The sequence below is a fragment of the Brevundimonas sp. PAMC22021 genome (genome assembly GCF_019443405.1).
Lineage (GTDB): Bacteria > Pseudomonadota > Alphaproteobacteria > Caulobacterales > Caulobacteraceae > Brevundimonas.
Genome location: NZ_CP080376.1, coordinates 1,129,868 through 1,183,426, shown reverse-complemented (window position 1 = coordinate 1,183,426; position 53,559 = coordinate 1,129,868). Strand labels below are relative to the sequence as shown.

At 67.8% G+C, this 53,559-nt stretch carries 65 protein-coding genes and 1 tRNA gene (2 of these 66 only partly in view); 22 read left to right on the top strand and 44 right to left on the bottom strand.

The window, feature by feature from the left end:
- Together recJ and KY493_RS05775 are read right to left on the bottom strand one after the other, a co-directional pair.
- Positions 1-111, bottom strand: the 5' portion of a protein-coding gene (gene recJ / locus KY493_RS05780) for a single-stranded-DNA-specific exonuclease RecJ (RefSeq protein WP_219898017.1). It extends 1,701 nt beyond the left edge of the window; the window shows 111 of its 1,812 coding nt (coding positions 1-111); it begins with the start codon at positions 109-111; its stop codon lies off the left edge, out of view.
- Positions 112-123: 12 nt separating this feature from the next.
- Positions 124-558 (bottom strand): hypothetical protein, encoded by a 435-nt coding sequence (locus tag KY493_RS05775; RefSeq protein WP_219898016.1) that lies wholly within the window; start codon positions 556-558, stop codon positions 124-126.
- 156 nt (positions 559-714) lie between these two features.
- Between KY493_RS05775 and KY493_RS05770 the strand changes: the two genes are divergently transcribed.
- The gene (locus tag KY493_RS05770; RefSeq protein ID WP_219898015.1) at positions 715-1,092 is read left to right on the top strand and encodes a hypothetical protein; all 378 of its coding nucleotides are present in this window, start codon (positions 715-717) and stop codon (positions 1,090-1,092) included.
- A gap of 4 nt (positions 1,093-1,096) precedes the next feature.
- Here KY493_RS05770 and msrB read toward each other — a convergent pair whose 3' ends face one another.
- The 5 genes from msrB to KY493_RS05745 all read right to left on the bottom strand — a co-directional run bounded on the left by msrB (position 1,097) and on the right by KY493_RS05745 (position 4,933).
- The gene (gene msrB, locus KY493_RS05765; protein ID WP_219898014.1) at positions 1,097-1,612 is read right to left on the bottom strand and encodes a peptide-methionine (R)-S-oxide reductase MsrB; all 516 of its coding nucleotides are present in this window, start codon (positions 1,610-1,612) and stop codon (positions 1,097-1,099) included.
- A 39-nt stretch (positions 1,613-1,651) separates the two neighbouring features.
- On the bottom strand, positions 1,652-2,587 hold the full coding sequence (gene argC / locus KY493_RS05760; RefSeq protein WP_219898013.1) for an N-acetyl-gamma-glutamyl-phosphate reductase: 936 nt from the start codon (positions 2,585-2,587) through the stop codon (positions 1,652-1,654).
- 94 nt (positions 2,588-2,681) lie between these two features.
- Complete coding sequence (gene rpsI, locus KY493_RS05755) at positions 2,682-3,185, bottom strand: 30S ribosomal protein S9 (RefSeq protein WP_219898012.1); 504 nt, start codon at positions 3,183-3,185, stop codon at positions 2,682-2,684.
- 2 nt (positions 3,186-3,187) lie between these two features.
- Entirely contained in the window at positions 3,188-3,661 is a 474-nt protein-coding gene (gene rplM, locus KY493_RS05750; protein ID WP_219898362.1) for a 50S ribosomal protein L13, read from the bottom strand.
- Between the two features lie 171 nt (positions 3,662-3,832).
- Positions 3,833-4,933 (bottom strand): COX15/CtaA family protein, encoded by a 1,101-nt coding sequence (locus KY493_RS05745; RefSeq protein WP_219898011.1) that lies wholly within the window; start codon positions 4,931-4,933, stop codon positions 3,833-3,835.
- A 128-nt stretch (positions 4,934-5,061) separates the two neighbouring features.
- Here KY493_RS05745 and KY493_RS05740 point away from each other — a divergent pair, with 128 nt between their 5' ends.
- On the top strand, positions 5,062-5,313 hold the full coding sequence (locus KY493_RS05740) for a transglycosylase (protein ID WP_219898010.1): 252 nt from the start codon (positions 5,062-5,064) through the stop codon (positions 5,311-5,313).
- Complete coding sequence (locus KY493_RS05735; protein ID WP_219898009.1) at positions 5,313-5,507, top strand: DUF2842 domain-containing protein; 195 nt, start codon at positions 5,313-5,315, stop codon at positions 5,505-5,507. The genes KY493_RS05740 and KY493_RS05735 overlap by 1 nt, the downstream gene beginning before the upstream one ends.
- Positions 5,508-5,554: 47 nt before the next feature.
- Here KY493_RS05735 and KY493_RS05730 read toward each other — a convergent pair.
- The 7 genes from KY493_RS05730 to KY493_RS05700 form a co-directional block, all read right to left on the bottom strand.
- Positions 5,555-5,631: transfer RNA gene (locus tag KY493_RS05730), tRNA-Pro, on the bottom strand.
- A 60-nt stretch (positions 5,632-5,691) separates the two neighbouring features.
- Complete coding sequence (locus KY493_RS05725) at positions 5,692-6,090, bottom strand: MerR family transcriptional regulator (protein WP_219898008.1); 399 nt, start codon at positions 6,088-6,090, stop codon at positions 5,692-5,694.
- Positions 6,090-6,398 carry an integration host factor subunit alpha gene (locus KY493_RS05720; RefSeq protein ID WP_219898007.1) on the bottom strand — a complete coding sequence of 103 codons (309 nt, stop codon included), beginning with the start codon at positions 6,396-6,398 and terminating at the stop codon, positions 6,090-6,092. The genes KY493_RS05725 and KY493_RS05720 overlap by 1 nt, the downstream gene beginning before the upstream one ends.
- Before the next feature lie 62 nt (positions 6,399-6,460).
- A complete protein-coding gene (locus tag KY493_RS05715) occupies positions 6,461-7,438 on the bottom strand; it encodes a beta-ketoacyl-ACP synthase III (RefSeq protein ID WP_219898006.1) in 978 nt (325 codons plus the stop codon).
- Positions 7,435-8,508 (bottom strand): phosphate acyltransferase PlsX, encoded by a 1,074-nt coding sequence (gene plsX / locus KY493_RS05710; protein ID WP_219898005.1) that lies wholly within the window; start codon positions 8,506-8,508, stop codon positions 7,435-7,437. Before plsX ends, KY493_RS05715 begins: the two co-directional genes overlap by 4 nt.
- A 74-nt stretch (positions 8,509-8,582) precedes the next feature.
- Positions 8,583-9,101, bottom strand: a complete 519-nt coding sequence (locus KY493_RS05705) for a DUF177 domain-containing protein (RefSeq protein ID WP_219898004.1) — start codon at positions 9,099-9,101, stop codon at positions 8,583-8,585.
- Positions 9,098-9,628, bottom strand: coding sequence for a ubiquinol-cytochrome C chaperone family protein (locus KY493_RS05700; RefSeq protein WP_219898003.1), 531 nt, complete (start codon positions 9,626-9,628; stop codon positions 9,098-9,100). The genes KY493_RS05705 and KY493_RS05700 overlap by 4 nt, the downstream gene beginning before the upstream one ends.
- Positions 9,629-9,713: 85 nt before the next feature.
- Here KY493_RS05700 and KY493_RS05695 point away from each other — a divergent pair, with 85 nt between their 5' ends.
- The gene (locus KY493_RS05695; protein ID WP_219898002.1) at positions 9,714-10,193 is read left to right on the top strand and encodes an outer membrane protein assembly factor BamE; all 480 of its coding nucleotides are present in this window, start codon (positions 9,714-9,716) and stop codon (positions 10,191-10,193) included.
- Positions 10,194-10,200: 7 nt separating this feature from the next.
- On the opposite strand, the gene KY493_RS05690 is transcribed toward KY493_RS05695, so the two are convergent.
- From KY493_RS05690 to hemA, 11 genes are all read right to left on the bottom strand, one after another.
- Positions 10,201-10,629: a hypothetical protein gene (locus tag KY493_RS05690; RefSeq protein ID WP_219898001.1), complete on the bottom strand. Its 429-nt coding sequence runs from the start codon at positions 10,627-10,629 to the stop codon at positions 10,201-10,203.
- 37 nt (positions 10,630-10,666) lie between these two features.
- On the bottom strand, positions 10,667-11,656 hold the full coding sequence (thiL, locus tag KY493_RS05685; RefSeq protein WP_219898000.1) for a thiamine-phosphate kinase: 990 nt from the start codon (positions 11,654-11,656) through the stop codon (positions 10,667-10,669).
- Positions 11,656-12,210 carry a transcription antitermination factor NusB gene (gene nusB / locus KY493_RS05680; protein ID WP_219897999.1) on the bottom strand — a complete coding sequence of 185 codons (555 nt, stop codon included), beginning with the start codon at positions 12,208-12,210 and terminating at the stop codon, positions 11,656-11,658. The genes thiL and nusB overlap by 1 nt, the downstream gene beginning before the upstream one ends.
- Positions 12,207-12,668, bottom strand: coding sequence for a 6,7-dimethyl-8-ribityllumazine synthase (ribH, locus tag KY493_RS05675; RefSeq protein ID WP_219897998.1), 462 nt, complete (start codon positions 12,666-12,668; stop codon positions 12,207-12,209). The genes nusB and ribH overlap by 4 nt, the downstream gene beginning before the upstream one ends.
- A complete protein-coding gene (gene ribB / locus KY493_RS05670; RefSeq protein WP_370627371.1) occupies positions 12,665-13,798 on the bottom strand; it encodes a 3,4-dihydroxy-2-butanone-4-phosphate synthase in 1,134 nt (377 codons plus the stop codon). The genes ribH and ribB overlap by 4 nt, the downstream gene beginning before the upstream one ends.
- A gap of 5 nt (positions 13,799-13,803) precedes the next feature.
- Positions 13,804-14,394, bottom strand: a complete 591-nt coding sequence (locus tag KY493_RS05665; RefSeq protein ID WP_219897996.1) for a riboflavin synthase — start codon at positions 14,392-14,394, stop codon at positions 13,804-13,806.
- A gap of 2 nt (positions 14,395-14,396) precedes the next feature.
- Complete coding sequence (locus tag KY493_RS05660) at positions 14,397-15,026, bottom strand: RibD family protein (RefSeq protein WP_219897995.1); 630 nt, start codon at positions 15,024-15,026, stop codon at positions 14,397-14,399.
- Positions 15,026-15,499: a transcriptional regulator NrdR gene (gene nrdR / locus KY493_RS05655; RefSeq protein ID WP_219897994.1), complete on the bottom strand. Its 474-nt coding sequence runs from the start codon at positions 15,497-15,499 to the stop codon at positions 15,026-15,028. The genes KY493_RS05660 and nrdR overlap by 1 nt, the downstream gene beginning before the upstream one ends.
- Before the next feature lie 7 nt (positions 15,500-15,506).
- Positions 15,507-16,790, bottom strand: a complete 1,284-nt coding sequence (gene glyA, locus KY493_RS05650) for a serine hydroxymethyltransferase (RefSeq protein WP_219897993.1) — start codon at positions 16,788-16,790, stop codon at positions 15,507-15,509.
- Between the two features lie 79 nt (positions 16,791-16,869).
- On the bottom strand, positions 16,870-17,052 hold the full coding sequence (locus KY493_RS05645; protein ID WP_219897992.1) for a hypothetical protein: 183 nt from the start codon (positions 17,050-17,052) through the stop codon (positions 16,870-16,872).
- The gene (hemA, locus tag KY493_RS05640; RefSeq protein ID WP_219897991.1) at positions 17,049-18,275 is read right to left on the bottom strand and encodes a 5-aminolevulinate synthase; all 1,227 of its coding nucleotides are present in this window, start codon (positions 18,273-18,275) and stop codon (positions 17,049-17,051) included. The genes KY493_RS05645 and hemA overlap by 4 nt, the downstream gene beginning before the upstream one ends.
- A gap of 213 nt (positions 18,276-18,488) precedes the next feature.
- Between hemA and hemB the strand changes: the two genes are divergently transcribed.
- A complete protein-coding gene (gene hemB, locus KY493_RS05635; RefSeq protein WP_219897990.1) occupies positions 18,489-19,487 on the top strand; it encodes a porphobilinogen synthase in 999 nt (332 codons plus the stop codon).
- Here hemB and KY493_RS05630 read toward each other — a convergent pair.
- Entirely contained in the window at positions 19,484-20,338 is an 855-nt protein-coding gene (locus KY493_RS05630; protein ID WP_219897989.1) for an NAD(P)-dependent oxidoreductase, read from the bottom strand. The two genes, hemB and KY493_RS05630, sit on opposite strands and share 4 nt — an antisense overlap.
- Before the next feature lie 11 nt (positions 20,339-20,349).
- Positions 20,350-20,862, bottom strand: a complete 513-nt coding sequence (locus KY493_RS05625; protein ID WP_255568057.1) for a flavin reductase family protein — start codon at positions 20,860-20,862, stop codon at positions 20,350-20,352.
- 111 nt (positions 20,863-20,973) lie between these two features.
- On the opposite strand from KY493_RS05625, the gene KY493_RS05620 reads away from it, so the two are divergent.
- Positions 20,974-21,870: a flagellar motor protein MotB gene (locus tag KY493_RS05620; RefSeq protein ID WP_219897988.1), complete on the top strand. Its 897-nt coding sequence runs from the start codon at positions 20,974-20,976 to the stop codon at positions 21,868-21,870.
- 60 nt (positions 21,871-21,930) lie between these two features.
- Entirely contained in the window at positions 21,931-22,665 is a 735-nt protein-coding gene (locus KY493_RS05615; protein ID WP_219897987.1) for an arginyltransferase, read from the top strand.
- A 12-nt stretch (positions 22,666-22,677) separates the two neighbouring features.
- Here the strand turns inward: KY493_RS05615 and parC are convergent, their stop codons facing one another.
- Entirely contained in the window at positions 22,678-24,879 is a 2,202-nt protein-coding gene (parC, locus tag KY493_RS05610) for a DNA topoisomerase IV subunit A (protein WP_219897986.1), read from the bottom strand.
- 33 nt (positions 24,880-24,912) lie between these two features.
- Positions 24,913-25,758: an NAD(P)H-hydrate dehydratase gene (locus tag KY493_RS05605; protein ID WP_219897985.1), complete on the bottom strand. Its 846-nt coding sequence runs from the start codon at positions 25,756-25,758 to the stop codon at positions 24,913-24,915.
- Between the two features lie 116 nt (positions 25,759-25,874).
- Between KY493_RS05605 and KY493_RS05600 the strand changes: the two genes are divergently transcribed.
- Entirely contained in the window at positions 25,875-26,213 is a 339-nt protein-coding gene (locus KY493_RS05600) for a P-II family nitrogen regulator (protein WP_219897984.1), read from the top strand.
- 80 nt (positions 26,214-26,293) lie between these two features.
- Positions 26,294-27,703, top strand: a complete 1,410-nt coding sequence (gene glnA, locus KY493_RS05595; protein ID WP_219897983.1) for a type I glutamate--ammonia ligase — start codon at positions 26,294-26,296, stop codon at positions 27,701-27,703.
- A 57-nt stretch (positions 27,704-27,760) separates the two neighbouring features.
- On the opposite strand, the gene KY493_RS05590 is transcribed toward glnA, so the two are convergent.
- The 4 genes from KY493_RS05590 to KY493_RS05575 are packed head-to-tail and all read right to left on the bottom strand — an operon-like array spanning position 27,761 to position 30,580.
- Positions 27,761-28,819: a serine hydrolase gene (locus tag KY493_RS05590; RefSeq protein WP_219897982.1), complete on the bottom strand. Its 1,059-nt coding sequence runs from the start codon at positions 28,817-28,819 to the stop codon at positions 27,761-27,763.
- A 60-nt stretch (positions 28,820-28,879) separates the two neighbouring features.
- Positions 28,880-29,773 (bottom strand): twin-arginine translocase subunit TatC, encoded by an 894-nt coding sequence (tatC, locus tag KY493_RS05585; protein WP_219897981.1) that lies wholly within the window; start codon positions 29,771-29,773, stop codon positions 28,880-28,882.
- Positions 29,770-30,333, bottom strand: coding sequence for a Sec-independent protein translocase protein TatB (gene tatB, locus KY493_RS05580; RefSeq protein ID WP_219897980.1), 564 nt, complete (start codon positions 30,331-30,333; stop codon positions 29,770-29,772). The genes tatC and tatB overlap by 4 nt, the downstream gene beginning before the upstream one ends.
- A gap of 28 nt (positions 30,334-30,361) precedes the next feature.
- Positions 30,362-30,580: a twin-arginine translocase TatA/TatE family subunit gene (locus KY493_RS05575; RefSeq protein ID WP_219897979.1), complete on the bottom strand. Its 219-nt coding sequence runs from the start codon at positions 30,578-30,580 to the stop codon at positions 30,362-30,364.
- A 106-nt stretch (positions 30,581-30,686) separates the two neighbouring features.
- Between KY493_RS05575 and rnhA the strand changes: the two genes are divergently transcribed.
- Complete coding sequence (rnhA, locus tag KY493_RS05570; RefSeq protein ID WP_219897978.1) at positions 30,687-31,142, top strand: ribonuclease HI; 456 nt, start codon at positions 30,687-30,689, stop codon at positions 31,140-31,142.
- A gap of 3 nt (positions 31,143-31,145) precedes the next feature.
- On the opposite strand, the gene KY493_RS05565 is transcribed toward rnhA, so the two are convergent.
- From KY493_RS05565 to KY493_RS05555, 3 genes are read right to left on the bottom strand one after another with little or no spacing between them, the layout of a single operon-like run.
- Positions 31,146-31,601: an NfeD family protein gene (locus tag KY493_RS05565; RefSeq protein ID WP_219897977.1), complete on the bottom strand. Its 456-nt coding sequence runs from the start codon at positions 31,599-31,601 to the stop codon at positions 31,146-31,148.
- An 11-nt stretch (positions 31,602-31,612) separates the two neighbouring features.
- A complete protein-coding gene (locus KY493_RS05560; protein ID WP_219897976.1) occupies positions 31,613-32,605 on the bottom strand; it encodes an SPFH domain-containing protein in 993 nt (330 codons plus the stop codon).
- A 60-nt stretch (positions 32,606-32,665) separates the two neighbouring features.
- Positions 32,666-33,064, bottom strand: a complete 399-nt coding sequence (locus KY493_RS05555; RefSeq protein ID WP_219897975.1) for an NUDIX hydrolase — start codon at positions 33,062-33,064, stop codon at positions 32,666-32,668.
- A 72-nt stretch (positions 33,065-33,136) separates the two neighbouring features.
- Here KY493_RS05555 and KY493_RS05550 point away from each other — a divergent pair, with 72 nt between their 5' ends.
- On the top strand, positions 33,137-34,543 hold the full coding sequence (locus KY493_RS05550) for an FAD-binding oxidoreductase (RefSeq protein ID WP_219897974.1): 1,407 nt from the start codon (positions 33,137-33,139) through the stop codon (positions 34,541-34,543).
- Positions 34,544-34,614: 71 nt separating this feature from the next.
- On the top strand, positions 34,615-35,385 hold the full coding sequence (yaaA, locus tag KY493_RS05545) for a peroxide stress protein YaaA (protein ID WP_219897973.1): 771 nt from the start codon (positions 34,615-34,617) through the stop codon (positions 35,383-35,385).
- A gap of 3 nt (positions 35,386-35,388) precedes the next feature.
- On the opposite strand, the gene KY493_RS05540 is transcribed toward yaaA, so the two are convergent.
- The gene (locus KY493_RS05540; protein WP_219897972.1) at positions 35,389-36,306 is read right to left on the bottom strand and encodes an L-threonylcarbamoyladenylate synthase; all 918 of its coding nucleotides are present in this window, start codon (positions 36,304-36,306) and stop codon (positions 35,389-35,391) included.
- Positions 36,303-36,854, bottom strand: a complete 552-nt coding sequence (locus KY493_RS05535) for a cytochrome b (RefSeq protein ID WP_219897971.1) — start codon at positions 36,852-36,854, stop codon at positions 36,303-36,305. Before KY493_RS05535 ends, KY493_RS05540 begins: the two co-directional genes overlap by 4 nt.
- Before the next feature lie 117 nt (positions 36,855-36,971).
- On the opposite strand from KY493_RS05535, the gene KY493_RS05530 reads away from it, so the two are divergent.
- Positions 36,972-38,753, top strand: coding sequence for an acyl-CoA dehydrogenase (locus tag KY493_RS05530; RefSeq protein ID WP_219897970.1), 1,782 nt, complete (start codon positions 36,972-36,974; stop codon positions 38,751-38,753).
- On the opposite strand, the gene KY493_RS05525 is transcribed toward KY493_RS05530, so the two are convergent.
- On the bottom strand, positions 38,750-39,553 hold the full coding sequence (locus KY493_RS05525; protein WP_219897969.1) for a serine protease: 804 nt from the start codon (positions 39,551-39,553) through the stop codon (positions 38,750-38,752). The genes KY493_RS05530 and KY493_RS05525 overlap by 4 nt on opposite strands.
- A 94-nt stretch (positions 39,554-39,647) precedes the next feature.
- On the opposite strand from KY493_RS05525, the gene KY493_RS05520 reads away from it, so the two are divergent.
- The 3 genes from KY493_RS05520 to KY493_RS05510 all read left to right on the top strand — a co-directional run bounded on the left by KY493_RS05520 (position 39,648) and on the right by KY493_RS05510 (position 43,682).
- The gene (locus KY493_RS05520) at positions 39,648-41,825 is read left to right on the top strand and encodes a S9 family peptidase (protein ID WP_219897968.1); all 2,178 of its coding nucleotides are present in this window, start codon (positions 39,648-39,650) and stop codon (positions 41,823-41,825) included.
- 56 nt (positions 41,826-41,881) lie between these two features.
- Positions 41,882-42,217: a hypothetical protein gene (locus KY493_RS05515; protein WP_219897967.1), complete on the top strand. Its 336-nt coding sequence runs from the start codon at positions 41,882-41,884 to the stop codon at positions 42,215-42,217.
- Positions 42,218-42,515: 298 nt separating this feature from the next.
- On the top strand, positions 42,516-43,682 hold the full coding sequence (locus tag KY493_RS05510; protein ID WP_255568053.1) for a hypothetical protein: 1,167 nt from the start codon (positions 42,516-42,518) through the stop codon (positions 43,680-43,682).
- A 41-nt stretch (positions 43,683-43,723) separates the two neighbouring features.
- On the opposite strand, the gene KY493_RS14470 is transcribed toward KY493_RS05510, so the two are convergent.
- The 4 genes from KY493_RS14470 to tpiA all read right to left on the bottom strand — a co-directional run bounded on the left by KY493_RS14470 (position 43,724) and on the right by tpiA (position 47,004).
- Positions 43,724-43,849 carry a hypothetical protein gene (locus tag KY493_RS14470; RefSeq protein ID WP_255568052.1) on the bottom strand — a complete coding sequence of 42 codons (126 nt, stop codon included), beginning with the start codon at positions 43,847-43,849 and terminating at the stop codon, positions 43,724-43,726.
- Positions 43,850-43,946: 97 nt separating this feature from the next.
- Positions 43,947-45,599 carry a CTP synthase gene (locus tag KY493_RS05505; RefSeq protein ID WP_219897965.1) on the bottom strand — a complete coding sequence of 551 codons (1,653 nt, stop codon included), beginning with the start codon at positions 45,597-45,599 and terminating at the stop codon, positions 43,947-43,949.
- A gap of 122 nt (positions 45,600-45,721) precedes the next feature.
- Positions 45,722-46,171, bottom strand: coding sequence for a preprotein translocase subunit SecG (gene secG, locus KY493_RS05500; RefSeq protein WP_255568051.1), 450 nt, complete (start codon positions 46,169-46,171; stop codon positions 45,722-45,724).
- Between the two features lie 80 nt (positions 46,172-46,251).
- Positions 46,252-47,004 (bottom strand): triose-phosphate isomerase, encoded by a 753-nt coding sequence (gene tpiA, locus KY493_RS05495; protein ID WP_219897963.1) that lies wholly within the window; start codon positions 47,002-47,004, stop codon positions 46,252-46,254.
- Between the two features lie 151 nt (positions 47,005-47,155).
- Here tpiA and KY493_RS05490 point away from each other — a divergent pair, with 151 nt between their 5' ends.
- Both KY493_RS05490 and trpE read left to right on the top strand, forming a co-directional pair.
- On the top strand, positions 47,156-49,081 hold the full coding sequence (locus KY493_RS05490; RefSeq protein ID WP_219897962.1) for a peptidylprolyl isomerase: 1,926 nt from the start codon (positions 47,156-47,158) through the stop codon (positions 49,079-49,081).
- Positions 49,078-50,580 carry an anthranilate synthase component I gene (trpE, locus tag KY493_RS05485; protein WP_219897961.1) on the top strand — a complete coding sequence of 501 codons (1,503 nt, stop codon included), beginning with the start codon at positions 49,078-49,080 and terminating at the stop codon, positions 50,578-50,580. Before KY493_RS05490 ends, trpE begins: the two co-directional genes overlap by 4 nt.
- A 4-nt stretch (positions 50,581-50,584) precedes the next feature.
- Here the strand turns inward: trpE and KY493_RS05480 are convergent, their stop codons facing one another.
- Positions 50,585-50,764, bottom strand: coding sequence for a peptidoglycan-binding protein (locus KY493_RS05480; protein WP_219897960.1), 180 nt, complete (start codon positions 50,762-50,764; stop codon positions 50,585-50,587).
- A gap of 105 nt (positions 50,765-50,869) precedes the next feature.
- Between KY493_RS05480 and KY493_RS05475 the strand changes: the two genes are divergently transcribed.
- The 4 genes from KY493_RS05475 to lexA all read left to right on the top strand — a co-directional run.
- On the top strand, positions 50,870-51,460 hold the full coding sequence (locus KY493_RS05475; RefSeq protein ID WP_219897959.1) for an aminodeoxychorismate/anthranilate synthase component II: 591 nt from the start codon (positions 50,870-50,872) through the stop codon (positions 51,458-51,460).
- A 16-nt stretch (positions 51,461-51,476) separates the two neighbouring features.
- Complete coding sequence (trpD, locus tag KY493_RS05470; protein WP_219897958.1) at positions 51,477-52,514, top strand: anthranilate phosphoribosyltransferase; 1,038 nt, start codon at positions 51,477-51,479, stop codon at positions 52,512-52,514.
- A 4-nt stretch (positions 52,515-52,518) separates the two neighbouring features.
- Entirely contained in the window at positions 52,519-53,310 is a 792-nt protein-coding gene (gene trpC, locus KY493_RS05465) for an indole-3-glycerol phosphate synthase TrpC (protein ID WP_219897957.1), read from the top strand.
- Positions 53,311-53,419: 109 nt separating this feature from the next.
- On the top strand, positions 53,420-53,559 hold the beginning of the coding sequence (gene lexA / locus KY493_RS05460) for a transcriptional repressor LexA (RefSeq protein WP_219897956.1). It continues 556 nt past the right edge of the window; 140 of the gene's 696 nt are visible here — the first part of the coding sequence; the start codon lies at positions 53,420-53,422; its stop codon lies beyond the right edge, outside the window.

The following is a 53,559-nucleotide window of genomic DNA, read 5'->3' as shown; positions in this document are numbered from 1 at the left end:
ATGACGCACCAGCGAGGCGTCCGCCGCCCGCTGTCGCCAGGCGCGACCGGAAAGGGACCGCTCGACGCCCAGGAAGGCCGGGCGGCTGCCTAGGCCGGATCCGTCAGCCATGGTTCGGCGGCCTCAAGGCTGGCGATCGATCGGCGGCGGCGCCTTGGCGCGCTCGCGCAGCCGGCGGGCGAAAGCCTCGACCTCGGCCTCGGTGCGCACCGTGTCGGGCGACACGGGCACGGCGCCCACGGCCTGGCGAGTCTCGGCGGCCAGAGCCTCAGGATCGCTCAGCGTCCAGTCGATCCGCGACGTCTCGTCCGTCAGACGCAAGCTGGAGCCGCGCAGATCGCCGACACGCGCGGCGACGGCCTGGGGCGTCAGCAGGTCGACCGGCGCCGTCGGGAAGTCCGCCCATCGAGGATAGGAACGGTTCGCGGCGACCAGAGCCTCGACGCGCTCGGACATCGGACTTGCCACCACCTGGCTCCGGTCCAGCGCCGTGGTGCAGCCGCAGGTCGCCAGACCTGCGACCGCGACAAGAATGGTCTTCGTCGAATGCGCGCTCATGATCGATCAGGACATAGGCCATCGCCTGAACCGGCGGAAGCCCGCGTCACGCCCGGACCGTTGGCCGCACTAGCCTCGCCATCCATCGGAAGAGTAGGCTGTCCCAAACGGTCGGCGCAGGCGCACAGACCGCGCCAACATTCGGATGCACAGAGCTTGAACCGTTTCGATCCCAATCTGCTGCTGGCCGTCAGCACCGGCGTCGCCCTGATTCTGCTGGTCATGACGGCCGGTCTTTACGGCGTTCCGGGCGCGCAGCTGAAATACGGGCTTTTGGCGGCGATCTGCGCGCTGGTGTTCGTGGTCGCCAACGGGCCGGTTTCGCGCATGATGCACCGGGACGCCAAGCCGCTGATCCGGCGGGACGCGCCGGCGACCGCGGTGTGGGCGGGTCTGTTTCCGATCTTCGCCATCGCCGCGGCGGCCGTGCCGGTGTTCGCGCCCGGCCGCGACTATGGTCTGCTGGTCATCATCGTCGCCCTGCTGTTCGGCCTTACGATCGATTCGGCGCTGAAGGCGCGCAAGGGCGACTGATCGCTCAGGCCGGCGTGAACTTCAGCGCGACGCCGTTGTTGCAGTAGCGTAGCCCCGTCGGGCGGGGCCCGTCGTTGAACACATGCCCTTGATGCCCCAGGCAACGGGCGCAGTGGTATTCGATGCGCGGCATGCCCAGCGCCAAGTCGCGCTTCTTGCCGATGTTGCTGGCTATCACATCGTAGAAGCTGGGCCAGCCGGTGCCGGATTCGAACTTCCAAGCCGACTGGAACAGCGGCAGATCGCAACCGCGACAGACGAAGACCCCATGGCGGTGTTCGTTGTTCAGCGGGCTGGTGAAGGCGCGCTCGGTGCCTTCGTGACGCAGCACGCGCCAGGACGCATCGCCCAACCTGCGCCGCCACTCTCCGTCCGATAAGCGCCGGACCGCCGAGCCGCTGAAGCGTTGTTCCGAAGCATCGGCTTCGGTCGCGCCCGATCCGCAGGCCGTCAGGCTGATCGCGCCTGCGCCCGCCAGCAGCGCGCGACGATGCAGTCCGGGAAGTTCTGTGTGGCTCATGACCTCAGCTACGTTCGCCGACGTCACAGGGTTGCACGGTCAGACGAGGCCTGTCGCCTCGTCCAGGCCCAGCATCAGGTTCAGATTCTGAACGGCCGCGCCGGACGCCCCCTTGCCGAGATTATCCAGCAGCGCGACCAGCCTGACCTGTTCGCCGCCCCGATCGCCGAACACATGCAGCCGCATGCGGTTCGTCCCGTTCAATCCCTGCGGTTCAATGCCCGTCATCGCCTCTGTCTCGTCCAGGTCAGCCACCTCGACGAAGCGCGCCCCATCATAGTGTTCGACGAGAGCGCCGTGGATGCGCTCCACCGAAGGCGTTTCCGGCAGGCTGGAAAGATGCAGAGGAATCTCAACCAGCATGCCCTGGCGATAGGCGCCCACCGCCGGCGCGAACAGCACCGGCATGGTCAGGCCGGAATGGCGCGTCATCTCGGGCACATGCTTGTGCTGCAGCGACAGGCCATAGGCGCGAAAGGACGGCGCGCCCTCGCCCGTCTCGAACTCGGCGATCATGCCCTTGCCGCCGCCGGAATAGCCGGACACGGCGTTGACGCTGATCGGCCGATCCGCCGGCACGATCCCCGCCTGCACCAGCGGCCGCATCAGGCCGATGAAGCCAGTCGGATAGCAGCCGGGGTTCGACACACGCGTGGCGTCGGCGATGGCGTCGCGTTGCCCGGCGTCCATCTCGGGAAAGCCGTAGGTCCAGCCGGGCGCCACCCGATAGGCCGTCGAGGCGTCGATCACCCGCACGGCCGGATTGTCGATCAGGCCAACCGCTTCTCGCGCCGCGTCGTCCGGCAGACACAGGATCACCGCATCGGCGGCGTTCAGCGCCTCGCGCCGCGCCTCCAGATCGCGACGGCGGTCGCCCAGCAGGATCAGCTCCAGATCGCCGCGCGCCTCGAGCCGCTCGCGGATTTCCAGCCCTGTGGTCCCGGCTTCGCCGTCGATGAAGATTTTGTGGGTCATGGCTTCCGCCTTGGCTGCGTCTGCGGACAGAAAAAAGGCGCTCCGGGTTTTGCCCGAAGCGCCTTTGTGTTTTCCAGTCGCGGTTGCGACCGACTTAGCGCTTCGAGAACTGGAAGCTGCGGCGAGCCTTGGCGCGGCCGTACTTCTTGCGCTCGACGACGCGGCTGTCGCGGGTCAGGAAGCCGTGCGGCTTCAGGACCTTGCGCAGTTCCGGCTCGTAGTGCGTCAGCGCGTGCGACAGGCCGTGGCGGATGGCGCCGGCCTGGCCGGACAGGCCCGAACCTTCGACGGTGCAGATCACGTCATACTGGGTGGCGCGATCCGAGACGGTCAGCGGCTGGGCGATCATCATGCGCAGCACGGGGCGAGCGAAATACTGCTCCTGGTCCTTGCCGTTGATGGTGATCTTGCCGGTGCCCGGCTTCACCCACACGCGGGCGATGGCGTTCTTGCGCTTGCCGGTCGAATAGGCGCGGCCCAGCGAGTCCAGCTTCTGGACGTGAACCGGCGCTTCGGCCTCGGTCGAGGCGGTCAGGCCGCGCAGGGCGTCAAAGCCTTGCGAGGATTGGGGGGCGGTCGTTTGCGTCGCGTCAGTCATGCTCAGGCGCTCCGGACGTTCTTGGCCGACATCGACTTGAAGTCGACGGTTTCCGGCTGTTGGGCTTCATGGCTGTGCGCGGAGCCGGCGAACAGGCGCAGGTGCGTCATCTGCTTGCGGGCCAGCGGGCTTTCCTTGGGCAGCATGCGCTCCACGGCCTTTTCAAGCACGCGCTCGGGGAAACGACCGCCCAGCACCTTGGCCGGGGTGGTTTCCTTGACGCCGCCCGGGTGGCCGGTGTGGCGATAGTAGACCTTGTCGGTCGACTTCTTGCCGGTGAACACCACCTTGTCGACATTGGTCACGACGACATAGTCGCCGCAATCGACGTGCGGGGTGTAGTCGCCGCGGTGCTTGCCGCGCAGGCGGTTGGCGATAAAGGTCGCGAGGCGGCCCACCACGACGCCTTCGGCGTCGATGTGGATCCACTTCTTCTCGACCTCGGCCGGCTTCAACGAAGCCGTGGTGCTCTTCAGCATGAGGTGGTTCCTGGAAGACGAAATCGGGTCCGGCTCCGCTGGGGAACCGAAGGAAGGCGCGCTGATACAGGAGGCGCCCATCCACGTCAATGCAGCGCGGGAGACCCGCCTTGTTCTATCGCGTTGTTATCGCATAGGAAAATGCATGCGGTATCAAAATACCTTGCTTTAGCGACCTACCGCGCGAGGTCCGCTCATGAAAATGCGCGGCTGAGAGCGCAACACGATCCACAGGTTCGCGGTCACGGCCGCCAGGACCAAGGCCGCGCCCGCCTGGTGCAGCGCGCCCAAGGACAACGGCACGGCATGAATCAGGGTGACCACGCCCAAGACCGCCTGCAGCCACACCGCGCCGGCGACGGTGAAGGCCCCTGCCCCCATCCCTTCGGCGACGCGCCAGCGCCAGGCCTGAAAAGCGTAGATCGAGGCGACGATCAGCAGAGCATAGGCGCCGAGCCGATGGTTGAACTGCGTCAGCGCCTGATCGTGCAGAAAGGCGCCGACGCCCAGGCTCCAATCCGCCGGCGGCAGCACCTGCCCGTTCATCAGCGGCCAATCGGTATAGACCAGCCCGGCCTTGCCGCCCGCAACCAGAGCTCCCAGCAGGCATTGCAGGAAGACAAGGCCGAACAGCAGGCCCGCGCCCCTGGCCCAGCCGGCGGGTGGACGGCCATGGTCCTCTCCGAACCAGGCCTCCAGCCCCGTCCAGATCAGGGCGGCGAACAGGACAAATGCGAGGCCCAAGTGCACCGCCAGCCGCTCCGGCGCCACACTGACCCGCTCGGACAGGCCGCTGGACACCATCCACCAGCCGATCAGTCCCTGCAGCCCGCCCAGCGCCAGCAGCAGCACGCAGCGCCAGATGAGCCGGTCCGGCATGGCCCAGCGACGCAGGCGCGAGCGCGGCGACGCGAACCGGAACAGCAGAAACGCCACCAGCGGCAGGCCGAACACCAGGCCGATCGCGCGCCCCACCAGCCGGTGAAGCCACTCCCACCAGAAGATGCCCTGGAACTCGGCCAGGCTCATGCCGACGTTGACCTGCGCGTACTGCGGAATCTGCTTGTACTTGTTGAAGGCCTCCAGCCAGTCGGCTGTGTTCAGCGGCGGGATCGCACCCATGATCGGCTTCCATTCCGTGATGGACAGGCCCGATCCCGTCAGCCGCGTCACCCCGCCGATCACCACCATCACGAACACCATGGCGGCTGTGGCGAACAGCCACGCGGCCACGACGCGACTGCGATCATAGGACCCGAAACGGTTCATTCGACGCCTGCTGCTGACCCGACTATGGTGCCGTCATCGTTGATGCGACCGTGGCGGTATGCCCCGCTCGAGCGGCGAGATCGAGTCGCTTTAAGTTAACGGCGCACTTGCGCCATGAGAGGACAGGCTTGGAGTACGCCGAGATCATCACCGCCGCCGTGGGCGCCCTGTTGCTGGCGGCCATCGCCGACTTTCTGACAGGCCGGCGAGGGCTTCTGGCGACGTCTCTGGTGTCCGCGACGGGCGCGGTGTGCGGCTGGTTTCTGGCGGTGCGCGTCTTCGCCATGGCGATCACCGACAGTTGGGCGTGGGTTCCCTGGGCCATGGGCGGGGCGGTGTTCTGCCTCGTCGCCTTTTTCCTGTTCCGGAGCAAACGCTGATGGGTGCGCGCGCCCGCCGGTTCGTGGCGGCGATGGGCGTTCTGGCTTTTCTCGCCTTCTGGGTCTGGGTGCTGATCGCGCTGCGAGGCCTGTTTCCCGCCTCGGCGCTGCTGGACTTCCTGTTCTTCGCCATCGGCGGCACGGCCTGGGGCCTGCCCCTGATCCCGCTGCTGAAATGGGCCGAGCGCGGCTAGGGCCGAAACAGAAAAGCCCGCGACCGAAATCGCGGGCTTTATCCAAATGGTCGGAGCGACAGGATTCGAACCTGCGACCCCTTGACCCCCAGTCAAGTGCGCTACCAGGCTGCGCCACGCTCCGAAGGCGCTCCCTATAGAGGCGACTCAGCCGGGCCGCAAACGCAAAACGCGCCCGTGTTCGCTATCGCTTCAGAACCGCGTTCAGCCGCGTCGCCGCCGCCTCGAGTTCGGCCAGGAGCGACTGCAGATCATCCGCCGGCGCAGACCCATCGATGCTGGCCCGAGCGTGGCCGACGGTCGCCTCCTCGCCGAGGATTCGCTTCAGGCCGCCGGCCTGGTAAAGCCGCTCTACGCCCCGGATTGTCATGCCTTCGTCGTGCAGCAGCCGCCGGATCGCCTTCAACGTTTCGATGTCGGCGGGACGATAGAAGCGTCGGCCGCCCGCACGTTTGACGGGCGCAACGAAGGCGAACTTCGTTTCCCAGAACCGCAGCACATGCTGGGGCGCGCCGACGGCCTCGGCCGCTTCCGAGATGGTGCGAAAGGCGGCGGCGCTCTTTCCCGACGGCGCAGCCGCCATCAATCGCAGGCGCCGGCGTCGTGGACACGAGCCTTCATGATCTGCGAGGCGCGGAAGCTGATGACGCGGCGGGGATTGATCGCGGCCGGTTCGCCCGTCTTCGGATTGCGGCCCATGCGGGCGCGCTTTTCGCGCACCTGGAACACGCCAAAGCCGGACAGCTTGACCAGTTCGCCGCGTTCCAGCGACTCCACGATCATCTCCAGGGTGCGTTCAACCAGGCTGGAGCATTCGTGCCGCGACAGGCCAACCTCCATGTGGACGGCTTCGCACAAGTCGGCCCGGGTCAGGGTCTTCTGTTCGGACATCCGCATCTCCAGATCGCGCCATCGACATAAGGCCGCCGAGGCGCGCCGAAATCAAGCGCGCCTTATAGCCTGATCGCGCAGGCGCCCCAGGTCAGGCCGCCGCCCATCGCTTCCAGCAGCACCAGATCGCCCCGCTTGATCCGACCGTCGCGGATCGCGGCGTCCAGCGCCAGGGGGATGGACGCGGCCGAGGTGTTGGCGTGTTCGGCGACCGTGGAGATCACCTTGTTCTCGTCCAGGCCCAGCCGGTCGCCCACGCCCTTGATGATGCGCTGATTGGCCTGGTGGGGCACGAACCAGTCCACCTCGGGCACCGTAACCCCGGCGACCTCGCAGGTGGCGGTGATGCCCTCGGCGATGTTCACCACGGCGTGGCGGAACACCTGGTTGCCCGCCATGCGCAGATGTCCCACCGTACCAGTCGAGGCCGGTCCGCCGTCCACGTAAAGCAGGTCGGTCTTGGAGCCGTCGCAGCGCAAGGCGAAGCCGAGCAGTCCCTGATCCTGCGCCGTGCCCTGCCCTTCGCGCGGCTCCACCACCACGCAGCCGGCGCCGTCGCCGAACAGCACGCAGGTGGTGCGGTCGGTCCAGTCCATCAGCCGCGTCATCTCTTCAGCGCCGATGACAAGGGCGCATTTCGACATGCCGCGCGCGACAAAGCCATCGGCGACGCTCAGCGCATAAACGAAGCCCGAGCACACCGCCTGCACGTCAAAGGCGATGCCGACGCCCGTGCCCAGCTTGCGCTGCACGATGGAGGCGACGGCCGGAAAGGTCATGTCCGGCGTGGTGGTCGCCACGATGATCAGATCGACATCGGCGGCCGTGCGTCCCGCATCCTCCAGCGCCTTCTTGGCGGCCTCGACGGCAAGGTCGCTGGTGGGCTGATCGGGCCGAGCCCTGTGGCGTTGCCGTATGCCGGTGCGTTCGACGATCCATTCGTCGGACGTGTCTACGACCTTGGCCAGATCGGCGTTGGTCACGATCTCTTCGGGCAGATACGAGCCGACGCCGGTGATCGCGCTGCGGATGACGCTCATTGAACCGTCTCGCTGGATTCGGGGTGGGCCCGTGTCTGTTCGACGACGCTGCCGAGCCGCTGCAGGCCCGCGCTGACCTTGGTCATGTAGTCGCTGCGGGCCAGGTCGACCGCGATGCGGATGGCGTTGCCGAAGCCGGCCGCGTCCGCCCCGCCGTGGCTCTTCACTACGATCCCGTTCAGCCCCAGCAGGGGGCCGCCGTTTACGGCGCTGGGGTCCATGCGCCGGCGCATCTTGCGCAGGGCCGGATAGGCGATCAGCGCGCCGATCTTTGATTGCAGACCCGAAGTCAGCGCCTCTTTCAGCAGGGCGCCGACGAACCGCGCCGTGCCCTCCGCCGTCTTGAGCGCGATATTGCCGGTGAAGCCGTCGGTGACCACCACGTCGACCGTTCCCTTTGCGATATCGTCGCCCTCGACAAAGCCGTGGTAGGCGATGCCGAAGGCGCCTTCGCGCAGAAGACGGTGCGCCTCGCGCACCTCCTCGTGGCCCTTCATGTCCTCGGAGCCGACGTTCAGCAGGCCGACGGTCGGACGCTCCACGCCATGCACCGCACTCTGGAAGGCCTCGCCCATGATGGCGAATTCGACCAACTGCTCGGCGTCGCTGTCGATATTGGCGCCCACGTCCAGCACGGCGGTGACGCCGCGAAACGTCGGCCAGCTGGCGACGATCGCGGGTCGCTCGAGCCCCGGCGCAGACATGCGCAGGATCAGCTTTGAGATCGCCATCAAGGCGCCGGTGTTGCCGGCCGAGACGACGGCGCCCGCCTCTCCCGCCTTTACCTGTTCGATGGCGTTCCACAGGCTGGAGCCCTTGCCGCGGCGCATGGCCTGGGCGGGCTTTTCGTCCATGGCGACCACCTTGTCGGTATGCCGCACCTCGCAGACCTCGGCCGACAGCCGGCACCGCGTGAGCTCGCGCGAGATTGCCTGCTGGTCGCCGTGCAGGACGAAGCGGACGCCCTCACCGCCGTAGCGCCGGATGTAGTCTCGGACCCCGGCCACCACGATCGATGGACCGTGGTCGCCGCCCATGGCGTCGAGCGAGATTGTGACTGGCGACGGCAAGGAAACCTCAGGCAATCGCGCCGTTTGTCGCAGCGCTGGAAAGAAGGGGCGTGTGGAACGAGGCGGCGGTCGCGTCAACCTTGGCCAGGGTCGTTGCGATCCTTGACGCCCTTCAGCACCGCAAAGGGAGAGATGTCGCCCGGCTCCTCCGGCTGCACAAAGGCGGCGTCGGGCTTGCGCGGAAAGGGGTCGAGCGACAGCGCCAGCTGTTCCACCGCATATTGACCGAGGTCGATGCGGCCGTCCTCGATCACGTCCGGCGCATCCTCGTCCATCAGCACCTCGATCTCGGAGGTCTCGTCCGGCGCTGTTTCCGCCAAGCCCACGCTGAACCGCTCGTTCACGTCCACGGGCAAGGGTTCAAGGGTCAGGCCGCAACTCTGCACCGCGTGGGCCGAGATGACGCCAGACAGGCGCCAGCCGCCGGTGGAGGGCTCGACCGTCATGTCGGCGCTGAAACGATCAAGCGCCTGCAGGTCCAGCGCCCGCGCGATGCGCGCCCGCGTCGCTTCGTCCGGCTCCAGTCGGCGCGTCACGCCGACGCCAACCTGATTCATGCGCAAGGGTTCGCTGTAGGGAAGGTTCTGGGTCATGGGTGAATGTCCGGCCAGGTCGGCCCGCTCTTGATCGCTTTCAAGCCCTGCGTCGCCAGTCCGGCGCGCGTCTCCAGCGCATACTGCGCCAGCGAACGGGCGGCGTCCGCATTGTCAGTCTCATAGACGTTCCGCGCCAGCGCGGCGGCCAGGACCTGGGCGTCGCCGGCGTGCAGCGGCGCCTCATACGCCTTCATCCGCCCATAGAGGGCCTCGCCCAGCTTGCGCATCTTCTTGCCCACGGAAACGTCGCCGACGCCGAGTTCCCTCAGCGCATGGTCCAGGGCAGAGACATAGGCGTCGAACAGCGCCTGCGCAGCCTCTTCGCCCTCGCCGGAGCCCTCATCACGCAAGCGCAGCACCAGCAGCAGCACATGCAGGGTGTACAGCTCGAAGCGCGAATCGATCCGGTCCGCGACGCCCAGGGCGGTGTAGAAGCCCGGTTGGCGCGCCTGCGCCACCGCCAGCGCATACAGCGCCTCGCCCGTGCGGTCCTTGACCTTGGGGCGCAGAAGTCTGGTCAGCATGGCACGCCCCTTTTCCGCCGCGCCGTTGAACTAGGACGCGGGTCCGTCTAGGTCAAAGACCTTATCCTGTTGCAGGCGTTCGATCATGTCCCGTCTCAAAGCTCTTGTCGTCGCCTCCGCCCTGGCTGGCCTGTCCGCCGCCTGCGCCCCGACGATCGGCAGCAACGGCTTTCAGGCCATAGACAAGAAGCCGGCGGACATCGTGGCGGGTACGGACACCAAGGAGACGGTGCTGGCCCAACTCGGCTCGCCGTCGACGACCTCGACGTTCGAGCCGGATCAGGTCTGGTACTACATCAGCCAGACGACCGAGCGTTACACCTACAACCGTCCGACCATCTCGCGCCGCACCGTGACCGAGATCACCTTCAACGAGGCCGACGGCAAGGTCGCGGCGGTGCGCACGCTTGGCCTGGAAGACGGCCAGGAGATCGCGATGAACGATCGCGAGACGCCGACGCGCGGCCGTTCGCTGTCGGTGCTCGAGCAGCTGCTGGGCAACGTGGGCCGTGGTCAGCTGCCGCGCACGGACGAGGACGTCCCGGGTCAGCGTCGCCCCGACTAGGACGTGATCAGGCCGTCGGCATGCCCGTGCGACGGCGCGGGTTCTGGGCAACCACCTCCACGCGCGTAACCGAACCCCGACCGGCGATGGCGCCGGCGGCGGCGATCAGGCTGGCGGACAGCGCCCGCTCGTTCAGGCGCGTCCAGTCTCCGGGCACGCTGAACGGCGCCCGATGCGCGGCCTTGACCAGGGCGTCGCGCAGGAAGGGTTCCTTGCTCTTCATCTGTTCCGGAGTCTTGCCGGCGCCCAGGTGCAGGCGCAGCGACACGAACACATAGTTCCTCAGCCGCCCGCCCTCGATCACCGGCAGACCCACGCCGGAGATGCTCATTGCGGGCGCGGGCGAACTCCCGCCCGAGGAGGACGCCTCGCTTGTGGAGGCGGCGCCTGTGGCCAGGGCGACGGTTCCGGCGGCGATCATCTGTCTGCGGTCCATGGCGCGATCCTGACGGCGCGCCGTTGAGATTCCGTTGCTAGCGGTGGCTCCACCCGGCCGAGGCGATCGCCACCGGCGCGTCCTGGTGCCGGACCTCGACGCCCGCGCCCGCTTCGACACGTCCGATCCGCGTCAGCCGCACGAGCTTACCCTCGGCCAGCCGTCTCAGCGTCTCCTCATGCCGAGGATGGGCCGTGAACACGATCTCGTAGTCGTCGCCTCCGGTGGCCAGATCCCTCAGCGCCGCCACCCCGTCCACACGCTCACCGAGCCAGGCCTGCGCCGCCGCCGATGTCGGCAGGACCTCCAGATCAACGCGGATGCGGACGCCGCTCGCCTTGGCGATGTGTTCCAGGTCCGCGATCAGCCCGTCCGACACGTCGGCCGAGGCGCTGGCGAAGTCGCGTACAACGCTGGCGAAGTCCAGACAGGGCGCGGGTGTGCGATAGTGGTTCACCAACGCGGCGGTGCGATCAGGTCCCAGCTTCAACTCGCCCCGCGCCGCCTTTAGTCCAAGCCAGCCGTCGCCGATGACGCCCGTGACGAACACCAGGTGGCCGGGCTGCGCGCCCGACCGCGACACCGTCCGCCCTGCAGGGATCCAGCCCAGCGCCGTCAGCGAAAGAGACAGCGGCCCGGGCGTAGTGACAGTGTCGCCGCCCAGCAGATGCACGCCGAACCACGCCTGATCCTCGGCCAGGCCGCGGACGAACAGCTCCCGCTCAGGCCAGCCGCAGCGAGTGCTCCAATGGCAGGCCAGGAGGTAGCCGAACGGCTCGGCGCCCTTGGCCGCAAGATCGGACAGGTTCACCCGCAGCAGCTTCTTGGCGACGGTGTCCAGCGGATCGTCCGGCAGGAAGTGGACGCCCTCGACCATGGCGTCCTTGGTCAGGACGAGATCATGCCCAAGGCGCGACGGCAGCACCGCCACGTCATCCTTGAGCCCCCGCCCCCACTCCGGATGGGCCAGCGGCGCCAGCAGCGTCTCGATGGTCTCGAACTCGCCGGCGACGTCCAGGGCCGACATCAGGCGGTGGCGTCTCGCGCCGCTCCGTTGATCGCGACGCGATCGCGCGCCACGCCGTCCAGCGCCGCATTGACGAAGCGCGCCTCAGCGTCGTCGAAGAAGGCCTTGGCCAGCTCGACGTATTCGTCGATCACGACCTCGCGCGGCGTGTCGGGGTGCTTCAACAGCTCCCAGGCGCCGCAGCGCAGCAGCGCCCGCAAGGTCGCATCCACACGCTCCAGTCGCCAGTTCGAGGCCAGACGCGCGGTGATGGCGGCGTCGATCTCGCGCTGGCTCTCGATCACGCCACGCACCACTTCGGCGAAATAGGCTTCGTCCGCTTCGGCCAGCGGCGCGCCCTCGATGTCGGCGTCGAAGCGGAAGTTGGAGAATTCGGTGATCACCGTCTCCACGCCCTCGCCCGCCAGTTCCATCTGATAGAGCGCCTGCACGGCGGCGAGGCGCGACACCGTGCGGGCTCGCCGCTGACGGCTGCTCAGCTGCGGCTCGGCGCGTTGCCTTTCGGCCTCGGCCAGTTGCTGGAGGACGGACTGGATGCTGTTGGGTTCGCTCATGCGCCGACGCCTAGGCGAAGTCGCTTGCGCAATGCAATGAGGTCGAGACAGGCGCGAGCCGCCCCGCCCCCCTTGTCGCCCTCGGACGGACGGGCGCGAGCCCAGGCCTGATCCTCGTCCTCGGTAGTGAGGATGCCGTTGCCGATCGCCAATCCCTTGACGCCGAGGTTGCGCAGACCCGCCGCGGACTGATCCGCCACGATCTCGAAATGATAGGTCTCCCCCCGGATAACGCAGCCCAGGGCGACAAAGCCGTCGTAGCGCGGCGCGGTGGGATACCGGCCGGCCTCGTCGGCCATGGCGATGGCGGTCGGCACTTCCAATGCGCCCGGCACGGTCACGACATCGAAGTCGGCTCCGCCCTCGGTCAGCGCGTCCTTGGCGCCGCTCAGCAGCGCATCGGCCAATTCGTCATAGTAGCGCGCCTCGACGATCAGCACGCGCGGTCTGGTGTTCACGTCCTTGTTTCTCCGTCCATGCCGCGCCAGCCGACGATGCGCAGGCCATAGCCTTCCAGCGCGGTCGGCTCGGGACGCGTCGAGCTCATCACGATCATGTCGCGCACGCCGAGATCCAAAAGGATCTGCGCGCCGACGCCATAGTTCCTCAGCGAGCGGTCGTCGGCCCCAACCGGCTTGTCGCCCCCGGCCAGACGCTCGGCCAGACCCTTCAAGGCGGGATCGCGAAGGAACACCACCACGCCCGCGCCGTCGTGATCCGTAATCTGACGCAGCGCCTTGGGCACATAGTCCTGACGGCGTTCCACATGCCCCAGCAGGTCTGCGGCGAAATCCACCTGATGCATCCGCACCAGCGTCGGTCTGGAAGGGTCGATCTTCCCGTGCACCAGCGCCACGTGCTCGGCGCCTTCGATGGTGTTCCGGTACAGCATGAGGCGGAACGGCCCGCCGTGGACGCTCTCGAACGGCGTATCCATGACCCGCTCGACGAACCGCTCGGTGCGGCGGCGATAGGCGATCAGGTCCGCGATCGTGCCGATCTTGATGCCATGCAGCTGCGAAAAGGCGACCAGGTCCGGCAGGCGCGCCATGGTGCCGTCGTCGTTCATGACCTCGCAGATGACGCCCGCGGGTGTCAGGCCGGCCATGCGACTGATGTCCACCGCCGCTTCGGTGTGGCCGGTGCGGACCAGCACGCCGCCGTCGCGCGCCACCAGCGGAAAGACGTGGCCGGGCGAGACAATATCATCCGCGCCCTTGTTCGGATCGACCGCGGCCTGAACCGTACGGGCGCGATCGGCGGCGCTGATGCCGGTTGTCACGCCTTCCCGCGCCTCGATCGATACCGTGAAGGCCGTGCCCATGCTGGTGCGATTGTCGGCCGCCATCGGGGGCAGGCGCAACTGCCGAGCGCGTTCCGTCGTGATCGCCAGGCAGATCAGGCCACGCGCATGCCGCGCCATGAAGTTGATCTGATCCGGCGTCGCGAACTGGGCCGGGATGATGACATCGCCCTCATTTTCGCGGTCCTCGGCGTCCACCAGGATGTAGGGACGGCCGTTGCGGGCGTCCTCCAGGATGTCTTCGATCGGGCTGATCGGGCTGTCGTTCATGTTCGCCGCCGCCATCTGCATCATGCGGTCTCCTGCCACCGCGCGAGATATCGCGCCAGCATATCGATCTCGAGGTTCACCGCGTCACCGGCTTGCAGCCGCCCCATCGTCGTGACCTTCCAGGTGTGCGGGATGATGTTGAGCGAGAAAACCCGCCCCTCTACCGCATTCACCGTTAGCGACACCCCGTCCACCGTGATCGATCCCTTGGGAGCGATGAACCGATGAAGCGGCTCGGGCGCCTCGATCTCGATCCGATGCGAGCCGCCTTCCGGCGTGATCGACCGGACGCGGCCCAGGCCATCGACGTGGCCGGACACCACATGGCCGCCCATCTCGTCGCCCAGCCGCGCGGCGCGCTCCAGGTTCACGCCGTCGCCGGCCTTCCAGGCGCCCAACGTCGTCTTGGACAGGGTCTCGCCGGACACCTCGACGGCAAACCAGCCCGGACCCGTCTCGACGACGGTCAGGCAACAGCCCGCATGGCTGATCGAGGCGCCCAGATCGATGCTCGACGTGTCCCACGCCGTATCGACCTCATAGCGCCGGTCGCGCTCGGTTTCGCGGACGCTGCGAACGCGCCCGATGTCGGTGACGATGCCGGTGAACATGCCTACTGCCGTTTCTCGTAGCGTTCCCACAGGTCGTCACCGAGGGGCTCCACCGCAAGACGCCGGAATGTCGGGGCGTCCGAAAGCTTCAGCAGCGGCAGCCCGGCCACGCCTGGACGCCCTTCGTCTCCTAGCAGGATCGGCGCCCGGAGCCACTCGATCCGATCCACCGCGCCGGCACGCAGGAACGACGCCGCCACCTGTCCGCCACCCTCGATCAACAGGGACCGCACGCCGAAGTCGGCCAAAGCCGCCAGCACGGCGGGGATCGTCGGACGCCCGTGCTCCGCTGCGACCTGACGAACTTCGGCCGCACCCACGGCGACGGGTTCGGCCGCCGTCAGGATCAGCGTGTTCTCGCCCGCGACCTTGCTGGACGGCGGCGTCCGCAGACGGCTGTCCAGGACGACCCGCAAAGGCTGATCCACCGTGCGCCCCGGCAATCGCGCCGTCAGTTCCGGATCGTCGGCCAGCACCGTTTCGACGCCGACCAGGATCGCATCATGCGCCGCCCTCAGTCGATGTCCCTGCAGGCGCGCCGGCTCGCCGGTGATCCAGCGGCTCTCTCCGGACGCGGTGGCGATGCGCCCATCCAGCGACGTCGCAAGCTTCAGGGTGACCGTGGGACGCATCAGCCGCGGCCGTGACCCGGCTCGTCCAGCCCCTCATCGCCCAGAAATTTGGCGAAGTCGCCGGTGTGGCGGAAATCCTTGTAGACCGAGGCGTATCGGACATAGGCCACCTCATCGACCGACTTCAGCGCCTTCATGATGAAGTCGCCGACGGTGGATGACGGGATCTCCGTCTCCCCCAGGCTCTCCAGCTGACGCACGATGCGGCTGACCAGTTGCTCCACCTGCTCCGGCTGCACCGGCCGCTTGCGCAATGCGATGCCGAGCGATCGTTCCAGCTTGTCCCGATCAAACGGCGTGCGCCGGCCATTGCGCTTCAGGATCACGAGCTCGCGCAACTGCACCCGTTCGAAGGTGGTGAAGCGCCCGCTGCATTGCGGGCAGGACCGTCGGCGTCGGATGGCCGAACCGTCGTCCGACGGCCGGCTGTCCTTCACCTGGGTGTCCTGGTTACCGCAAAAAGGGCACTTCATCGGCGGATCAGGCGTAGATGGGGAAGCGCTGCGTCAGTTCGCGCACTTGGGCCGCCATGCCCGCGACCACGGCCGGATCGGCCTCGTCGCCGCCGTTCATGCTGGTGACCACATCGGCGATCCAGCCGCCGATCTGCTGGAACTCGGCCACGCCGAAACCGCGCGTGGTGCCGGCCGGAGTCCCTAGTCGTACGCCGGACGTGACGGTGAACGGCGCGGCGTCGAACGGCACGCCGTTCTTGTTGCAGGTCATCAGCGCCTTCTCGAGCTGATGCTCGGTCGCCTTGCCGGTCACGCCCTTGGGCCGCAGATCGACCAGCATCAGGTGGCTGTCGGTGCCGCCCGAGACGATCTTGAGCCCCCGCTCCTCCAGCACCGCCGCCATGGCGCGGGCGTTGTCCACCACCTGGCGGGCATAGGCCTTGAACTCGGGCTTCAGCGCCTCGCCGAACGCCACCGCCTTGCCGGCGATCACGTGCTCCAGCGGGCCGCCTTGCAGGCCGGGGAACACCGCCGAGTTGATCTTCTTGCCCAGCTCGGTGTCGTTGGACAGGATCATGCCGCCGCGTGGGCCGCGCAGGGTCTTGTGGGTGGTGGTCGTCACCACATGCGCGTGCGGCAGCGGATCGGGATAGACGCCGCCCGCGACGAGACCCGCATAGTGCGCCATGTCCACGAACAGGTATGCGCCCACACTGTCGGCGATCTCGCGGAAGCGCTTGAAGTCGATGGCGCGGCTGTAGGCGGACGCGCCCGCCAGGATCAGCTTCGGCTTCTCCTTCTGCGCCATCTCGGCCACGTGATCATAGTCGATCAGATTGGTGTCTTCCGTCACCTTGTAGGTGACGGGCCGGAACCACTTGCCCGACTGGTTGGCGGGCGAGCCGTGCGTCAGGTGCCCCCCGCACGCCAGATCCATGCCGAGGAAGGTGTCGCCCGGCTGCAGCAGCGAGAAGAACACGGCCTGGTTGGCCTGCGCGCCCGAGTGCGGCTGGACGTTGGCGAAGGCGCAGCTGAACAGTTGCTTGGCCCGGTCGCGCGCCAGGTCCTCGACCACGTCCGCGAACTCGCATCCGCCGTAGTAGCGGCGTCCCGGATAGCCTTCGGCGTATTTGTTGGTCAGGACCGAGCCTTGCGCCTCCAGCACTGCCTTCGAGACGATGTTCTCGGAGGCGATCAGCTCGATCTGTTCCTGCTGACGCCCGAGTTCGCCCTGGATGCCCTTGAAGATGTCCGGATCGGCGTCCGCGAGGGACTTCGAGAAGAAGGCGTCGTGGGTAAAGGCGGTCACGCGGGCGTCGTCCTTGCTCGGGCGAATAGGTATGGCGGCTTCTCTACGCCTCAGCCCGCATCACCACAACATCTGGTGGTCAGCCTGCCGCGAGCGCACGTTTCAGCTTGGCCAGGGCGACCCGCTCCACCGCCTTGGGTTCGTTCGCCGGCCCCAGCGCGCTGACCTCCCGGCCGGACGCCACGTGGATGGCCGAGCATTTCACATAGGCGCCGTTGCGCGTGAACTCGACGATCACCTCGCCAGGCGCCGGATCGTTCACGCGGCGACGGGACGACGCGCGACGTTGCAGTGCACGAACAGCCGATCCATCGCCTCGACCAGGTGATCCATCATCGCGTCCGTATGGTTGGGCGACGGCGTGAAACGCAGACGCTCCGTTCCCTTGGGCACGGTCGGATAGTTGATCGGCTGAACATAGACGCCGTAGTCGTCCAACAGCATGTCCGAGATCATCTTGCAGTGCACCGGATCGCCGACGTGCACCGGCACGATGTGGCTCTCGCTGTCCATCACCGGAATGCCCGCCGCGGCGAAGCGCGTCTTCAACGTGGCCGCGCGCTCCTGATGCGCCGCGCGCAGTTCCGGATGCGTCTTCAGATGGCGCACCGAGGCCAGGGCGCCGGCCGTCAGCGCCGGCGGCAGGCTGGTGGTGAAGATGAAGCCCGAGGCCCAGCTTCGCACCGCGTCCACGATCACGGCCTCCGCCGCGATATAGCCGCCCATCACGCCGATGGCCTTGCCCAGGGTGCATTCGATGATGTCGATCTCGTCCAGCACGCCGTCGCGCTCGGCCACGCCCGCGCCCGTCTCTCCGTACAGGCCGACCGCATGGACCTCGTCCAGATAGGTCAGGGCGCCGTACCTGCGGGCCAGGGCGATGACGCCCTTCAGGTCGGCGATGTCGCCGTCCATGGAATAGACGCTCTCAAAGGCGATCAGCTTGGGCGCATCGATCGGTGCATCCGCCAGCAGCGCCTCGAGATGCTCCAGGTCGTTGTGCTTGAAGATGTGGCGCTCGCCGCCGCCATGCCGGATGCCCGCGATCATGGAAGCGTGGTTCAGCGAGTCGGAAAAGGTGATCAGCCCCGGCAGGATCTTCTGCAGCGTCGACAGGGTGGCTTCGTTGCCGACGTAGCCCGAGGTGAACAGCAGCGCCGCTTCCTTCTGGTGCCAGGACGCGAGCTCGGCCTCCAGATCGACCGCAGAACGCGTCGTGCCAGAGATGTTGCGCGTGCCGCCTGCGCCGGCGCCCACCGCATCCAACGCCTCGTGCATGGCGGCGAGCACGTCCGGGTGCTGGCCCATGCCGAGATAGTCGTTCGAGCACCAGATCACGACGTCCTGCTCGGAGCCGTCCTCACGCCGGCGCACCGCGCGAGGAAACTCGCCCCGCACCCGCTTCAGGTCGGCGAACACTCGGTAGCGGCCTTCCTTGCGGACCTGCTCCACCGACGTCTGAAAGGCGGCCTTATAGTCAAACAAGACGGAAGTTCTTTCGCTTATGCGGCTCCTCGGCTTATCTGCCCCCACGGTGAAGCGATGTCTATTGATCCAGGCGGACAAAACGCCCCAACCCCTTCATTGATAACGGTTCTCAGAAGCTGAGCGGCTGTGCGCACCCGGCGATGACGTCCTGCCCATTTGCACTGGCCCGCCTGCGGGCGTAGGGCGCTCGCCTTCGACCCGGAGTGCGTCATGGTTCCTTATCAACCCGCCCCCTTCCCCCTCGCCCGCCCGCGTCGCCTGCGCGCCTCGCCCTGGGTGCGCCGTCTGGTGGCGGAAACCGTTCTGACCCCGTCCGACCTGATCTGGCCGATCATCGTGCATGACGGGGAGGACGACCGCGTGCCCGTGCCTTCCATGCCTGGCGTCTTTCGCCTGTCTCCCAAGGCTGCGGCGCAGGCTGCGGTCGAGGCGCGCGACCTCGGCATCCCGATGCTGGCGTTGTTCCCCAATGTCGATGGCGCGATCAAGGATGCGGTGGGTACGGGGGCGACCGATCCCGACGGCCTGATCCCTGACTGCATCAAGGCCATCAAGGACGCAGCGCCCGAGATCGGCGTCATGTGCGACGTGGCGCTGGATTGCTACACCGACCATGGTCACGACGGCGTGCTGGAGGGCCAGCGTATCGTCAACGACGCGACGCTGGACCGGCTGGCCGAGCAGGCCTTTATCCAGGCTCATGCCGGCGCGGACGTGGTCGCGCCATCCGACATGATGGACGGGCGGGTCCAGGCCATCCGCGAGGCGCTGGAGGCCAACGGCTTTCAGGACACCCTGATCCTGTCCTACGCCGCCAAGTTCGCCTCAGCCTTCTATGGCCCCTATCGCGACGCGGTCGGTTCGGCGCGCATGCTGACCGGCGACAAGAAGACCTATCAGATGGACTACGCCAACTCCGACGAGGCGCTGAAGGAAGTCGCCATGGACCTGTCCGAGGGCGCCGACGCCGTGATGGTCAAGCCCGGCATGCCCTATCTCGACATCGTTCGGCGCGTATCCGAGACCTTCAAGGTTCCGACCTTCGCCTATCAGGTGTCCGGCGAGTACGCGATGATGCAGGCCTCCATCGCCAACGGCTGGCTCGATCAGGACCGCGCGATGCTGGAGACCCTGCACGGCTTCAAGCGCGCCGGCGCGGCGGGCGTGCTGAGCTATTTCGCACCGCAGGCCGCGCGGTTGCTCGCCTAGCGCGACAGACGGGCGGCGAGGCTGGACGTATCCCAGCGATTGCCGCCCATGGCCTGCACCTCGGCGTAGAACTGGTCGGTCAGCGCGGTCATGGCCAGGCGCGCGCCGTTCGCCCGTGCCTCGTCGAGCACCAGCCCCAGGTCCTTTCGCATCCATTCGACGGCGAAGCCGAAGTCGAACTCGCCCCGGACGGCGGTCTTCCAGCGGTTGTCCATCTGCCAGCTTTGCGCCGAGCCCTTCGACACCGCTTCGAAGACGGCGTCGGTGTCCAGACCGGCAACCTGTGCGAAATGCACGGCCTCGGCCAGGCCCTGAACCGCGCCGGCGATGGCGATCTGGTTGACCATCTTGGTCAGCTGACCGGATCCCGACGGGCCCATGTGCTGGATGCCCTTGGAGTAGACCTTGATCACCGGCTCCGCTCTGGCCAGCGCCTCGGCGTCGCCGCCAACCATGACGGTGAGCTGTCCGTTCTCGGCCCCCGCCTGTCCGCCCGACACGGGCGCGTCCAGGAAGGCGCAGCCCTGCTCCGTCGCCGCTTGCGCCATCTCGCGTGCGACCTTGGCAGAGGTTGTGGTGTGATCCACGATCACAGCGCCCGCCGGCAGATGGGCCAAGGCCTCGCCGGTCACCTGGCGTACGTCATCGTCGTTGCCCACGCACATGACGAACAGTTCGGCGCCGTTCGCGGCCTCGGCGACCGTCTCCACGGCACGGCCGCCGGTTGCTTCGGCCCACGCCTGCGCCTTGGCGAAGGTGCGGTTGAAGCCCGTCACCTCATGCCCGCCCTTCAGCAGGTGCCGCGCCATCGGCGCGCCCATGACGCCCAGCCCCGCGAATCCGATCTTCATGGCCATTCCTCTCAGCTCTCGACGGCGCGGCCGTAGCGCCCCCGGAAATAGGTCAGGGCCTCGCCGTCCGAGCCACTGAAGCGCTCGACCCGACCGACAAGGATCATGTGGTCGCCCATCTGGATGCGATCGTGCGCCGCGCAATCGAAGCGGGCCAGGGCCTCAGGCAGACCCGGCGGTCCCTCTCCCACCCGCGTGAACTCGCCCTCGGACAAGGTGCAGACGCCCTTGGCGAAGCGCGCCGCAAGCTCCCGATCGCCGGCCGGCAGCACGTGAATGGCGAAGTGATTGGCGGCGGCGAAGACCGGCCAGCGGTCCGACCGTTCGTCGATGCACCACAGCACCAGGCGCGGGTTCAGGGACACGGAGGTGAAGGAGTTGATGGTGATCCCCATCGGCCCGTCCGCCGTATCGGCGGTGACGACGCACACCCCGGTCGCAAAGGCCCCCAGGGCGCGACGATAGGCCGACGCCTCTTCCGCCTCGGCTTGCGACAGGTGTTCGGGGATCGGCTCGATGCTCACCCGTCCGACCTATGCGGCGCGGGCCCGCAGGGCAAGGCGAGCCGTTCGGAAACCCGCCCTTAACCCTGATCCGCCAAGCAGAGAGCGCGGAATCCTCGGGGGCGAACTTCCATGGCTGTCAGCGATCGTCCGATCCTGATCAAGAAGGTCAAGAAGGTCGGTGGTCACGGCCACCACGGCGGCGCCTGGAAGGTCGCCTACGCGGACTTCGTGACCGCCATGATGGCCTTCTTTCTCCTGATGTGGCTGATCAACACCACGGACCCGGAGCAGAAGCGCGGCATCGCCGAATATTTCGCGCCGGCCAGCGTGTCGGAAACCACCTCAGGGTCAGGCGGCATCCTGGGCGGCACGGCGTTGGGCGAAGACGGGGTCAAAAGCGCGGGCTCGATGTCGGTGCTGGAGCAACTGGCTCCGGAAGCGCCGCCGGACGCTCAGGCGCCGGGCGCCAGCGATCTCAGCTCGGCCAGCGACGCCGCGCTGCAAAAGGAAGTCGAAAAGCGCGAGGCGGCCGAGTTCGCCTCCGCCGCCGAATCGCTCCGCCAGGCCATGCAGTCGATGCCTGAGCTGGCCGAGCTGTCGAAGCAGCTGATCGTCGATCAGACGCCGGAGGGCCTGCGCATCCAGCTGGTCGATCAGGAAGGCCGCTCGATGTTCGACACCAACTCGGCCCGGCCGAACGCGCGCGCCCAGGTGCTGCTGCGCGCCGTGTCCAAGGTCGTCAACCAGCTGCCGAACCGCATCTCCATCACCGGCCACACCAGCGCCGTCGCCGGCTCCGGCCGCGCCAGCGCCCCGGCCGACTGGAGCCTGTCGTCCGAGCGCGCCAACGCCTCGCGACTGGTGCTTCAAGGCGCGGGGGTTGATCCTGACCGCGTCTATTCGGTGGCGGGCAAGGCGGGATCGGATCCGCTCTATCCCGACGATCCTTCGCTGGCCGGCAACCGGCGCATCGCCATTGTGCTGTTGCGAGAGGCGCCGGTCCTGCCCATGGACACCAGCCTGTAGGATGCCCCGCCCGCGAGAACAGACTTGCGGGCGAAAGGGTGATGGAGCGACAGTGCGGTCGTGACGCAGCACGTTCCCACACGGCAGCTTCGGTTCTTCATGACCGCAACGGCGCCCTGCCCCTATCTGCCGGGCAAGACCGAACGCAAGGTGTTCGCCAACCTGCCGTTCTCCGACGGAGCGCACGTCAACGACGAGCTGACGGCCTCCGGCTTTCGCCGCAGTCAGAACATCGCCTATCGCCCCGCGTGCGAAGCCTGCGACGCCTGCGTCTCGGTGCGTCTGCCGGTGGAGCGGTTCGCCTTTTCGCGGTCTCAGCGCAAGATCCTGCACCGCAACGACGACCTGTCGCGCTGCCTGGTCGAGGCCGAGGCGACGGTGGAGCAGTTCCAGCTGCTGCGCCGCTATCTGACCACGCGCCATCCGACCGGCGGCATGAGCGAGATGGGCTGGCTCGACTACGTCGCCATGGTCGAGGACACGGCCGTGCGCACCCACCTGATCGAATATCGCGCGCCGTCCGAGGACAGCGGCCCCGGCCGGTTGCTGGCCGTCACCCTGACCGACCACCTGCGCGACGGCCTATCCATGGTCTACAGCTTCTACGACCCGACCGAGACGCGACGCAGCCTCGGCCGGTTCGCCATCCTGGATCACGTCCGCCAGGCGGAGATCGTCGGCCTTCCGTTCGTCTATCTCGGCTACTGGGTCAGGGGCTCGCGCAAGATGGACTACAAGGCCGAGTTCCGCCCCGCCGAGGTCCTCCGCTTCAACGGCTGGGAGCCGCTGGAGTAGCTGAGCGACCGGCTACCGGAACTTTCTCAGGCCTCTCGGACCCTGCCGGCCTGCGCCTGCGCGTTTGCCCAGCCAGTCCTTCCAGTCCGGCCATTGACGGCGACGCCCGCCGCCATCGACCCATTCCGGACCCTGTTCGGCGCTGAACATCGTCACATCGGCCAAGCCGCCCTGCTTGAAGCCCTGCAGCTTCACGCCCTTGCCGCGCCCCATCTCCGGCAGCTCGGCCAAGGGGAAGATCAGCGTCTTGATGTTCTCGCCGATCGCAGCGACATGGTCGCCGGTCACGCGCAGCACCGCCAGCAGATCGCCGTTCAGCACCTGCTTGCCGCCACGCTTCTGCGCCAGTAACTCGTCCTCGGGCGCGATGAAGCCATAGCCCGCCTTTGATGCGATCAGCAGCCGCCCGCCCGGCTGATGCGACAGGACGTTGATGATCTCGGCCTTCTCGTCGAGATCGATCATCAGCCGCAGCGGCTCGCCGTGCCCGCGTCCGGACGCCAGTCGATCCGCCCCAACGGTAAAAATGCGTCCGTCCGAAGCCGCAATCAGCAGCTTGTCGGTGGTGAAGCCCGGGACAAGGAAGGCCAGTTTGTCGCCTTCCTTGAACTTCAGCTCGGAGGGGTCCTCGACCCTCCCCTTCGCCGCCCGAATCCAGCCGCGTTCGGAGAGAATCACCGTGATCGCCTCGCGCGGGATGAAGGCTTCCGGCGCGACGAACGCCGACGCATCGACGGCTTCCGCTATGGTGGTGCGTCGAGGCGAGATCAGAGCCTTGCGCACCGTCTCCAACTCCTTGGAGATGGCCTTCCACTGCTTGCCCTCCGACGATGTCAGGGCCTGCAGGCGCGCCAGTTCTTCCGACAGTTCGGAGAACTCCTTCTCGATCGTCATCTCCTCCAGCCGCGCCAGCTGCCGCAGCCGCGTGTCGAGGATGAAGTCGGCCTGCACCTCGGTCAGTCCGAAGCGGGCGATCAGAACCGCCTTCGGCTGCTCCTCCTCACGGACGATGCGGATCACCTCGTCCAGGTTCAGGAAGACGATGCGCAGGCCTTCCAGCAGGTGCAGCCGCTTCTCGACCCGGTCGATTCGCCATTGACTGCGGCGGTTCAGCACCTCACGCTGGTGATCCAGGAAAGCGCGCAGGCACTCCTTCAGCCCCATGACACGCGGCGTGCCGGTGGCGTCCAGCACGTTCATGTTGATGGGAAACCGAACTTCCAGGTCCGACAGCTTGAACAGGCTCTCCATCAGCACCTCGGGCGTGATGGTCCGGCTCTTGGGCTCCAGGATCAGGCGGATGTCCTCGGCCGATTCGTCGCGTACATCGGCCAGCAGCGGCGCCTTCTTCTGCTCGATCAGGTCGGCCAGCGCCTCGATCAGCTTGGACTTCTGGACCTGATACGGCATCTCGGTGACGACGATGCGCCACACGCCGCGCCCCAGGTCCTCGGTCTCCCAGCGCGCCCGCAGACGCACGCCGCCGCGGCCGGTCTCATAGGCGTCGAGGATGGAGGCGTGTCCTTCAACCGCGACCCCGCCGGTCGGGAAGTCCGGCCCCGGCACGATCTCGGCCAGCTCGGCCGTGGTCGCGGCTGGATTGGTCAGCAGCAGCTGACAGGCCTCGATCAGCTCTCCGGCATTGTGCGGCGGGATCGACGTCGCCATCCCAACCGCAATGCCCGACGAGCCATTGGCCAGCAGGTTGGGGAAGCCGGCCGGCAGGACGACCGGCTCCTTGTCCTGGTCGTCGTAGGTCGCCTTGAAGTCGACGGCGTCCTGGTCGATCCCCTCCAGCAGCAGTTGCGCCGCCGGCGTCAGCTTGCACTCGGTGTAGCGCATGGCCGCGGCGCTATCGCCGTCGATATTGCCGAAGTTCCCCTGCCCGTCGACCAGCGGATAGCGCTGGGCGAAATCCTGGGCCAGGCGCACCAGCGCCTCATAGATCGAGGCGTCGCCGTGCGGGTGGTATCCGCCCATCACCTCGCCGACCACCTTGGCGCACTTTCTGGCCGCCGACTGCGGGTTCAGCCGCATCTGGTGCATGGCGTAGAGGATGCGGCGGTGCACCGGCTTGAAGCCGTCGCGCACGTCCGGCAGCGCCCGGTTGGTGATGGTCGACAGCGCATAGGCCAGGTAGCGGCGGCTCAGCGCCTGCTCCATCGGCTCGTCAATGATGCGGCCGCCTTCGGGCGGCGGGGTGTGGATCGTCATGGGCCTGCGAATCGCGGATTGATCGGGCGAAGTCTAGTCCGATCCCGCGCTCCGCTCCGCTTCGAACAGGGCGCGCAGCACTGGCGGCAAGAGGCCGGGCAAGTCTTCCGCGATCAGGCCGGGTCCAAAGCCGCTCGCCGCCTCCGAGTGCAGCCAGACGGCGGCCGAGGCGGCTTCGAAGCTGTCCATGCGCTGGGCGACCAGGCCGCCGATCATTCCCGCCAGCACGTCGCCCGTCCCTGCGGTCGCCAACCAGGGCGAGCCGTTGCGGTTGATGCGGCATCGGCCGTCCGGCGCGGCGATCACCGTTTCCGCGCCTTTCAGCACGACAACGGCCTGGGCGCGCTGCGCCGCCCGCACGGCGGCATCCTCTCGCCCGTTCGCCAGGAGCCCGGGGAACAGGCGCTCGAACTCGCCTTCGTGAGGCGTCAGCACGTCGTCCCGATCCAGGCCCGTGAACAGCTCTTCGGCTCGCCCCTTGAAGGCGGACAGGCCGTCGGCGTCGATGACCAGAGCGGCGCCGCTGACACTCAGCACGTCAATCGCGTCAATGGTGTCCTCGCCCTTGCCGGCGCCCGGTCCGATGACGACCGCGTCCAGCCCCGCCGCCTCTCGACCCAGCGATTCGGGCGATCCGAACGGCGTCAGCAGCGCCGCCTCCAGCACGGGGGCCAGGACGGCGGCGGCGTCCGAAGGGCACAACACCTGCACCCAGCCTGCACCCACGCGCATGCCGGCGCGCGCCGCCAGTCGCGCCGCGCCTGTCTGGTGCGCGCGACCTGAAACGACGCCCAGCCGCCCTCTCGAATGCTTGTGCGTCTGCGCGCCCGGCCAGGGCAGAAGGCCTCGCCAGAGACCGGGAGTGTTCGAGTGAATCATCCGGGTTCCCACTTTTGCCGCGCCGTCTGGCGAAAACCGCTTGCCATGACTGCCCCCGCCATGTCCCATTCACCCCCGAGCGTCGAGCCGTTTTGCGCGCCGCTGCCGGGATCGCCATGAAAAAGATCGAAGCCATCATCAAGCCGTTCAAGCTGGATGACGTGAAGGAAGCGCTCCAGGACGTGGGCGTGCAAGGCATGACCGTGCTGGAGGCCAAGGGATACGGCCGCCAGAAGGGCCATTCCGAACTCTATCGCGGCGCCGAATACGTCATCGACTTCCTGCCCAAGATCAAGATCGAGGTGGTGGTGGCCGACGACCTGGCTCCGGCCGTGGTCGAGGCGATCCAGACCTTCGCCCGCACCGGCAAGATCGGCGACGGCAAGATCTTCGTCTCGGACGTGGCCGAGGTGATCCGCATCCGTACAGGCGAAACCGGCGCCCAGGCCGTCTAGGCCAGACCCAAAGGCCGACGGGTCCTCGGGTCCGGCGGTCGTCCTCCTCCCCAAACGACCAAGAAACAGGACTTTCGAGAATGAGCGCCGCAGACAAGATCTTGAAGGAGATCAAGGACAAGGACGTGAAGTACGTCGACGTCCGCTTTACCGACACGCGCGGCAAGCTGCAGCACGTCACCTTCGACATCGACCTGGTCGATGACGACTTCCTGAACGAAGGCACGATGTTCGACGGCTCGTCCATCGCAGGCTGGAAGGCGATCAACGAGTCCGACATGCTGCTGAAGCCGGACCTGACGACGGCCTACATCGACCCCTTCTACCAGCAGACGACGCTTTTCCTGTTCTGCGACGTGATGAACCCGGACACGGGCGAGCCCTACAACCGCGACAGCCGCTCGATGGCCAAGAAGGCGCTGGCCTATGTGCAGTCGTCGGGCGTGGGCGATGCGGTGTATTTCGGCCCTGAGGCAGAGTTCTTCATCTTCGACGACGTGCGCTGGTCGACCCAGCCGCACAACACCTCCTACAGCTACGATTCGACCGAGCTGCCGGCGAATACGGGCGCGGAGTACACCGAGGGCAACATGGGCCACCGCCCCGGGCCCAAGGGCGGCTACTTCCCCGTCAATCCCGTCGATTCGGGCCAGGACCTGCGCGGCGAAATGCTGGGCGTGATGAAGGACCTGGGTCTCGATCCGGAAAAGCACCACCACGAGGTGGCGCCGGCGCAGCACGAGCTCGGTCTCAAATTCTCCGACCTGCTGACCATGGCCGACCGGCTGCAGCTGTATAAGTACGTGATCCACAACGTCGCGGCGGCGTACGGCAAGACCGCGACCTTCATGGCCAAGCCGATGTTCGCCGACAACGGCTCGGGCATGCACGTGCACCAGTCGATCTGGCGCGACGGCAAGCCGCTGTTCGCGGGCGACCAGTACGCCGGCCTGTCGCAGGAATGCCTGTGGTACATCGGCGGCATCATCAAGCACGCCAAGGCGATCAACGCCTTCGCCAACTCGACCACTAACAGCTACAAGCGCCTGGTGCCGGGATATGAGGCGCCGGTGAAGCTGGCCTATTCGGCCCGGAACCGCTCGGCCTCGATCCGCATCCCGCATGTCTCAAGCCCCAAGGCCAAGCGCCTCGAGGCTCGCTTCCCCGATCCGATGGGCAACCCCTATCTGACCTTCGTGGCCCTGCTGATGGCGGGCCTGGACGGCATCGAGAACCGCATCGATCCGGGCGCGCCGGCCGACAAGAACCTCTACGACCTGCCGCCGGAAGAGCGCGGCTCGATCCCCGAGGTCTGCGGCAGCCTGCGCGAAGCGCTTGAGAACCTCGACAAGGATCGCGCCTTCCTCAAGAAGGGCGGCGTCATGGATGACGATTTCATCGACAGCTACATCGAGCTGAAGATGGAAGAGGTGATGCGTCTGCAACTGCATCCGCACCCGGTCGAATTCGACATGTACTACAGCTGCTGATCCAGCCGATCGGCAGAACGACGGAGGCGCCGGAGCGGAAACGTCCGGCGCCTTTTTCTATGCCGCGGCGGCGCCTTTCTCCGCCGCCGGGATGAAGCCCCGATCCAGCAGGCCGTGAAGGGCGTCGACATGACCGTCACGCGTCTCCTGGGGTTCCGGATCGGAGGTCATGACGACGGTCAGCCGCAGGTCCGGCACGACAAACACCATCTGCCCGCCATAGCCCCAGGCGAAGCGCACATCGTGGCGTCCGGACCGCCGCAGCCACCAGCCGTAGCCATAGGGATTGCCGCTCCATCTCGACGTGCCGCGCCCGTTCCATGAGGCTTCGACCCAGCCTTCAGGCAGCACGCGCTGGCCCGCATGCACTCCGTCGTTGCGATACAGCTCTCCGAACTTCAGCAACGCATGCGGCGACAGGCGCATGTCGTTGCCGCCGAAATAGATGCCTTGCGGATCGGCCGGCCAGGAGGGCACGGCGATGTCCAGCGGCTCGCCCAACCACTCGCGCATGTTGGCCAGGGTGGAGCGGCCGCTGGCCCGCGTCAGGGCCGCCGACAACAGGTGCGAGGTCCCGGTCGAATAGATCATCCGCCCGCCCGGATCGGCCTCGAACGGCCGGGCCAGCGCATACCTCACCCAATCCCGACTGGAGACCCAGGCCCCGTAGTTGGGTCCAGAGGTCGCGCCCAATCCCGCCTGCATCGACAGCAGATTGCCGATGGTGATCTGGCTCAACCGAGGATCAGGACTGGCCGGAAAGCGATCCGACAGAAAGGCGGAGGCCGGCTGCTCCACGCCTTGGAACACGCCCCTGCCGATGGCGATCCCGCCCAGCGCGGCCAGCACGGACTTGGAGGCGGACTTGATGTTGACGGCCGTATCGAGGCCCGGCCCTCTCAGCACGCGCTCGACAATCGCCTGCCCATCGCGCGCCACGATGACGCTGTGCAGCTTGGGCAGGCCCTCCGCGGCCGTCATCGTCTGGGCGATCAGCGCGGCGTCCAGGCCGTTGGTCTCGGCGACCGGCAGATCCAGGGTTTCGGCCGCGCGCCCGCAGGCGCTGGTGGCGGGGATCAGCGACAGGGCGGAGGCGACGAATGTTCGGCGATGCATCGCCAACCTAGCGCACCGGGAGGCCAGGCGGTTGCGGTCAGCGACGCGAGGCCGCAGGGATCAGGCGGCTTCGACCAGGGCTTCGGCGTCATCCGCCTTGCGCCGGCGCAGCTCGATCAGCCGGACGCACCAGATCGACACCTCGTAGAGGATCACCAGCGGGATCGCGAGCATCAGCTGGCTGATGGGATCCGGCGGCGTCACCACGGCGGCGACCACCACCACGGCCACGATGGCGTAGCGCCGTCCCTTGGCCATGACCTCGCTGCTGATCAGGCCGGCCAGCCCCAGCAGCGTCATGACGACCGGCAGCTGGAAGCACAGGCCGAACGCGAGCAGCAACGCCGTCACCAGGTTCAGATAGTCCGACACCTTGGGCAGCAGCGCCGCCTGTACGCCTTCACCCACGATCTGCTGGCTCAGCGAGAACCACATCACGAACGGCAGCATGACGAAATAGACCAGCGCCGCGCCGAGCAGGAACAGCAGCGGCGCCGCCAAGAGGAACGGCAAAAAGGCGCCACGCTCGTTGCGGTACAGCCCCGGCGCGACGAAGCGATACAGCTGCCAGGCCAGCACTGGAAACGCCAGCACCACGGCGCCGAACGCCGCCAGCTTCATCTTGGTGAACAGGATTTCGAGGGGCGCGGTGTAGATCAGGTTGACCATCTGCCCGTCGATCTGCGGCAGCGGCGTCAGTCCAGCCGTGCCCAGGATCAGATCCAGCGGCGACACATGGCCGTGCGGTCCGACCGAAGCGTGGAACGCCGCCGCCGCCGCGAACGGCTTGACCAGGAACAGATAAAGGGGCCCCGAGAAGGCGAAGCACAGGATGAAGCCGGCCGCGAACGCCACCACGCAGATTAGCAGTCGGTTCCGCAGTTCGACCAAATGGTCCATCAGCGGCGCACGCGAAGCCTCGATCTCGGCCTCGTCTCGGTCCACGGCGGTCACGATGCCGTCTTTCGAGGGCTGCGCTTGCGCACCGGCGTCTCGCCAGCTTCGGCGGGCTGGGCCTTGGCCCGGGTCTTGCGCACGGTCGGGGCCAGCTCGCCGTCAGCGGTCTTGGCGCGCCGGGGCTTGCGGGGCGTTTCGACCGGGGCGGGCTGCGCGCTGACCGGCTCCAGCACCGGCTCGGCCTGCGCCAGCGTGGCGGGCTCGGTTGCCGGGTCCGGGAACTCCGGCATCGGCGGGGGCGGCGGCAAGGCGTCCGTCGGCTTATTCAGGTCGTCGCGGATGTCCTTGAAGGCGGCCTCGGCGTCGGCGCCGAGATTGTACATCCCCTGCCCCGACCTCAGCGCCTCGACCTCCTTGCGCAGGTCGTCGAGCTCCGACTGGCGCGCCATTTCGTCGAAGCTGGAGCGGAACTCGTTGGCCATGGCGCGCGCCTTGGACACCATCTGGCCCACGCGGCGCATCAGCACAGGCAGGTCCTTTGGCCCCACCACAAGCAGGGCCACCAGACCGATCACAAGGATTTCGAAGCCCCCGACGCCGGGACCCAGGCCGCCCATTACACGCTGCTCAAGAAGACCGAGGCGACTAGCGCTTCAGCTCTTCCTTCTCGACGTCGGTTCGCGGCAGCGAGGAGACGCCTTCGTGCGGTCCGTCCTTCTTGTCGTCGTCGCGCAGGCCTTCCTTGAAGGCCTTGATGCCCTTGGCGGCGTCGCCCATCAGGCCCGAAAGCTTGCCGCGCCCGCCGAACAGCAGGGCGACGACGACGATGACAATGGCCCAGTGCCAGATGCTCATCGAGCCCATGACGAATCTCCTGCGAATGGACCGAGCGGGTCGGTCTCGTTTCTTGTTCCCGCATATAGGCCCAGTGATGGCCATGCGCCAAGGGAGGCTGTAGGCACGCGCGACCATGAGTCCCTCCGATCACGTCATCATCCACACCGACGGCGCCTGCAAGGGCAATCCGGGGCCAGGCGGCTGGGGCGCGGTGCTGCAGGCCGGCGGAGGCCACGAGAAGGAACTCTGGGGCGGCGAGCGCAACACCACCAACAACCGCATGGAGTTGATGGCCGCCATCCAGGCGCTGGAGGCGCTGAAACGTCCCTGCAAGGTCGAACTGCACACCGACAGCAAATATGTGATGCAGGGAATCACCGAATGGATGCGCGGCTGGAAGGCGCGCGGCTGGCTTACCGCCGACAAGAAGCCGGTCAAGAACGCCGAACTCTGGCAGCGGCTGGACGCCGCCAGGCTCTGTCACGACGTGAAGTGGCGCTGGGTGAAAGGCCACGCAGGCCATGAGTTGAACGAACGCGCCGACGGCCTGGCCAATCGCGGCGTGGACGAGGTGCTGGGCCGGCGCTGAGGCTCAGTCGGCGCGCACCGTCAGGCACGAGCCGCTGACCCGCTCGACCAGCACGTCCTGGCCAGGACCGGGCGGCGCGCCGACCAGTTCAGCCGACCATTCCGCGCCCGTGACGAACACCCGGCCGCGACCGTTGACGAACGGCTCCACCACTCGGGCGCGCTGGCCGATCAGGCGGATCTCGCGGTCGTTGACGTCCGGCCCGATCGGATTGACGCGCCCGGCCAGGCGCCGCGACAGCAATGTGGCCACGACCGTCAGCGCGGCGAAGATCGCCACCTCCCACGCCGCTCCGGGCTCAAGGCCGGCGGCGGTCATGACCGCCACGATCCCCGCCGCCACCGCCGGCCACAGCAGCCATTCGGTCGAGAACATCGCCTCGACCGCCAGCAGAAGCACGCCTATGGCCAGCCAGACCCAGAACGGCTGGGTGGCGTAGAGTTCGACAAGCCAGGTCATCGTCGCCTCCTCTATGCCGTCGGCGGGACCGCGCCGCCGCTTGCGCCGCGCGTCGATGGCGTGGACATCGGCCGGTTCGCCCCCTCGCGCTGCTGCTCGCGCGCCAGTCCGACCAACTCGCCCAATCCGGCGATGGTGCCGACCAGCGAACCCATTTCCGCCGGCACGATCACCGTGCGCTGCTGCGGGCTGCGGGCCAGTTCGGCGAAGGCGTCGACGTAGCGCTGGGCCACGAAGTAGTTGATGGCGTTGACGTCGCCGCGCGCGATGGCCTCGGACACCATGGCGGTGGCGCGCGCCTCGGCCTCGGCCTCGCGTTCGCGCGCCTCGGCGTCACGGAAGGCGGCTTCCTTGCGACCTTCGGCCTGCAGGATCGCGGCCTGTTTGGCCCCCTCGGCGCGGGCGATGGCGGCGGCCTTTTCCCCGTCCGCCTCGGTGATCACGGCGCGGCGCTCGCGCTCGGCCTTCATCTGGCGCGCCATGGCGTTGGTGATGTCGGAGGGCGGCGTCAGGTCCTTGATCTCGATGCGGTTCACCTTGACGCCCCACGGCTCGGTCGCCGCATCGATCACATGCAGCAGGCGCGTGTTGATGCTGTCGCGCTGGCTCAGAACCTCGTCCAGCTCCATCGAACCGACCACGGTGCGCAGATTGGTCATGCACAGCTGCGAGATGGCGTAGGGCAGGTTGTCGACGCGATAGGCGGCGCGCGCGGCGTCCATGACCTGGATGAAGACAATGCCGTCCACCTTCACCATGGCGTTGTCCTTGGTGATCACCTCCTGGGTCGGGACGTCCAGCACCTGCTCCATCATGTTCATGCGCTTGCCGACGCGCTCGATGAAGGGCGTGAGAAAGCCGATGCCGGGGCTCAGCGTCTTGGTGTATTTGCCGAACCGTTCCACCGTGAATTCACGGCCTTGCGGCACGATCTTGATCACGCTGAACAACAGCGCGCCGGCCAGCAGCAGCACAAAGGCCGCAAAGATGGTTGTGGCGTCCATTCCGATCCCTCCCCTGATCCAGGGGCAGCCTATCTCCCAAGCGGAGCCGACGCCAGCGGATCAGGCGAACCGTTCCCTGGCGAGCAGGAGGATGCGTCGGGTCTCGTCCCAATCGACCCGTCGCACGGCCTCCTCGAAGGCAAAGAACGCAGCCTGCGTCGCATCGTCCCCCGCCTGGGGCTCGCCCGACAGCCAGCGGGCGGCGTAGTCGATCAGCACATAATGGCGGCCATGTTCGGGAAAGACGCCGTCCACCACGTCGATCAGGCCCAGCATCTCAGCCTCGACGCCCGTCTCTTCCCGTAGTTCGCGAAGCGCCGCTTCGATCGCCCGTTCTCCGGGCTCGATCCGCCCGCCGGGCAGGCTCCATTCGCCGAGGCGAGGCGGCGTTCCCCGCCGGATCAACAGCACCTCGTCGCCGCGCATGCAGACGACGCCGACCGCCGGGATCGGCGTCATTTCACGAGATTCCATGGCTGGACGGTAGCTGCGCCCTTCCCCATCGCCCAGCGCTTTGACACAAGGCGAGGCATGAATGCCGCCGTCTCACCCGTCTTTGACGAACTGAAAGCCGCGCTGGGTCCGGGCGGCTGGACGCAGGACCCCGGCGAGATCGCGCCATGGCTGACCGAGTGGCGCAACCGCTGGACGGGCCAGACGCCGCTTCTGCTGAACCCCCGTTCGACCGGGGAGGTCGCCCGGGCCGTAACGATCTGCGCCCGACACGGCGTCGCCATCATCCCCCAGGGCGGCAACACAGGACTGGTGGGCGGCCAGATCCCTCATGGCGAGGTGCTGCTGTCGCTGCGCAAGATGCGGGCGGTGCGCGATGTCACGCCGCTGGATGACGCCATGACGGTCGAGGCGGGACTGACCCTGCTGGAAGCCCAGCAGGCGGCGACGGCGGCAGGGCGTGTCTTTCCCCTCAGCCTGGCGGCGGAAGGGTCGGCCACCATCGGCGGGGTGATCTCCACCAATGCGGGCGGCACCCAGGTGCTGCGCTACGGCATGATGCGCGACCTGGTGCTGGGCATCGAGGCCGTCATGCCGAATGGCGAGGTCTTCCATGGCCTCAAGCGGCTGCGCAAGGACAACACCGGCTACGACCTAAAGCAGCTGCTGATCGGGGCGGAGGGGACGCTGGGCGTGGTCACGGCGGCGACGCTGAAGCTTTTCCCGGTCATGCGGTCTCGCGCGGTCGCCATCGTCGGGCTGGAGACGGCCGCGGCCTCCGTCGAGTTGCTGGCGCGCGCCAAGGCCGAGACCGGCGGCGGCGTCGAGGCTTTTGAGCTGATGAAGCGGCTGGGCACGGACCTCGTGCTGAAGCACATCCCGGACACGCGCGAGCCGCTGGAGAGCCAGCCCGAGTGGTCGGTGCTGATCGAGATCGCCTCGGGGACGGCCGGCGGCGCGGAGGCGCAGATCGAGCGGCTGCTGGAGGTCGCCTTCGAGGAAGGGCTGATCACCGACGCCGCCATCGCCCAGAACGACGCCCAGCGCGCGGCCTTCTGGCGCCTGCGGGAAGAACACTCCGCCGCGCTGAAGCCCGAGGGCGGCGGCTGGAAGCACGACGTGTCGGTGCCGATCTCGCGCATCGCCGACTTCATCGACGAGGCCACGGCGGCCGTGGAGCGGTTCCATCCCGGCGCGCGGGTGTCCGTCTTCGGCCATGTCGGCGACGGCAACCTGCACTACGACATCCTGCCAGGCGTGGGCGAGGACGTGCCGGCCTTCATCGCCCGGTGGAAAGATGGTTCGCGGATCGTCCATGACGTGGTCGCCCGCTACGACGGCTCGATCTCGGCCGAACACGGTCTCGGCCGGCTGAAGAGCGAGGAGGTTCGTCGCTACAAGACGCCGCTGGAGATCGAGACCATGGCCGCCATTCGACGCGCCATCGATCCTCAGCGGATCATGAACCCGGCGGTGCTGTTCTGAGCGTTGCGGTTCAAATCGCACAAGAAGCGGCCTATGTGGCGCACGCCTGAAAGAGCCGGAGCCGCCAAGCCTTGCTGATCGTCCTGTCACCGGCCAAGCGGCTGGACTTCACCCCCGCCGATCCCGCGATTCCGGCAACCGAGCGGCGCTTCCTCGAGGACACCGCCCAGTTGTCCAGAACCGCCGAGCGCCAGACGCGTGCCGACCTGCGTCGGCTGATGGGCATCTCGGAGGCGTTGGCGGAGCTGAACCAGGCGCGGTTCAAGGCTTTCGACGCGGCGTCGACCGATGGCGTGCAGGCGGCCTTCGCCTTCGCAGGCGACGTCTACGAGGGTCTGCGCGCTCGCGATCTCAACAAGGATGCACTGACCTGGGCTCAGGATCACCTCCGCATCCTGTCGGGGTTCTACGGCCTGCTGCGGCCGCTGGACCAGATCCAGCCCTATCGCCTGGAGATGGGCGTCAAGCTGGCGACGCGGCGAGGCTCCAGCCTCTACGATTTCTGGGGTGACCGCCTGTCGAAGCAGTTGAACGCGGACGCCGACGGGCAGGCCGATCCCGTGGTGGTGAACCTGGCCAGCCAGGAGTACTTCGGGGCGGTCGATGCCAAGGCCCTGACGTTGCCGGTGATCACGCCGCACTTCCGCGAAGAGAAGGACGGCCAGAGCCGCATCGTCTCCTTTCACGCCAAGAAGGCGCGGGGTCTCATGGCGCGTTTCGCCATCGACCAGCGGATCGAACGCGCCGAGGACCTGAAGGCGTTCAACAGCGCCGGCTATCGCTTCGACGCTTCCGCATCATCCCAATCCGACTGGGTGTTCACCCGTCCGGACACCCGCTGACAATCAGCCGACGAAGCCGGCGGCGCGGCGCAGCCGGTCGTTGATCGCCTCGCCCAGGCCCTGTTGCGGAATCGGCGACACCGCGATCCCGGCCGGCCGTTCGCGATCGGCCTCGCGCAGGCGGCGAAACAGATTGGCGGCGGCCTCGCGCAGGTCGCCCGAGGGACTGAGGCTCCAGCGGAGATCGCCGACGCCCGGCCCGAAACCCAACAGGATCTCACCGGATCGCGCCTCCGTCACTTCGATCCGGACTGGCGCGTCAGGGGCATAATGCAGCGCCAGCCGGCCCGGCGAACGATGCCCCTCTCCGTCCTGGCGAACGGGACCGACCACCGCCTCGATCTCGGCCCGCGTCACGGCGCCGGGTCGCAGCAGGCGGACATCGCCGTCCAGCACCGACACGACCGTGCTCTCGAGGCCGACCTCGCAGGGGCCGCCGTCAAGCGCCGCGGCGACCGAAGCGCCCGTCTCCTCAACAGCATCGGCATAGGTCGTCGGACTGGGGCGGCCAGAGCGGTTGGCGGAGGGCGCGACAACCGGTCCGCCGAACGCCCTCAGCACCTCGCGCGCCACCGGATGGCCCGGCGCGCGGATCGCGACGCTGTCCAGACCTGCGCGCGCGAGGTCGCTGACCCGTTCGCCGTCCAGAACCGGCAGGACCAGCGTCAGCGGCCCAGGCCAGAAGGCGGCGGCCAAGGCGTTCGCCGCAGTGTCGAATCGCGCCAGTTTCCTTGCCGCATCGGCGTCGGCTACGTGCGAAATCAACGGGTTGAAGCGAGGTCTTCCCTTGGCTTCGAAGATGGCGGCGACCGCCTGCGGGTTTCCCGCGTCTGCGGCGAGGCCGTAAACCGTCTCCGTGGGCAGGATCACCAGCTGGCCGGCCCGCAGCGCCTCGACAGCCGCTTGAACCGTGTCCCTCACGGTCGGCGCGGGATCAGCGGGATCATCCGGTGCAGCACGTTGTCGCGGTTCACGAAGTGATGCTTCAGCGCGCCCAGAACATGCAGTGCGATCAGGATGTAGAGGCTCTTCACCACGGCGCGGTGGATGTCCATGAAGGCGCCGGCAGCCTCGCGCCCGCCGCCGACCGGCAGCAGCGGCCACTGGAACAGGCCGAACCACTCGATCGCCCGCCCCCCGGCCGACGACGCCAGCCAGCCGGTCATCGGCAGGGCGATCAGCACCACATAGAACAGCACATGCGTCGTACGCGCCGCCATCCGCTGCCAGCGCGGGGTGTCGGCGGGCAATGGAATGGCCGGATTGGCCAGGCGCCACGCCAGTCGCACCAGCGTCAGCACCAGAATGGTCAATCCGACGGACTTGTGCAGGCCAATGAACGATCCGGCGGCGGGACCTTCGGCATTGTCGGCGACGGAGATCAGCACCACCTGGGTGACCACCAGCGCGGCGGTCAGCCAGTGCAGCGTCAGCGACACCGTCGAATAGCGGTTGCGCGGTTCGGCCATGCGGCTTCCCTTCCGTGGCGGCAGGGCGCCAGCTTGGCGGATCAAGGCCGTTTCGCCAAGCGCTTGCGTCGCAGCCCGCCCGCGCGGCACAGACGACGCAGAGACAGAGGATACGTCATGACCTACCGCGCTCCCGTTCGCGACCTCGCCTTCGCCCTCGACATCGCGGGCGCGGAGCAGCTGGGCGCCATCGGCGCCTTTCCCGACTATGACACGGACGTTCGCAACGCCGTGCTGCAGGCCGCCGGCCAGTTCTCGGAAGAGGTGCTGGCGCCGCTGAACCGCATCGGCGACCAGAAGGGATCGACCTACGCCAACGGCGATGTCACGGCCGCGCCGGGGTTCGCCGACGCCTATCGCCAGTTCGCCGCCGGCGGGTGGACCGGTCTGTCGGCGCCTGCATCCGCCGGCGGACAAGGGCTGCCCAAGGCGCTGGAGCTCGCGGCCTATGAGACGGTGCACGCCGCCAACATGGCGTTCGGCCTGTGCCCCATGCTGTCGCTGGCCTCCATCGAGGCGCTGGAGCAGGTCGGGACCGATCAGCAGAAACAGACCTATCTGACCCGTCTGGTGGCTGGCGAATGGACCGGCGCCATGGTGCTGACGGAACCCGGCGCGGGCTCGGACCTCGGCGCGCTGACGGCGACCGCCACGCCGAACGGCGACGGGACCTACAGCCTGACGGGCCAGAAGATCTTCATCACCTGGGGCGATCACGACGCCACGGACAACATCGTCCACCTGGTGCTGGCCCGCCTGCCCGATGCTCCGAAAGGGCCCAAGGGGATCAGCCTGTTCCTGGCGTCCAAGTTCGAGGTGAAGGCGGACGGGACGTTGGGCGAGCGCAACAGCTTCCGCCCCGTGGGGGTCGAGCACAAGCTGGGCATCCACGCCTCGCCGACCTGCGTCATGGCCTACGAGCGCGCGCGTGCGGAGCTGGTCGGACGTCCGAACGAGGGCTTGGCCCATATGTTCGTGATGATGAACTCGGCGCGCCTCGCGGTCGGCGTCGAAGGCGTGGGGATCGCCGAGCGCGCCTATCAGGGCGCACTCGCCTATGCGCTGGATCGGCGTCAGGGCCGTTCGGTCTGGACCGGCGAGCCGTCATCGGCGATCTTCGACCATCCGGACGTGCGCCGAAGCCTTTCGGTGATGAAGGCCAAGATCTCGGCGGCTCGCGCCATCTGCCTGTTGACAGGGGTCGCCGCCGACATGGCGCAGCACGCGCCAGACGAGGCGGACCGCAAGCGCTGGAAGGCGCGCGAGGACCTGTTCACGCCCATCGCCAAGGCCTGGTCGACGGGTGTCGGCGTCGAGGTCGCCTCGGCAGGCGTCCAAGTCCACGGCGGCATGGGCTTCATCGAGGAGACGGGCGCGGCCCAGCACTACCGCGACGCCCGCATCGCGCCGATCTACGAAGGCACCAACGGCATCCAGGCCATGGACCTGGTCGGCCGCAAACTGTCGATGGACGGCGGCCAGGCCGCGCGCGATCTGATCGCGGACATGACGGCGACGCTGGCCGAGCTGTCGCGCGTCTATTCGGGCAAGCCGGTCGAACGCTTCGCCACCGCCATCGAGGCGGTGGAGGACGCCACCCTGTGGCTGCTGGACCGCAAGACCGATCCGGCCGCCGCAGCCGACGTGCTGGCCGGCGCCGACGCCTATCTGAAGCTGCTGGGCGATGTGGCCGGCGGCTGGTTGCTGGCCAAGGGCGCTCTCCTGGCCAAGGCTCGGCTGGACGCCAACGATGGCGATCCCGTGTGGCTGGAGGGCAAGATGGATCTGTACGAGGTCTATGCCGCCAACGTGCTGGGCCACGTCTCCAGCCGTCTGGCGGCGGTGGGCCAGGGCGGCGACCTGCTGCAACGAATGACGGTGGAAGCGCTCGCCGGCTAGAACTCGGGGGCGGCGTCCAGCAGGGCGATGGCCGCGCGGATATCCTCGGCATGGGCGACCACGCCGATGCCGAGGCGTTCGTCGCCCACTCGCACCTCCTGCGTCAGAATGCCGGCGACATAGGGGTGTTCGGGCGCCTGATCGCTGGCGGTCTTCCTTGCCGCCGGCGTCCAGAACACGGGCCCGCCCGAGTTGCCGGGGAACACCGCGAAGTCGAGCAGAAAGGTCGGAAAAGCCGTGATCGGCGTCAGCGGCCACGACGCGATCCGGCCGGTTCGCAGGATCGGAAAGCCCGCGCGGTTGGCCGACAGCCCGTGCGGAAAGCCGAGCGTCAGCATCTCGTCGCCCGGCCCCACCTGCGCCTCATCGAACGCCTCTGGTCCGGCCAGCCACGCCAGCGGAATGGCGGCGCGGGCGAAGGCGTCCGGCGCCTGGATCGCCATCACCGCGACATCGCGATCCGGATGCCGGCGCCACAGCGGGCGATCGTTCTCGTCCCGGATGGCCAGCGGCTGCGGATTGAAGCGCCAGGTCCCGCCCGTCGTCTCCACCCGCCAGCCTAGGCGCGCCTCTTGCCCCTGCATCCGGTCCAGGACGTGGCCGGCCGTGACCAAGACGGTGCGGGGCTGGCCGCCCGGCGCAGGCGCATTCACCAGAAAGGCCGTGCCCACCGTGCGTGTGCCCTCACCGTTCGGCTGGTCGATCTGCACCGTAGCGTCGATCAGGCCCAGGGTCAGGGTCCACGCCGGACGTGCGGCCTCGACGGGTCGTTCATCCTGGATCGGCAGGCTGTCGAACATCACGGCTCCTAGACCTTGCGCCCGTTTCATTTGACGAGCGCCCCTCCCCCGCACAAGGTCCAGGCAACATGAGCTTTTCGGGGGAAACGCCGCCATGAACCGTCGCCAGATGATCGCCTCAAGCGCCGCCGCCCTATCCACCGCAGCCGCGCCCGTCCTTGCTCAATCTCCCGGAGCCCCAATGCCCGCCAACCGCCCCGCGCCGCCTGTCGCCAGGAAGATTCCCGTCACGATCGAACAGCTGGGGCGCACCCGCACCGACGATTATCAGTGGATGAAGGACGACAACTGGCAGGCCGTGCTGCGTGATCCTTCCCTGATCAAGGCCGAGGTCAAGGAACACCTGGATGCGGAGAACGCCTATCGCGAGGCGATGATGGCCTCGACCCTGCCGCTGCAGGAGACGATGTTCCGCGAGATGCGCGGCCGCATCAAGGAGGACGATTCCTCCGTGCCCGCGCCGGACGGTCCATGGGAATATTACGTCCGCTACAACACCGGCGATCAGCACCCGCTCTATTGCCGAAAGCCTCGCCAGGGCGGCTCCGAGCAGGTGCTGCTGGATGCAAACGCCCTGGCCGAGGGCAAGGCCTATTCCGAGGTGTCGAACGCCTCGCACAGCCCCGATCACGCCCTGTTCGCCTATGCCGAGGACGCGCAAGGCTCGGAGGTGCACAAGATCTACGTCAAGGACCTGGCCTCGAACCAGGTGCTGCCGGACGTGATCGACAGCGCCACGGGCGACTTCGCCTTCTCGCCGGACAGCCAGTGGATTTTCTGGACCAACCGCAACGACAACGGCCGTCCCGACAAGATCTTCCGTCGTCCTTCGAAGGGCGGCGAGACCACTCTGGTCTATGAGGAAGAGGATGAGGGCATGTTCATCGGGGTGGGCCGCACCTCCGACGACCGCTTCATCGTCATCGGCATCCAGAACCAGGAGACTTCCGAGACCCGCTACATCCCCGGCGATGCGCCGACGGCCGCGCCTGTTGTGCTGGAGCCGCGAGAAATCGCGCACCGCTACGACGCGGACCACTGGGGCGATCGCTGGGTGATCCGCACCAACGGCGACGAGGCCATCGACTTCAAGATCGTGACCGCCCCGACCGATGCGCCCGCCCGCACCGGCTGGACCGACCTGGTCGCCCACACGCCCGGCCGATTCATCGAAAGCTTCGACCTGACGAAGGGCCACCTCGCGCGCCAGGAGCGGTCGGACGCCAACACCCGCATCATCATCCGCGATCGCGCCGGCAGCGAGCACGAGATCGCGGCAGACGAGCCCGCCTTCGCCCTGTCGCTGGCCGGGGCGTCGGAATACGACACGGGCGTCACCCGCTACGCCTACAACTCGCCGTCCACGCCGACCCAGACCTATGACTACGACATGGCGTCGCGCGAGCGGACGCTACGCAAGACGCAGGAGATTCCGTCCGGCCACGACATCGCGAACTATGTGGTCGAACGGCTGAACGCGCCCGCATCGGACGGTGAGCTGGTGCCGGTCACCGTGCTGCGTCGCAAGGACACGCCGGTGGACGGCTCGGCGCCGCTGCTGCTCTACGGCTATGGCTCCTATGGCATCCCGATGGCCGCCAGCTTCTCCACCAACCGGCTGTCGCTGGTGGATCGCGGTTGGATTTACGCCATCGCCCACATCCGCGGCGGCTCGGACAAGGGTTGGGGCTGGTTCCAGGCGGCGCGCCGGATGACCAAAAAGAACACCTTCACCGACTTCATCGCCGCCGCCGAGCATCTGATCGACAGGAAGTACGCCACGGCCGGCCGCATCGTGGCCCAGGGTGGATCGGCGGGCGGCATGCTGATGGGCGCGGTCACCAACATGCGGCCTGAGCTGTGGGCCGGGATCATCGGACAGGTGCCGTTCGTGGACGTCATCAACACCATGAGCGACACCTCGCTGCCGCTGACGCCGCCGGAATGGCCCGAATGGGGCAACCCCATCGAGGACGCCGCCGCCTATGACTATATGATGAGCTACAGTCCCTACGACCAGGTGGAAGCCAAGGCCTATCCGGCGGTGCTGGCCACCGGCGGCCTGTCCGACCCCCGCGTCACCTACTGGGAGCCGGAGAAGTGGGTCGCCAGGCTGCGGCCGGCCACCACCTCCGGCAAGCCCGTGCTGCTGAAGATCAACATGGAGGCCGGTCACGGCGGCGCCGCCGGCCGCTTCGACTATCTGAAGGAAGTGGCGCACGACTACGCCTTCGCGGTCTGGGCAATCGACGAGGGTTGGGCGAAGGCCTGACCGAGGGGACTGGCTGGCGCGTTGCCGGACGCGGCGGCCGCCTCTATGCTGGGTGCGTGAAGATCGTCCGGATCATCCTTATGCTGATGGGCGTGGCGTCGGTGCTGTCGCTCGGCGCCGTCGCCGCCTCCGCCGCGCCGGTCTCCGAGCCGCCGTGTCACCAGACGGAGGGCGCCGCGCCGCACCACCCCGGCGGTCCGGCTTCAGAAGCGCCCCGGTCGATGAAGGTCATGGGCTGCTGCGTCGCCTGCATCGCCGCTTCGCCCATCTCAGCCGCTTCTCCGGACCAGGTAACGACGGGCTCCGCCTCAACAGGCGTCGTCCTCACCATCCTGCCTAGCGGCCGATCCCCAGCGCCCGCCGTGGGCCCGCCTCGCCTCCTGATCGTCTGACCCGCCGCGCCTGAACCTGGCGCGATCCCTCGTCACGATCTGAAAGGAGGAAGCCGTGATGGCTGTCCATCCCCTCGTCGGCCTCGCCGCCGGCGCATCCCTGCTTGCCCTTGCCGCGCAGGCGAAGGCTCAGGACCATAGTCACCACCCCGCGCCAGCGATCGCTGGCGCGTCCGCGGGGCAAGGCGATCGGCTGAACCCAGCGCCTCAGCCGTCGGTGCAGCAGGACCATTCTGCGTCGCATCATGCCGCCGCCGGCCACGACGACAGGGGCCACCCGTCGGCTGGACATGTCGTAATGACCGGCGCCCTCGGCCCCTGGCCGATGACGCGCGACGCCTCTGGCACCGCCTGGCAGCCGGACGTCAGCGACCATGGCGGCGTCCATTCGCAGATCGGTGACTGGACGATCATGAGCCACGCCCTGCTGAACCTCGTCCATGACAACCAGAACGGTCCGCGTGGCGACAGCGAGACCTTTGTGTCGGGCATGTTGATGGGCTCGGCCCGACGCGACTTCGCCGACGGGTCGCGCCTGAACCTCAAGGCCATGCTCAGCCCCGATCCGCTGATGGGCAAGTCGGGCTATCCGCTGCTGCTGGCGGCCGGCGAGACGGCGGACGGGATCAATCCGTTGATCGACCGCCAGCATCCGCACGAGCTGTTCATGGAGCTGTCGGCCAGCTATTCGCGCCAGCTGTCCCCCACCGACAGCGTCTATGCCTACATCGGCCTGCCGGGCGAGCCGGCGTTCGGCCCGCCCGCCTTCATGCACCGCATGAGCGCCATGGACAGCCCGGAGGCGCCGATCACCCACCACTGGCTGGATTCCACGCACATCATCTTCGGCGTCACGACGCTCGGCTGGGCGCACGACCGCTTCAAGATCGAGGCCTCGGCGTTCAAGGGTCGGGAACCGGACGAGGATCGATGGGACATCGAAGCCCCGCGGCTGGATAGCTGGTCGGTGCGCGGGTCGTTCAATCCGACGCCGGAATGGGCTCTGCAGATCTCCTACGCCGACGTCGCCGCACCCGAGCAGCTGGAGCCGGACGAGGATCAGACTAAATGGTCCGCCAGCGCCATCCACACCCGCCGCTTCGGCCGGGACGGTTGGTGGTCCTCAACGCTGGCGTGGGGGCGCAAGGCCAACGATCACGACGAAAGCAACGACGCCTGGGCGCTGGAGACCGCCCTGCAACCCGATGATCGCTGGACGTTTTTCGGCCGCGCGGAATGGATCGAGACGGACGAACTGGTTCCCGGCACAGGCGGCGGGCATGGGCCGCTCTATACGGTGGCCAAGGCGTCCGTGGGCGTGCTGCACGACTGGCGTCTGCGCCGGAACGTGAAGTTCGGGCTCGGCGGGCTGTATTCCATCAACCGCGTGCCCGGCCCGCTGGAGCCGCTATACGGCGGCGATCCGGACGGCGCGATGCTGTTCGTGCGGCTGAAGATCGGCTGACGCCGCCGTGAGGGAGCCGGCGCACGCCCGTGCGTCGGCTCTCAGACGTGTCCTGGTCCCAGCAGCGCGGAGCCGAGACTGACCAGCAGGCCGGCCGCGCCCACGACCGCCATGACGGTCAGCAGCCGGAAATGCCGATGGATGAAGTAGAGTATCTCGCCCGCCATGCCCGCCTCGCCGCTCGCTTCCCAGCAGCATCTAGGCACAATAACAGCGGTCGCTCACCTTCACACGTCCATCACGCGAATTTAACCAAGCCGTCGCTCAGACCAGCCGGCTTTGCACCACGGCGGCCTCGATAAAGCCGGCGAACAGCGGGTGCGGCGCGAAGGGCCGGCTTTTCAGCTCGGGGTGATACTGGACGCCGATGAACCAGGGGTGGTCCGTCCGCTCCACCGTTTCCGGCAGGACGCCGTCGGGCGACAGGCCGGCGAAGACCAGCCCGCCCCTTTGCTCGATCGCCTCGCGATAGTTGATGTTGACCTCATAGCGATGGCGGTGGCGCTCGCTGATGTGGGTCGAGCCATACATCTCCGCGATCTTCGATCCCGGCGCCAAGGTGGAGTCATAGGCGCCCAGCCGCATGGTGCCGCCCAGGTCGCCGCCCTGCTGGCGCAGCACCCGCTGGTTGCCCTGCGTCCATTCGGTCATCAGGCCGACGACCGGCTCGTCCGCCGGCCCGAACTCGGTGGAGGTCGCCTTAGGAAAGCCCGCCAGGTTCCGCGCCGCCTCGATCACCGCCATCTGCATGCCGAAGCAGATGCCGAAATAGGGAATCTTGCGCTCGCGTGCGAACCGCGCCGCCTCGATCTTGCCTTCCGAGCCGCGCTCGCCGAAGCCGCCGGGCACCAGCACCGCGTGCGCGCCCTGCAGGCGCTGTTCGCAGGCCTCCGGATCGCCTTCAAAGGTATCGGCCTCGACCCAGTCGATGGTGACCTTGACGTTGTTGGCCACGCCGCCGTGATGCAGCGCCTCGATCAGAGACTTGTAGGCGTCCTTCAGCACCGTGTACTTGCCCACCACGGCGATGGTGACCTCACCGTCCGGATGCAGCCGGCGACGCACGATTTCGTGCCAGCCCGTCAGGTCGGGCTCGGGCGCGTCCGCGATGCCGAAGTGCGCCAGCACCTCCCGGTCCAGCCCCTCGCGGTGATAGTCCAGCGGCACGGCGTAGATGTCGGCCGAATCCATCGCCTGGATCACGCCCGATTCGCGCACATTGCAGAACAGGCCGATCTTGCGCTTCTCGTCGGCGGGGATCGGCTGCTCGCACCGGCACAGCAGGATGTCCGGCTGGATGCCGATGGAGCGCAGCTCCTTCACCGAATGCTGCGTCGGCTTGGTCTTCATCTCCCCGGCGGTCTTGATGAAGGGCAACAGCGTCAGGTGGACAAAGCAGCTCTGCCCACGCGGCAGATCCTGGCCCAGCTGGCGAATGGCTTCAAAGAACGGCAGCCCCTCGATGTCGCCCACCGTGCCGCCGATCTCGACCAGAATGAAGTCGACCTCCTCGCCAGCGTCGGTCAGCGCCTCGCGCAGGCAGAAGGCCTTGATCTGGTCGGTGACGTGCGGAATGACCTGGACGGTCGCGCCCAGATAGTCGCCGCGCCGCTCCTTCTCCAGGATGGTCTGGTAGATGCGGCCCGTGGTGATGTTGTCCGACTTGGCGGCCGACACGCCGGTGAACCGCTCATAGTGGCCGAGGTCGAGATCGGTCTCGGCTCCGTCGTCGGTCACGAAGACCTCGCCATGCTGATACGGGCTCATCGTGCCCGGATCGACGTTCAGATAGGGATCCAGCTTGCGCAGGCGGACCTTGTAGCCGCGCGCCTGCAACAAGGCGCCGAGAGCGGCGGAGGCGAGGCCTTTTCCGAGCGAGGAGACCACGCCGCCGGTGATGAACACATAGCGAGCCATGGGCGGACACCTTACTCCAAGCTTCGCCGGCCGGACCAGCCGCTCGCGCGAAGAAACTGTTGATCACAAGAAGAAAGCGCGCCGGGTGGCGCGCTTTCGGGTCGTCTGGTCTGCGTAAAGGCTTACGGCTGAGGCGCCGGGTTCGGGCGGCTGGCCTCGGTCGGCGTGCCGCCCTGCGACGGCGTGCTGGGCGAGGACGTCAGGCTGCTCTCCAGATCATCCAGAGAAGGCGCGGCCGGCTGAGCCGGCGCCTGGGCGGGCGCGGTCTGTGCAGGCGCCGACTGAGCCGGCTGGCTGTCCAGGGCGATGGAGCCCACGGCGTCGGCGTCGATGACCGAGTTGTCGCGCGCCATGTTGCTGACGATCGTCAGGATGATGGTCAGGGCGAACAGCACGCCCGCCAGCCACCAGGTGACGGTGGTCAGCAGGTTGCCGGCGCCGCGCGCCGTCATGAAGCCCGAAGGTCCGCCGCCCATGCCGAGCGCGCCGCCTTCCGACCGCTGCAGCAGCACGACGGCCGTCAGCGAAATGGCGACCAGGATGATGGCGACGAGCAGAATGGTCTGAAGCATGGCGTCAATCATGTGGGCGCGGAGCTGCGCCGATCAAGCGGCGGCCTCTATCACCGAAGGTCCCGGCGGGCAAATCGGCGTCAGTGCGCCGCGCGAATGATGGCCAGGAAGTCATGCGCCTTCAGCGAGGCGCCGCCGACTAAGGCCCCGCCGACGTCCGGCGTCCGCAGAATGGCCGCGGCGTTGCCCGGATTTACCGAGCCGCCGTAAAGGATCGGAGCGGCGCGCCCGCCTTCCCCAAAGCGATCGACCAGCGCCTGACGAATCGCCGCATGCACCTCGGCGATCTCCCCTGTCGTCGGCGTCCGCCCCGTGCCGATCGCCCAGATCGGCTCATAGGCCACGGCGAACGCCTTGCCTTCCAGGCTGGCCGGGAGCGACCCGGCGACCTGCGCCGTCACCACCTCCACCGCCCGGCCGGTGTCCCGGTCAGCCGACCGCTCGCCCACGCAGATGATCGGCTCCAGCCCGTACGCCAGCGCCGACTCGACCTTGGCGGAGACGTCAGCATCGCTTTCGCGAAAGGCGTCCCGACGTTCGGAGTGGCCCAGGATCACCAGCGTCGCACCGGCGTCGGCCAGCATCTCGGCCGAGGCCGAGCCGGTGAAGGCGCCGCAGCTCTCGGCGTGGCAATCCTGCCCGCCGACTTCTACACGCCCGCCCTCCAGCGCCATCTTGACCCGGTGAATCAAAGTCGCGGGCGGGCAGATGACCACACGGCTCTCTGCCTGTTCGCTCCGCAGAACGGCATCGACCTCGCGCGCCTCGTCGATTTGCGCTGCCAGACCGTTCATCTTCCAGTTGCCGACGATCATCTTCACGGATTGTTTCATAGAAGCCTGTCTAGGGACGGTGAACCGGCAAGCCAAGACCCTCCGCCGCAATCCGGCCCCGAAGCCGTCCTTGCGGCGACGGGGTCGCCCCGCCTATACGCCGTTGCTATCGCCCTGTGACGCTCGCGTCCTCCACCGCCCGGTTTCCTTGATGATCTCCAGCTTCCGCGAATTCTCCCGGTCCAAGTGGGCCGTCGCCTTGTTCGTGCTGATCATGATCAGTTTCGTGATCGTCGGCGCGCGCATGGACGTGTTCTCGAATCTTGGGCCGAAGCACGTCATCGATGCCGGCGAGCGCACCATGGACGAGGCGACCTTCCGCTCCTCGATGGATCGGGTGCGCGCCAACTTGCAGGAACAGGCCGGCCGTCCCGTGACCATCGAGGACATGGTCGCCGAGAACATCCACACCCGCTTTCTGGAAAGCCAGACCCAGCAGCTGGGCTTTCTGAACTGGGCCTGGAAGGCGGGCGTCCGTCCTGGACAGGCGCTGATCATTAAGCAGATCCGTCAGATCCCGGCCTTCTTCAACTCGGTCACCGGCCAGTTCGACCAGGAGCAGTACCAGCAGGCGCTGGCTCAGCAGAACGTCACGGCCGCCCAGCTGGAGCAGGACCTGCGTGACCAGTACGTCATCGAGCACTTCGGCGCCGCCGTGTTCGCCGGTGCGCGCGTGCCCCGCGTCTACGGCGCGCTGCTCGCCGGTCAGGCCTTCGAGAGCCGCGACGGCCGCTGGTTCGAGGTCACCCAGGCGATGGCGGGCACGGCGCCGCAGCCGACCGATGCGCAACTGACCGCCTTTATCAACGAAAACGCCGCGCGCCTGCGCAGCCCCGAACTGCGGATCGCCTCGGTCGTGTTGTTCACGCCGGACGAGGCGGCGCGCACCGCGCCCATCTCCGAACAGCGCATCCAGGAACGGTTCGAGTTCAAGAAGGCGACGCTGGGCCAGCCCGAGCGCCGGACCTTTGTCACCCTGACCGCCCCCAACCGCGAGATCGCGGCCCGTATCGCGGCGGCCCTGCGCGCCGGTCAGACGCCCGAGAACGTCGGCCGCGCCAACAGCCTGCAGCCCGCGACCTTCACCGACCAGCCGCGCAGCGCGGTCGGCGACCAGGCCGTGGCCGCCGCCGTCTTCGGCCTGCAGAACAACCAGGTGTCGGACCCCATTCAGGCTGGCGTGGGCTTTGCCGTCGCTAAGGTCACCGGCATCCAGCCTGGCCAGGAGGCGACGCTGGACAACGCCCGCCAAGGCCTGATCCAGGAACTGCGCGAGGAAGACGCCAAGGGCGCGACGTACGGCAAGGTTGAAGCCTACGAGAAGGCGCGCTCTGAGGGCCGCAATCTGGCCGACGCCGCACGTCAGGTCGGCGCCCGCATCGTTCAGCTGCCGCCCTTCACCCAGGATGGAAAGCTGCCGAACGGCCAGGCGTTGAACGCGCCGCCGCAGATCTTCGAGACGGCCTGGGGCCTGAGCAAGGGCGGCGAAAGCGACGTGGTCGATGCCGGCCAGGGTCAATATTTCGCCGTGCGCGTCGATGACGTGCGCCCGGCCGCTCTGCCGACTTTGAACGAGGTCCGCGCGCCCCTGACCACGGAGTGGCTGCGTCGCGAGAACCTGAAGCGCATCACCGCCAGGGCCAATGAACTGGCCGGTCGTGTCCGCGCCGGTGAAGACATCGCCGCGGTCGCGCGCTCGGCCAATGCGACACTGACGGTCCGGACTGGCGTGGTGCGCAATCCCGAGACCACCCAGGCGCTGGGCCAAGGCCTGATCCAGGGCCTGTTCGGTCAGGGCAAGGGCCAAGTGTTCGTGCAGCCCGCCTCGGAAACGGCCGTCGCGGTCGGCCGGGTGGACGAGGTGCGCGCCGCCTCGCCGGCCATCGCCGGACCTCTGGCCGAGCAGGTGCGCCCGCGCATCACCTCCGAACTGGTCCAGGCTATGGTCGAAGGCTCGCTGACCGCCGGCGCGGCGAGCTCCAAGGCCAAGAACGACCCCGCAGCGGCTCGTCGCGCGCTGGGCCTGTCCGATCAGGCGACGCCCACCTCGCCCGCGACCACGCCCGCCGCCAAATGAGCGAGGCCGAGGACGCAGGCCGCGTCCGCTTCATCGAGGGTCTGACGAAGGGGCAGCCGCAGGTCGTCGTCCGCCGGCTGATCGACGACCTCGAAACGCCCGTGTCGGCGTTCCTGAAGCTCGGGCGGAATCGACCCTACGCCTGCCTGCTGGAGTCGGTCGAAGGCGGCGCCGTCAAGGGACGCTACTCGATCCTGACGCTGGATCCGGATGTGGTCTGGCGGTGTCGCGGCGGGCAGGCTGAACTGGCGCGCGGCGCGAGCGTGGTCTCCGGACCGTTCACGCCAGAGGCCCTGCCGACGCTTCAGTCGCTTCGCGCGCTGATCGCCGCTTCTCGCTTTGATCTGCCCGACGGTCTGCCGCCGATGGCCGCCGGCCTGTTTGGCGTCTTCGGTTACGACATGGTGCGGCTACTGGAGCCGTTGGGCGCGGCCAATCCCGATCCGCTCGACCTGGCGGACGCCGTGCTGACGCGCCCCTCGCTGGTGGCCATCTTCGATTCGGTCCGCCACGAGATCGTGCTGGTGTCCGCCGCCTATGGCGACAGCGGCATCGCGCCGGATGTCGCCTGGACCCAGGCGAACGAACGACTGGACGCGTTCGAGACAGCCCTGCGTCAGCCCCTGCCTGCACGCGGATCGCCGCAGGCAGCGCCGGCTCCGGCCTTCCAATCGCCCATCGACGGGGCCGCCTTCACCGGCATGGTCGCCGCCGCCAAGGACTACATCGCCGCCGGGGACATCTTCCAGGTGGTGCTGAGCCACCGTTTCTCGGCCGACTGGTCCGGTGACCCGTTCGCCTTCTACCGGTCGCTGCGTCGCCAGAACCCCTCGCCCTACCTGTTCTACCTGAACTTCGAAGGATTCCAGCTGGCCGGCTCGAGCCCGGAAATCCTGGTGCGGCTGAAGGACGGCGAGGTCACCATCCGGCCTCTCGCCGGCACCCGCGCGCGCGGCGCGACGCCCGAGGCCGATCGCGCGCTCGAGGCCGAACTGCTGGCTGACCCCAAGGAGCGCGCGGAACACCTGATGCTGCTCGACCTCGGCCGCAACGATGTCGGCCGCGTCGCCGCGCCCGGCACGGTGGAGGTGACCGAGAGCTTCGTGGTCGAACGCTACAGCCAGGTGATGCACATCGTCTCCAATGTGCGCGGCAAGGCCGATCCCAGGCTGGACGCCGTTGACACCCTGCTGGCCGCCCTTCCCGCCGGCACCCTGTCCGGCGCGCCGAAGGTCAGGGCCATGGAGATCATCGACGAACTGGAAGGCGAAAAGCGCGGCGTGGGCTACGGCGGCGGCGTCGGCTACATTTCCGCAGGCGGCGAGGCGGACATCTGCATCACCCTTCGCACGGCCCTGTTCGCCGACGGCCGCATCTTTGTCCAGGCGGGCGCGGGGGTCGTGGCGGACAGCGACCCGGCGGCGGAGTACGCAGAGACCCAGCACAAGGCGCGCGCCCCGATGAAGGCGGCCGAGGACGCCTGGCGCTTCGAAAGCTGACCGATCAGTCCAGTTGGACGGTTTCGTCGATCTGCACGCCCGGCCCCAGCACCACCACGCCGGCCATCAGCACAGCGGCGACCGCGGCGAGGCTCGCGGCGCCAAGCGCAGCCAATCCGCTGGCCGGACGCGCGGCTTCGGTCAGCATCGTCTTGGCGCTGGCGATCTTCGCGGCGGCGGTCATGGGCGATCCTCGTTCAACGAGGCGTTTGTTCCGCAATACGGTTAAGACCGCCTTTACCGACGCGGCGGCTTGGCGGATCGCCGACGGCGGCCTAGAAGCCGTGCCATGATCCTGGTCGTCGATAACTACGACAGCTTTACCTACAACCTCGTCCACTATCTCGCGGAGCTGGGCGCGCCGACGCGTGTGGTGCGCAACGACGACCTGACGCCGGACGAAGCCTGGGCGCTGAAACCGGACGCGGTGTTGCTGTCACCCGGTCCATGCGCGCCGGACCAGGCGGGCATCTGCCTGCCGCTGATCGAGACGGCGCCCGCCGACATGCCGATCCTGGGCGTCTGCCTCGGACACCAGGCCATCGGTCAGGCCTTCGGCGGTGAGGTCGTGCGCGCCAAGACCCTGATGCACGGCAAGACGTCGCCGATCGAACATGGCGGCGACAGCGTCTTCGCCGGCCTGCCCGCGCCGTTCACGGCGACGCGTTATCATTCGCTGGCCGTGCGCCGCGACACTCTGCCGGATGCGCTCAGCGTCACCGCCTGGACGGCGGACGGCGAGATCATGGGCCTGCGTCACCGCACGCGCCCGATCCACGGCGTCCAGTTCCATCCGGAGTCGATCGCGACCGAGCATGGTCACGACATGCTGGCGAACTTCCTGACCCTGGCGGGCGTCAAGCGCCTCGCGGCCGCCTGAGCCGGCGACGCTCGCCGTGACCGATGGGTTCAAGCCGATCCTCGCGCGCCTGGTCGATGGCCAGACGCTGACGCCTGAACAGGCGCACGACTTCTTCGCCGCCTGCCTGCGCGGCGAGCCGACCCCGTCCCAGGTCGCCGCCGCCGTCACCGCCCTGCGGATGCGCGGCGAAACGGTGGAGGAGATCACCGCCTTCGCCCAGGCGATGCGCGAGGCCGCCCTGACGCTGGATCATCCCCATGAGGTGATCGATACCTGCGGCACGGGCGGGGACGGCCAGCACACCTACAATATCTCGACCGCGGCAGCGCTGGTCCTGGCCGGCGCCGGCTTGAAGGTGGCCAAACACGGCAACCGCGCCATGTCGTCCAAGTCCGGCTCTTCCGACGTGCTGTCGATGCTGGGCGTCAACCTGATGGCCGGGCCGGAACAGCAGCGCCGCGCACTGGACGAGGCCGGCATCTGCTTTCTGTTCGCCCCCGCCTATCACGGCGCCATGCGCCATGTCGGACCGGTGAGAGCCGAAGTCGGCTTTCGCACCGTGTTCAACCTTCTCGGGCCGCTGTCGAACCCGGCCGGCGCCAGGCGTCAGGTCATGGGGGTCTATGATCCGCGCCTGCTTGAGCCTCTGGTCGAGGCGCTGGGCCGCTTGGGGGCTACGCGAGCCTGGACTGTGCATGGCCAGGGTCTCGACGAACTGACCACCACGGGCGTGTCGGAAGTGGCGGAATGGAAGGACGGTCGGGTACGGCGCTTCCAGGTCTCGCCGGAAGACGCGGGCCTGGCGCGTGCGTCGCTGGACGACATCCGGGGCGGCGACGCCGGGCAGAACGCGGCTGCGCTGCGGGCGCTGCTCGACGGCCGGCGGGGCGCTTATCGCGACATCGTGCTCCTGAACGCCGCCGCCGCCCTTGTCGTATCCGATCGCGCCGAGACCTTGGCGGCGGGCGCCTTGCTGGCCGCCGCCTCCATCGACGATGGTCGCGCGGCGGCGGCGCTGGAGGCGCTCGCCCGCATCACCTCCACGCCGCCTGAAGCCCCGCCGGAGGCCTGACGTCATGACCGATATCCTCGACCGGATCGCCGCCTACAAGCGCGAGGAGGTTCAGGCGCGCAAGGCTGCGCGCTCGCAGGACGAGATGGATCGTCTGGCGTCCGGCGCCTCCGCGCCTCGCGGGTTCCGGTCCGCGCTGGAGGCCGCGCACGAGCGCACCGGCCGCCCGGCCCTGATCGCCGAGATCAAGAAGGCCAGCCCGTCAAAGGGCTTGATTCGCGAGGACTTCGAGCCGGCCTCCTTGGCGCGGGCCTATGAGGCGGGCGGCGCGGCCTGTCTGTCGGTCCTGACCGACGACCCCAGCTTTCAGGGCGACGACGCCTATCTGGCGCAGGCGCGGAACGCCACGGCCCTGCCCTGCCTGCGCAAGGACTTCCTGGTCGATCCCTGGCAGGTCGCGGAAAGCCGCGCGCTCGGCGCCGACTGCATCCTGATCATCCTGGCCATGATCGACGATGGACTGGCCGCCGAACTGCTGGCCGAAGCCGAGCGGTTCGGCATGGACGCCCTGATCGAAACGCACGACGAGGCGGAAATGGCGCGCGCCTGCGAGCTCGGCGGCGACCTGGTGGGCGTCAACAATCGCTCTCTCCGCACCTTCGAGGTCGATCTCGAGACCACGGCTTTGCTGTCGATCCTCAGTCCCGTTCGGGCCCTGCTGGTGTCGGAAAGCGGCGTCTTCACCCCGGACGACGTATCCCGCGTCCATGACGCGCACGCCCAGGCCATCCTGGTCGGCGAAAGCCTGATGCGGCAGGCGGATGTCGAGGCCGCCACCCGAGCCCTCCTCGCCTGATCTCCCGTTGTTCCGCTTAGGTTGACATTAACCGGGAACACTTACAGAACATCGTCAATGTTCACGGCCCGTTCCGATTCCCATCAAACGGCCAGTCGAGGATCCGGCGATGCTCACGCGCAAGCAGCATGAACTGCTGATGTTCATCCACGAGCGGATCAAGGAGACGGGCGTCTCCCCGTCGTTCGACGAGATGAAGGAAGCGCTGGACCTGGCCTCCAAGTCCGGCATCCACCGACTGATCACCGC

Coding starts and splice junctions, on each gene's coding strand:
- rpsI (WP_219898012.1), bottom strand. CDS start 3,185: ATGACTGACGCGACGCAAACGACCGCCCCCCAATCCTCGCAAGGCTTT.
- KY493_RS05720 (WP_219898007.1), bottom strand. CDS start 6,398: ATGTCCGAACAGAAGACCCTGACCCGGGCCGACTTGTGCGAAGCCGTC.
- KY493_RS05700 (WP_219898003.1), bottom strand. CDS start 9,628: ATGCTGACCAGACTTCTGCGCCCCAAGGTCAAGGACCGCACGGGCGAG.
- KY493_RS05550 (WP_219897974.1), top strand. CDS start 33,137: ATGAATGCCGCCGTCTCACCCGTCTTTGACGAACTGAAAGCCGCGCTG.
- hemB (WP_219897990.1), top strand. CDS start 18,489: ATGGTTCCTTATCAACCCGCCCCCTTCCCCCTCGCCCGCCCGCGTCGC.
- glnA (WP_219897983.1), top strand. CDS start 26,294: ATGAGCGCCGCAGACAAGATCTTGAAGGAGATCAAGGACAAGGACGTG.
- thiL (WP_219898000.1), bottom strand. CDS start 11,656: ATGTCGGCCCTGGACGTCGCCGGCGAGTTCGAGACCATCGAGACGCTG.
- KY493_RS05600 (WP_219897984.1), top strand. CDS start 25,875: ATGAAAAAGATCGAAGCCATCATCAAGCCGTTCAAGCTGGATGACGTG.
- KY493_RS14470 (WP_255568052.1), bottom strand. CDS start 43,849: ATGGCGGGCGAGATACTCTACTTCATCCATCGGCATTTCCGGCTGCTG.
- KY493_RS05525 (WP_219897969.1), bottom strand. CDS start 39,553: ATGTTCGACAGCCTGCCGATCCAGGATGAACGACCCGTCGAGGCCGCA.
- trpE (WP_219897961.1), top strand. CDS start 49,078: ATGAGCGAGGCCGAGGACGCAGGCCGCGTCCGCTTCATCGAGGGTCTG.
- msrB (WP_219898014.1), bottom strand. CDS start 1,612: ATGAGCCACACAGAACTTCCCGGACTGCATCGTCGCGCGCTGCTGGCG.
- argC (WP_219898013.1), bottom strand. CDS start 2,587: ATGACCCACAAAATCTTCATCGACGGCGAAGCCGGGACCACAGGGCTG.
- nrdR (WP_219897994.1), bottom strand. CDS start 15,499: ATGAAGTGCCCTTTTTGCGGTAACCAGGACACCCAGGTGAAGGACAGC.
- KY493_RS05695 (WP_219898002.1), top strand. CDS start 9,714: ATGTCCCGTCTCAAAGCTCTTGTCGTCGCCTCCGCCCTGGCTGGCCTG.
- KY493_RS05555 (WP_219897975.1), bottom strand. CDS start 33,064: ATGACGCCGATCCCGGCGGTCGGCGTCGTCTGCATGCGCGGCGACGAG.
- KY493_RS05690 (WP_219898001.1), bottom strand. CDS start 10,629: ATGGACCGCAGACAGATGATCGCCGCCGGAACCGTCGCCCTGGCCACA.
- nusB (WP_219897999.1), bottom strand. CDS start 12,210: ATGAGCGAACCCAACAGCATCCAGTCCGTCCTCCAGCAACTGGCCGAG.
- KY493_RS05735 (WP_219898009.1), top strand. CDS start 5,313: ATGGGTGCGCGCGCCCGCCGGTTCGTGGCGGCGATGGGCGTTCTGGCT.
- KY493_RS05665 (WP_219897996.1), bottom strand. CDS start 14,394: ATGTTCACCGGCATCGTCACCGACATCGGGCGCGTTCGCAGCGTCCGC.
- KY493_RS05590 (WP_219897982.1), bottom strand. CDS start 28,819: ATGCATCGCCGAACATTCGTCGCCTCCGCCCTGTCGCTGATCCCCGCC.
- KY493_RS05745 (WP_219898011.1), bottom strand. CDS start 4,933: ATGAACCGTTTCGGGTCCTATGATCGCAGTCGCGTCGTGGCCGCGTGG.
- KY493_RS05480 (WP_219897960.1), bottom strand. CDS start 50,764: ATGACCGCCGCCGCGAAGATCGCCAGCGCCAAGACGATGCTGACCGAA.
- KY493_RS05520 (WP_219897968.1), top strand. CDS start 39,648: ATGAACCGTCGCCAGATGATCGCCTCAAGCGCCGCCGCCCTATCCACC.
- KY493_RS05535 (WP_219897971.1), bottom strand. CDS start 36,854: ATGGCCGAACCGCGCAACCGCTATTCGACGGTGTCGCTGACGCTGCAC.
- rnhA (WP_219897978.1), top strand. CDS start 30,687: ATGAGTCCCTCCGATCACGTCATCATCCACACCGACGGCGCCTGCAAG.
- ribB (WP_370627371.1), bottom strand. CDS start 13,798: ATGGCGGCGGCGAACATGAACGACAGCCCGATCAGCCCGATCGAAGAC.
- KY493_RS05725 (WP_219898008.1), bottom strand. CDS start 6,090: ATGGCGGCTGCGCCGTCGGGAAAGAGCGCCGCCGCCTTTCGCACCATC.
- tatB (WP_219897980.1), bottom strand. CDS start 30,333: ATGGGCGGCCTGGGTCCCGGCGTCGGGGGCTTCGAAATCCTTGTGATC.
- KY493_RS05530 (WP_219897970.1), top strand. CDS start 36,972: ATGACCTACCGCGCTCCCGTTCGCGACCTCGCCTTCGCCCTCGACATC.
- KY493_RS05490 (WP_219897962.1), top strand. CDS start 47,156: ATGATCTCCAGCTTCCGCGAATTCTCCCGGTCCAAGTGGGCCGTCGCC.
- tpiA (WP_219897963.1), bottom strand. CDS start 47,004: ATGAAACAATCCGTGAAGATGATCGTCGGCAACTGGAAGATGAACGGT.
- KY493_RS05565 (WP_219897977.1), bottom strand. CDS start 31,601: ATGACCTGGCTTGTCGAACTCTACGCCACCCAGCCGTTCTGGGTCTGG.
- KY493_RS05620 (WP_219897988.1), top strand. CDS start 20,974: ATGGCTGTCAGCGATCGTCCGATCCTGATCAAGAAGGTCAAGAAGGTC.
- KY493_RS05705 (WP_219898004.1), bottom strand. CDS start 9,101: ATGACCCAGAACCTTCCCTACAGCGAACCCTTGCGCATGAATCAGGTT.
- secG (WP_255568051.1), bottom strand. CDS start 46,171: ATGCTTCAGACCATTCTGCTCGTCGCCATCATCCTGGTCGCCATTTCG.
- KY493_RS05475 (WP_219897959.1), top strand. CDS start 50,870: ATGATCCTGGTCGTCGATAACTACGACAGCTTTACCTACAACCTCGTC.
- parC (WP_219897986.1), bottom strand. CDS start 24,879: ATGACGATCCACACCCCGCCGCCCGAAGGCGGCCGCATCATTGACGAG.
- KY493_RS05510 (WP_255568053.1), top strand. CDS start 42,516: ATGACCGGCGCCCTCGGCCCCTGGCCGATGACGCGCGACGCCTCTGGC.
- KY493_RS05605 (WP_219897985.1), bottom strand. CDS start 25,758: ATGATTCACTCGAACACTCCCGGTCTCTGGCGAGGCCTTCTGCCCTGG.
- KY493_RS05560 (WP_219897976.1), bottom strand. CDS start 32,605: ATGGACGCCACAACCATCTTTGCGGCCTTTGTGCTGCTGCTGGCCGGC.
- KY493_RS05505 (WP_219897965.1), bottom strand. CDS start 45,599: ATGGCTCGCTATGTGTTCATCACCGGCGGCGTGGTCTCCTCGCTCGGA.
- KY493_RS05630 (WP_219897989.1), bottom strand. CDS start 20,338: ATGAAGATCGGATTCGCGGGGCTGGGCGTCATGGGCGCGCCGATGGCG.
- KY493_RS05575 (WP_219897979.1), bottom strand. CDS start 30,580: ATGGGCTCGATGAGCATCTGGCACTGGGCCATTGTCATCGTCGTCGTC.
- KY493_RS05660 (WP_219897995.1), bottom strand. CDS start 15,026: ATGCGTCCCACGGTCACCCTGAAGCTTGCGACGTCGCTGGATGGGCGC.
- trpC (WP_219897957.1), top strand. CDS start 52,519: ATGACCGATATCCTCGACCGGATCGCCGCCTACAAGCGCGAGGAGGTT.
- KY493_RS05715 (WP_219898006.1), bottom strand. CDS start 7,438: ATGAGCGTCATCCGCAGCGCGATCACCGGCGTCGGCTCGTATCTGCCC.
- KY493_RS05775 (WP_219898016.1), bottom strand. CDS start 558: ATGAGCGCGCATTCGACGAAGACCATTCTTGTCGCGGTCGCAGGTCTG.